Genomic DNA, 57,235 nt, shown 5'->3' with positions numbered 1-57,235 from the left:
TTTGCCCAGGCCGACAACCCCGTCGGCATGTGGCAGACGATCGACGACAACACTCATGCACCGAAGGCACTCGTGCAGATCGCCGACGACGGTGAGGGTTCGCTGTCGGGCAAGGTCGTCAAGGGACTCGGCGCCAACGACACGCCCGATCGTCGCTGCACCGCGTGCACGGACGAGCGCAAGGATCAGCTCATCAAAGGCATGACGATCATCAAGGCGATGAAGAAGGACGGCGACCACTGGGACGGCGGCAACATTCTCGACCCGGAAAACGGCAAGGTCTACAAGTGCAAGATGTCGCTGGAAGACGGCGGCCAGAAGCTCGTCGTGCGCGGCTACATCGGCGTGTCGCTGCTCGGCCGATCGCAGACCTGGGTTCGCGCACAGTAACGCGACGCGCGACGCAATGAAAAATCGGCCTGCGACGACGTCGTCAGGCCGATTTTGTTTGGGTGTGGGCGTGAATGAAATCGAACGACATCACGCTGCGTGCTTCAGCGTATTCGACGCATAGCTGCCCGGTGCACGGTACACCGGCGCTGCCGCACTCCGCACCTCCGCCGCCTTCGACTGCGCGTGCTTGCGCATCCGCGAGGACAGTTCGTTGCACAGATTCACGCCTGCGTCGCCATACAGTTCGCGCATCACCTGCATCAATGTGCCGGTCTCGTGCCAGACCTTGAAGCGGCGATGGCATGTCTGGTACGAAGGGTAACGACGCGGCATCGCGGACCAGGTCGCGCCGCTATAGATGACCCAGAGTACGCCGTTCAGGACGGCGCGCGTGTTGGCCAACGGTCGGCCGCGCAACTCGGTGCGCGGCTGCATTTCGGGCAGCAGCGGCACGACGCAGTGCCACTCGTGGTCGGTCAGATCGCGATACGGTGTCATGGACATCTCCAGCCTTAGGAACCATGACACAACGATATCGGCTGGCCTCAACGATGAATATAAGACAAGTCCGAAAATACCCGAAGATCGCGAGAATTTGACTGGATTTGACGTTTGAAGCCAGTCACTTGTCGCAAGCCTCGATCAGGTTAGCGAAGTATCGACGATGCGGCGCGGTGTTTCGAGGTACTCCTTCGACTGCATCTCGACGATCCGCGAAACCGTGCGCGCGAACTCGTTCGCCATCGGCCCTTCGACGTACAGTTGCTCCGCAGGCACCGCCGCGGACATCAGCAGCTTGACCTTGTGGTCGTACAGCACGTCGATGAGCCAGGTGAAGCGCCGCGCCTCGGACGCCATGCGCGGCGACATCTGCGGCACTTCCGACAGCACGATCGCGTGGAAACGGCTGGCCAGCTCGAGATAGTCGTTCTGCGAGCGCGGGCCGCCGCACAGCGTCGCGAAATCGAACCAGACAACCCCGTCGGCCTTGCGCAGCGCCTTCAGCTCGCGCTTCTCGATATGCAGGATCGGGCTTTCGTCCGGCACCGCAGCGAGCTTCGCGAACGCATGACGCAGTTCGCGATCCGCGTCCGCGCCGAGCGGCGTGTGATACATCTGCACCTGCGCGAGCGTGCGCTGGCGATAGTCAACGCCGGCGTCGACGTTCAGCACGTCGAGCTTCTGCTTGATCAGCGCGATCGCCGGCAGCATGCGGTCGCGATGCAGGCCATCGGGATACAGATCGTCGGGATCGTAGTTGGACGTCATCACGAACTGCACGCCGTTGTTGAACAGGCGATCGAGCAGCCGGTACAGGATCATCGCGTCCGCGATGTCCGACACGTGGAATTCGTCGAAGCAGATCAGCCGGTAGCGCTTCGCGATGCGTCGAGCGAGCTCGTCGAGCGGATCGGCCTGCCCTTTCAATTCCTCGAGTTCGCGGTGCACTTCACGCATGAATTCGTGGAAGTGCAGGCGCGTCTTGCGCTGCACGGGCACCACCGCGTAGAAGCTGTCCATCAGGAAGCTCTTGCCGCGGCCGACGCCACCCCACATGTAGACGCCGCGCGGCAGGTCCGGATGATTGATGAGCTTCTTGAACGCGTTCGAGCGGCGCGCCTTGTAGTCGACCCATTCGTCGAAGCAGTGCTGCAGGCGATCGACGGCCGCGCGCTGGGCGGGATCGGACTGATAGCCGCGCGTGGTCAATTCGCGCGTGTAGTATTCGGTGACGTTCATCAGGCAAACCGGAAAAAACGAAGGCGAGCGGGAAACCCCGCCCGCCTTCGTCATGAGACGGCTGCGCCGGCCGACGGCCGGCCGACGCTATACCGCGCTCAGCTGTTCAGCGAGCGCTTGTCGACGGCGAGCGCCGCTTCGCGCATCACTTCCGACATCGACGGGTGCGGATGGCAGATGCGGGCGATGTCTTCCGACGCCGCCTTGAACTCCATCGCCACCACGGCTTCCGCGATCAGGTCCGACGCGTTCGCGGCAATCACGTGCACGCCGAGCAGCTCGTCGGTCTTCGCGTCCGCGATCATCTTCACGAAGCCATCCGGCGCGTTCATGCCGAGCGCACGGCCGTTGATCGAGAACGGGAACTTGCCCGACTTGATCTCGCGGCCTTCCGCTTTCAGCTGCTGCTCCGTCTTGCCGACCCATGCGATTTCCGGGTACGTGTAGATCACCCACGGAACGCAGTTGTAGTCGATGTGCGGCTTCTGGCCGTCGATCACTTCCGCGACCAGCACGCCTTCGTCTTCCGCCTTGTGCGCGAGCATCGGGCCGCGCACCACGTCGCCGATCGCGTAGACGTTCGGCACGGCCGTGCGGCAGTGGTCGTCGACGTCGATGAAGCCGCGCTCGTTCGCCTTCAGGCCGATTGCCTCGAGGCCGAGGTTGTCGGTGTTCGGCACGCGGCCGACCGACACGATCAGGCGGTCGGCGTCGAGCGTCTGCGCGTTGCCGTCCTTGTCCGTGTAAGCGATCGACACGCCATTCGCGGTCGTCTTCACGTCGCCGATCTTCACGCCGAGATGGATGTCGAGGCCCTGCTTCTTGAACAGCTTGGCCGCTTCCTTCGCGAGCGCTTCGTCGGCTGCGCCGAGGAACGCCGGCAGCGCTTCGAGCACCGTCACTTCGGCACCCAGGCGACGCCACACCGAGCCGAGCTCGAGGCCGATCACGCCTGCGCCGATCACGGCGAGCTTCTTCGGCACCGAGTCGAACGTCAGCGCACCTTCGTTGTCCGACACGATCTTGTTGTCGACCGGGACGTTCGGCAGGTGACGCGCCTTCGAGCCCGTCGCGATGATCACGTTCTTCGCGGTGACGACTTCGGTGTCACCCTCGCCGCTCACTTCGATCTGCACGCCGGCGTCGGTCTTGCCGGCGAACTTGCCATGGCCCTTCAGCCAGGTGATCTTGTTCTTCTTGAACAGGAACTCGATCCCGCTCGTCATCTTCTCGACGATCGCATCCTTGCGGCCGAGCATCTTCGCGACGTCGATCTTCACGCCGTCGACCGTGATGCCGTGGTCGGCCAGGTGATGCGACGTGTTCTCGAACTCTTCCGACGAGGCGAGCAGCGCCTTCGACGGAATGCAACCGACGTTCAGGCAGGTGCCGCCGAGCTTCAGCGCGCCGGCCGGGTTCTTCCACTTCTCGATACAGGCAACGGTCTTGCCGAGCTGCGCGGCGCGAATCGCGGCGATGTAGCCACCGGGGCCGGCGCCGATCACGACGACGTCAAATTCCTTGGACATGACAATCCTTTCTACTTGTACGCCCGCACGCCCGCGCGCGTGCGCGAGCGTGCGGGGCGGGTCAATGCAGTGAGACTCGGCTTACAGGTCGAGCAGCAGGCGTGCCGGATCTTCCAGCGCATCCTTCATCGCGACGAGCGACAGCACGGCTTCGCGGCCGTCGATGATCCGGTGGTCGTACGACAGTGCCAGGTAGTTGATCGGACGGATCACGATCTGGCCGTTTTCGACAACCGGGCGCTCCTTCGTCGCGTGCACGCCGAGGATGGCCGATTGCGGCGGGTTGATGATTGGGGTCGACAGCATCGAGCCGAACACGCCGCCGTTCGAGATCGAGAACGTACCGCCCGTCATTTCCTCGATCGACAGCTTGCCGTCCTTCGCCTTCTGGCCGAATTCGGCGATCTTCTTCTCGATCTCGGCGAGGCTCAGCTGGTCCGCATTGCGCAGGATCGGCACGACCAGGCCACGCGGCGAACCGACCGCGATACCGATGTCGAAGTAGCCGTGATAGACGATGTCGTTACCGTCGATCGACGCGTTCACCAGCGGGAACTTCTTCAGCGCGTGCACGGCCGCCTTCACGAAGAACGACATGAAGCCGAGCTTCACGCCATGTTCCTTCTCGAACTTGTCCTTGTACTTCGCGCGCAGGTCCATGACCGGCTGCATGTTGACTTCGTTGAACGTCGTCAGGATCGCGTTGGTCTGCTGCGACTCGAGCAGACGCTCGGCGATACGCGCACGCAGACGCGACATCGGCACGCGCTGTTCCGGACGGTCGTTCAGCCAGGTCGTGGCCGACGCCGGCACCTTCACGTCCGGCAGCGACGGCTTCGCAGCGGCGGTCTTCGCCGGTGCGGCGGCCGGAGCAGCCTTCGGTGCGCTGCCCGCTGCCAGCGCGTCGCCCTTCGTGACACGGCCGTCGCGGCCCGAACCTGCGACGTCGCCTGCCGACAGGCCCTTCTCGGCCAGCAGCTTCGATGCGGCCGGCGATGCGGCAGCCGAGCTCGACGCAACTGCGGCAGCCGGCTGTGCTGCCGGTGCGGCTGCAGCAGGCGCTGCCGCCGGCTTCACTTCGGCGGCGCCTGCCGCTGCTTCGGCAGCACCTGCCTTCGCTTCGGTGTCGATCGTCGCGATGATCTGGTCGGCGACCACGGTGTCACCATCGTTCTGCAGCACTTGCGCGAGCACGCCCGCGGCCGGTGCCGGCACTTCGAGCACGACCTTGTCGGTCTCGAGTTCGATCAGGATTTCGTCCTGCGCGACTGCTTCGCCCGGCTTCTTCTTCCACTGCAGCATGGTGGCTTCCGAAACCGACTCCGAAAGCTGGGGGACTTTGACTTCTACGATAGCCATGTGATTTTCCTGGATGCTTAATCTGGGTAATGACGAGGTTCGTGCGATTCCTTCGGCCGGTGCGGCGCGCGACGCGCCCGGCAGGCCAAAAGAGACGGGAAAGCGCCGCGCGCCTTCCCGTTTCGCTTCCGTCGATTATTTCGCGATCGATGCGCTCTTCAGGCGGCCGAACGCACCTTCGATGAGGGCCTTCTGCTGCTCGTAGTGCTTCGCGTAGTAGCCGACCGCCGGCGAGGCCGAAGCCGGACGGCCGCTGTACGCCAGCTTCTGCCCTTCCTTCATGCCTTCCTTCAGGTGGTGCTCGACGTAGAACCAGGGGCCCTGGTTCTGCGGCTCGTCCTGCACCCAGACCACTTCAGTCGCGTTCTCGTACTTCTTCATTTCGGCTTCGAACTGCTTGTGCGCGAACGGATACAGCTGCTCGATACGGATGATCGCGACGTCGTTCGCCTTCGCTTCGCGGCGATGCGCGACGAGGTCGTAGTACACGCGGCCCGAGCACGCCAGCACGCGCTTGACCTTCTTCGCGTCGATGCCGCCGTCGGTTTCGCCCAGCACCGGCTGGAACGAACCCTTCGCGAGCTCCGACAGGTCCGACACCGCTTCCTTGTGGCGCAGCAGCGACTTCGGCGTGGCGACGATCAGCGGCTTGCGGAACAGACGGATCATCTGGCGACGCAGCAGGTGGAAGATCTGCGCCGGCGTCGTCGGCTGGACGACCTGCATGTTGTGATCGGCACACAGTTGCAGGAAACGCTCAATACGGGTCGACGAGTGTTCCGGACCCTGGCCTTCGTAGCCGTGCGGCAGCAGCATCGTGAGACCCGACACGCGGCCCCACTTCACTTCACCCGACGAGATGAACTGGTCGATCACGACCTGCGCGCCGTTGACGAAGTCGCCGAACTGGGCTTCCCACAGCACGAGCGTGTTCGGCTCGGCGGTCGAGTAACCGTATTCGAAGCCCAGCACCGCTTCTTCCGACAGCACCGAGTCGATCACCGTGAACTTCGCCTGGCCTTCGGCGATGTTCTGCAGCGGCACGTACGTGCCGTCGTTCCAGCGTTCGCGGTTCTGGTCATGCAGCACCGCGTGACGGTGCGTGAACGTGCCGCGGCCCGAGTCCTGGCCCGTCAGGCGCACCGAGTAGCCCGATGCGACGAGCGACGCGAACGCGAGGTGTTCGCCCATGCCCCAGTCGAGCGGCTGGTCGCCGCGCGCCATGTTGCGGCGGTCGTTGATCACGCGCTCGACGAGCGGGTGGACCTTGAAGTTTTCCGGGACCGTCGTGATGCGTTCGCCGAGGCGCTTCAGTTCGGCGAGCGGCACGGCCGTATCGGCTGCGTCCGTCCACTTGCGGTTCAGGAACGGCACCCAGTCGACCGCGTACTTGCTCTTGTAGTTCGACAGGACCGGGTCGACCGTGTGGTGACCGTCGTCCATTGCCTTGCGGTACGCCTTCACGAAGTTGTCGGCGTCTTCCGCGCTGATCACGCCCTGCTGCACGAGCCTCTCGGCGTACAGTGCACGGGTGCCCGGGTGCTGCGCGATCTTCTTGTACATCAGCGGCTGCGTGACCGCCGGCGTGTCCTGCTCGTTGTGACCCAGCTTGCGGAAGCAGACGATGTCGATCACGACATCCTTGTGGAACTGCATCCGGTAATCAATCGCGATCTGCGTCGCGAGGATCACGGCTTCCGGATCGTCGCCGTTCACGTGCAGCACCGGCGCCTCGATCATCTTGACGACATCGGTACAGTACAGCGTCGAGCGCGCGTCGCGCGGGTCGGACGTCGTGAAGCCGATCTGGTTGTTGATGACGATGTGCAGCGTGCCGTGCGTGCCGTAGCCGCGCGTCTGCGCGAGGTTCAGCGTTTCCATCACGACGCCCTGGCCTGCGAAGGCCGCGTCGCCGTGGATCTGCACCGGCAGCACCTGCAGGCCGTCTTCGTCGCCGCGACGGTCCATCCGCGCCTTCGCGGAACCTTCGACCACCGGGTTCACGATTTCGAGGTGCGACGGGTTGAACGCGAGCGACAGGTGCACCGGGCCGCCTTCCGTCGACACGTCCGACGAGAAGCCCTTGTGGTACTTCACGTCGCCGGCCGGCAGGTCGTCGACGTGCTTGCCTTCGAATTCGGCGAACAGGTCGGCCGGCATCTTGCCCAGCGTGTTGACCAGCACGTTCAGACGGCCGCGGTGGGCCATGCCGATGATGATTTCCTGCACGCCGCGCTTGCCCGAGTGCTGGACGACTTCGTCCATCGCCGCGATGAAGCTTTCGCCGCCTTCGAGCGAGAAGCGCTTCTGGCCGACGTACTTGGTGTGCAGATAGCGCTCGAGGCCTTCCGCTGCCGTCAGGCGATTCAGGATGTGCTTCTTCTTGTCGACCGAGAAGGCCGGCGTCGCGCGGATCGATTCCAGGCGCTCCTGCCACCAGCGCTTCTGCTCCGGATCGCTGATGTACATGTACTCGGCGCCGAGCGTGCCGCAGTACGTGTCACGCAGGCCCTTGACGATGTCGCGCAGCGAAGCCTGGTCGAAACCGAAATACAGGTTGCTTGCGCTGTACGTCTGGTCGAGGTCGCCTTCGGAGAAGTCGTAGAACGCGGGTTCGAGTTCGGGAATGGCGGGACGTTCGCGACGCTTCAGCGGATCCAGATTGGCCCATTGCGAGCCGAGGAAACGATAGGCGCTGATGAGGGACTGGACGTGGACCTGCTTGCGCGCGGTCGCCAGATTGCTGGTGCTTTCGCGCGGGATGAAGGCATTGGCCTTCGCACGCTCGGCAAACGATTCGACGATCGGAAAATGAGCGACGTCATTGGCATTCGAGCCGTCCGTTGCAGGCACGTTCTGCAGCGCGTCGAAATACTCTCGCCAGTTCTCCGGCACCGATGCCGGATTGTTGAGGTATGCATCGTACAGTTCTTCAACGTACGAAGCATTGCCGCCGAACAGATAGGAGTTCAGCTGAAACTGCTTCATTACATCTGACATTTTACGCTCACCTTTCTTCGAGCTTCTCGAGAAATAGCGGGTTACTCAACCTTCCGCGACACGGCCTGACCGTTTAGCGGATTGCGAATCAAGTCTTGCTTGGAAGGACCTAAAACTTGCGTGCGCGCAGCATATCACAGAACCGATACCGGAGTTCACGGCGAAATGTGCCTGAAAGCACCGCACGACGGGGTTTTGCCGGATTGCCACGACCCGCGGGAACAGTGTTTTGCAACGCATTCGGTTGCACATCGCGCGGATGCAAAAAAGGCCGCCCGAAGGCGACCTTTTGCGTCATGCACGGGAACAGCCGAGCTTAGTCGACCGCGCCTTCGCGGCTCGCGCGGCGGCGCTCGTGCTCCTTCAGGAAGCGCTTGCGCAGGCGGATCGACTGCGGCGTCACTTCGACGAGTTCGTCGTCATCGATGAATTCGACCGCATATTCGAGCGACATCTGGACCGGCGGCACGAGACGCACGGCTTCGTCGGTACCCGACGCACGCACGTTGGTCAGCTGCTTGCCCTTGATCGGGTTCACGACGAGGTCGTTGTCGCGGCTGTGGATGCCGATGATCATGCCCTCATACAGCGCGTCGCCCGGCTTCACGAACATGCGGCCGCGATCCTGCAGCTTCCACAGCGCGTACGCCACTGCCGCGCCGTCGTCCTGCGAGATCAGCACGCCGTTGCGGCGCTCGAACACCGAGCCGTCCTTGACCGGCGCGTACGAGTCGAAGATGTGGCTCATCAGGCCCGTGCCGCGCGTCAGCGTCAGGAATTCGCTCTGGAAGCCGATCAGGCCACGTGCCGAAATCTTGTACTCAAGACGCGTGCGGCCGCGGCCGTCCGACGCCATGTCGAGCATTTCGCCCTTGCGGCGGCCAAGCTCTTCCATCACGCCACCCTGGTGCTCGTCCTCGACGTCGACGGTCAGCAGCTCGTACGGCTCGTGGCGCACGCCGTCGATTTCCTGCATCACGACGCGCGGACGCGACACGGCCAGCTCATAGCCTTCGCGGCGCATGTTCTCGACGAGAATCGTCAGGTGCAGCTCACCGCGGCCCGACACTTCGAACACCGTTTCGTCGCCCGTGTCCTTCACGCGCAGCGCGACGTTGTGGTTCAGTTCCTTCATCAGGCGGTCGCGGATCTGGCGGCTCGTCACGAACTTGCCTTCGCGGCCTGCCAGCGGCGACGAGTTGACGAGGAAGTTCATCGTCAGCGTCGGCTCGTCGACGGTGATCATCGGCAGCGCTTCCGGCGTATCGACCGCGCAGATCGTCGCGCCGATGCCGACGTCTTCAATACCGTTGATCAGCACGATGTCGCCCGCTTCGGCCGATTCGACCTGCACGCGCTCGAGGCCCTTGAACGACAGCACCTGGTTGATCTTGCGGTTCAGCACGTCGCCTTCCGGACCGAAGCGCATCACGACCGGCTGGCCCGGCTTGATGCGGCCGCGCGTGATGCGGCCGACGCCGATCCGGCCGACGTACGTCGAATAGTCGAGCGACGTGATCTGGAGTTGCAGCGGCGCTTCCGGATCGGCCGGGCGGACCGGCACGTGCGCGAGGATCGCCTCGAACAGCGGGCGCATGTCGCCTTCGCGGGTCGCCGGATCGAGCGACGCATAGCCGTTCAGGCCCGATGCGTAGACGATCGGGAAGTCGAGCTGCTCCTCGGTCGCGCCGAGCTTGTCGAACAGGTCGAAGGTCTGGTTGATGACCCAGTCGATGCGCGCGCCCGGGCGGTCGATCTTGTTGATCACGACGATCGGCTTCAGGCCGAGCGCGAGCGCCTTCTTCGTGACGAAGCGCGTCTGCGGCATCGGACCCTCGACGGCGTCGACGAGCAGCAGCACCGAGTCGACCATCGACAGCACGCGCTCCACCTCGCCACCGAAGTCCGCGTGCCCCGGCGTGTCGACGATGTTGATGTGCGTGCCTTCGTATTCGACCGCGCAGTTCTTCGCGAGAATCGTGATCCCGCGCTCCTTTTCGATGTCGTTCGAGTCCATCACCCGTTCGGCAATCTGCTGGTTCTCGCGGAAGGTGCCGGACTGGCGGAGCAGTTGGTCGACGAGCGTGGTCTTGCCGTGGTCGACGTGGGCGATGATGGCGATATTGCGAAGGGCGCGGGTCATAGAAACCTGAAATCGTTGAACGCGCAAACGCGCACGCTCGTCTGTCACCGGGACACGTGCGCGCGCGTTGCAGCTTGGAAACCACAAATTATAGCACGTGAGAATGTCGGAAGCCGGACCGTCCGGTGCAATGCAACAAGCGACGCCATCCTGCCCTCGCCACCGACGCGGCCGACACCACTCCCGGCGCCCCGAAGACCCTGATCCGGACAAGGAGATTCCGGAGCACGGAGCGCGCCCTCGCCCGTTCGATTAACATTTGCCGAGGCAAGCAATTGTGCCTATACTGCTGCCTAGTCAACTATTGCAGCTTCAGGGTTTTATGTCGGATTCTCCTTCTCAACCGCCTGTTTCGCCGCTGTCCTCGTATCAGATGAACGACAGCGTCGGTTATCTGATGTCGCGCGTGAAGTCGGTGATGACCAATCTCGTCACGCAACGAACGCAGGAAGAGCTCGGCATCACCGGCACGCAGGCGAGCATGCTGTTCATGATCGCGGTCGGCAAGTGTTCGACGGCCGCCGAGCTCGCGCGGGAATACGGGATCGACGCGAGCGCGGTCACGCGCCTGCTCGATCGTGTCGAGAAGCGCGGGCTGCTGTCCCGCGTGCGCAGCATCGAGGATCGGCGTGTCGTGCGCCTCGAACTGACCGACGAAGGCCGTGCGCTTGCCGAGCGGCTGCCGCCGGTGTTCCGCAGCGTGCTCGACGAGTTGCTGGACGGGTTTACGCCGGAAGAAGTCGGGTTCCTGAAGAGCATGCTGCGCCGCATTCTCAGCAATTACTGCGAGACCGCCGGCGGCAGCGTCACGTAATAGTTGCCATAACAATTACTTTAGACAGATTAATGTAAGGAAATCCTTGCAGTGTCCATCATTCATTCCGAGTCAGGGAACCGCGCGATGAAATCCTCCCCGTTGTCCGTGCGCGCCGGGTCGTGCCGTGCCGCCGTCGCCGCAGCGGTTGCCGCGCTGGCGCTGGCGGGCTGCGCAAACTACATCGGCATCAAGAGCGACAGGCAGATCGCTCCCGCGTCGCAATTCGAAACCGCCCAGAGCCTGCCGGCCCAGGGCGGCCGGTGGCCGGCGCTCGACTGGGCAAACCAGTTCGGCGATCCGCAGTTACCGCAGCTGATCGACGAGGCGCTCCAGGGCAGCCCGTCGATCGCGCAAGCGCAGGCGCGCATCGCGAAGGCGTCGTCATACATCGAATCGTCGCGCTCGAACCTGATGCCGAAGGCCGAAGCCAGCTACTCGTGGACGCGCGAGCTGTATTCGTCGAACGCGCTGTTCCCGCCCCCGTACGGCGGCCAGTGGTACAGCGAGAACAACGCGCTCGCGAGCGCGTCGTGGGATCTCGACCTGTGGGGCAAGAACCGCGAGCGCCTGCACACGGCCGTGTCGCAGGAAAAGGCCGCCGAAGCCGACATGCAGCAGGCGCGCATCACGCTCGCGTCGTCGGTCGCCCGCACCTACAACTCGCTCGCACAGCTGTATGCGCTGCGCGACATCGCGCAGCGCGAGATCACCAACCGTCAGACGGTCGGCAAGATCACCGACGGCCGCGTATCGGCCGGCCTCGACACCAACGTGGAACGCCAGACCGCGCGCGGCAATATCGCGACGACCCAGGCCTCGCTGTCCGACCTCGACGGCCAGATCACGGCCGTGCGCTACCAGCTCGCCGCGCTGCTCGGCAAGGGGCCGGATCGTGGGCTGCAGATCGCCGCGCCGGTGATGAATCCGACCGGCGAAGTCGCGCTGCCCGGCAACCTGCCGGCCGACCTCGTGTCGCGCCGCCCCGACATCGTCGCCGCGCGCTGGCAGGTCGAGGCCGCGATGCACGACGTGAAGGAAGCGAAGGCCGAGTTCTTCCCGGACGTGAACCTCGCGGCCGGCTTCGGCTTCGATGCGTTCGGCTGGGGCAAATTCCTGAATTTCGCGAGCCGCCAGGCGCAGTTCGGCCCGGCCATCCACCTGCCGATCTTCGATGCCGGCGCGTTGCGCGCGCAGCTCAAGGGCCGTTATGCGGACTTCGACCTGTCGGTCGCGAACTACAACCAGACGCTGATCGGCGCGCTGAACGACGTCGCGACGCAGGTCGCGTCGATCCGCGCGGTCGATCGCCAGATGGACGACGCGCAGCGTGCGCTCGATGCGTCGACGCGCGCGTACGACCTCGCCGTGATCCGATACAAGGCCGGCCTGTCGCCGCAGCTCCAGGTGCTGACCGCGGACAGCAACCGCCTCGCGTCGGAACAGACCGTGACCAACCTGAAGATGCGCCGGCGCGACATGCAGCTCGCGCTGATCAAGGCGCTCGGCGGCGGGTTCGACGCGACCGGCACGCGGCTCGCCGCGCCCGACGCCGACAAGCAGACGAAACAGGCTGCCAACTGATCCGGCGCCACCCCTACGCAGACACTCGAAATAACGGACGGAGAACATCGCCATGAGCGACCCTCAACAAAACGCCGCCAGCGCACAGCCGCAGAACAACGGGAAGCGCAAACGGATGATGACGCTGCTGATCGCGGTCATCCTGATCGCGGCCATCGCGTACGGTCTGTACTACTTCCTCGTCGCGCGCTTCCACGAAGAGACCGACGACGCATACGTGAACGGCAACGTCGTGCAGATCACGCCGCAGGTCACCGGTACCGTGATCGCCGTGAAGGCCGACGATACGCAGACGGTCAAGGCCGGCGATCCGCTGGTCGTGCTCGATCCGGCCGACTCGCAGGTCGCGCTGCAGCAGGCCGAGGCCAACCTCGCGCAGACGGTGCGCCAGGTGCGCGGCCTGTTCGTCAACGACGACCAGTATCGTGCGCAAGTCGCGCTGCGCCAGTCCGACCTGTCGAAGGCGCAGGACGACCTGCGCCGCCGGGTGGCCGTTGCGCAGACGGGCGCCGTGTCGCAGGAAGAAATCTCCCACGCGCGCGACGCGGTGCGCGCCGCGCAGGCGTCGGTCGACGCGGCGCAACAGCAGCTCGCATCGAACCGCGCGCTGACCGCGAACACGACGATTGCGTCACACCCGAACGTGATGGCAACTGCAGCGAAGGTTCGCGATGCGTACCTCGCGAACGCGCGTAACGTGCTGCCCGCGCCGGTCACCGGTTATGTCGCGAAGCGTTCGGTGCAGGTCGGCCAGCGCGTGTCGCCGGGCAACCCGCTGATGTCGGTCGTGCCGCTGAACGCGGTGTGGGTCGACGCGAACTTCAAGGAAGTCCAGCTCAAGCACATGCGCATCGGCCAGCCGGTCGAACTGACGGCCGACATCTACGGCTCGTCGGCCGTCTACCATGGCAAGGTCGTCGGCTTCTCGGCCGGCACGGGCTCGGCGTTCTCGCTGCTGCCCGCGCAGAACGCGACGGGCAACTGGATCAAGGTCGTGCAGCGCCTGCCGGTGCGTATCGAGATCGATCCGAAGGACCTCGAGAAGCACCCGCTGCGCATCGGCCTGTCGATGCAGGTCGACGTCGATATCAAGGACGAGCGCGGCGACCAGCTCGCCAACGCGCGGAACACAGTCTACGAGACCAACGTGTTCGCGAAGTACGGCGACGAAGCCGACGCCGAGATCGCACGCATCATCGCCGAGAACGCCGGCGGCAACGCGCCGGCACCGGCCGCGGCGAAGTCGAACGGCGTCGCCAATATGATGTAACGGCTCCGACTCCGGGAAAACAACCGACATGGCACAGGCTCCTGTCTCCCACCCGCCCCTGCAGGGCGGGCAACTCGTGCTCGGGACGATCGCGGTATCACTCGCGGTGTTCATGAACGTGCTCGACACGTCCATCGCGAACGTCGCGATCCCGACTATCTCGGGCGACCTCGGCGTGTCGTCCGACCAGGGTACGTGGGTCATCACGTCGTTCGCGGTCGCGAACGCGATCTCCGTGCCGCTGACGGGCTGGCTGACCGACCGCTTCGGACAGGTTCGCCTGTTCCTCGCGTCGATCATCCTGTTCGTCATCTCGTCGTGGATGTGCGGGCTCGCGCCGAGCCTGCCGTTCCTGCTCGCGTCGCGCGTGCTCCAGGGCGCGGTCGCGGGACCGATGATTCCGCTGTCGCAATCGCTGCTGCTGTCGAGCTACCCGCGCGCGAAGGCGCCGATGGCGCTCGCGCTATGGTCGATGACGACGCTGATCGCACCGGTCGCGGGCCCGATCCTCGGCGGCTGGATCTCGGACAACTATTCGTGGCCGTGGATCTTCTACGTGAACATCCCGGTCGGTATCGCCGCCGCGCTGGCCACGTGGTCGATCTATCGCACGCGCGAATCGACGGTGCGCCGCGCGCCGATCGACGGCGTCGGCCTCGCGCTGCTCGTGCTGTGGGTCGGCTCCCTGCAGATCATGCTCGACAAGGGCAAGGATCTCGACTGGTTCTCGTCGACGACGATCATCGCGCTCGCGCTGATCGCGGTCATCTCGTTCGCGTTCTTCGTGATCTGGGAGCTGACGGCGGAACATCCGGTCGTCGACCTGTCGCTGTTCCGCATGCGCAACTTCACCGGCGGCACGATCGCGCTCGCGGTCGGCTACGGGCTCTACTTCGGCAACCTCGTGCTGCTGCCGCTGTGGCTGCAGACCCAGATCGGCTACACGGCAACCGATGCAGGCCTCGTGATGGCGCCCGTCGGGCTGTTCGCGATCCTGCTGTCGCCGCTGACCGGCAAGTTCCTGCCGCGCACGGATCCGCGCTACATCGCGACCGCCGCGTTCCTGACGTTCGCGCTGTGCTTCTGGATGCGCTCGCGCTACACGACCGGCGTCGACGAGTGGTCGCTGACGTTGCCGACGCTCGTGCAAGGCATCGCGATGGCCGGCTTCTTCATCCCGCTCGTGTCGATCACGCTGTCCGGCCTGCCCGGCCACCGCATTCCCGCGGCATCGGGCCTGTCGAACTTCGTGCGGATCATGTGCGGCGGCATCGGCACGTCGATCTTCCAGACCGCGTGGGACCACCGGAACAACTTCCACCACGCGCAGTTGGTCGAGCAGACCAACCCGTACAACCCGACGTTCAACCAGGCCGTCACGCAGATGGGCAACCTCGGGCTGACGCCGGACCAGGCGCACGGCCTCATCAACAACATGGCTACGCAGCAGGCCGCGCAACTCGGCGTGAACGATCTGTTCTACATCTCGGCGGCGATCTTCGTGCTGCTGATCGGACTGATCTGGATCACGAAGCCCGAACGCGCGGGCGGCGGCGATGCGGGTGCGGCGGCGTCGGCCGCGCACTGAGCGCCGCGCTCGAACGGGCATTGCCCAACAAAAAGCCCGGTCGTTCCGACCGGGCTTTCTTTCATGTCGACAGCGCCTGCGCGCCGTGAATCATGCAGCCGTCACGACGAGGCGCTCGGGAGCGAGCACGCCGTTGACCTTGCGCGCCACGCCGAGCAGCCGTACCGCGTCGTACACGCGCACACGCTCGCCCTCCGCCGCGTCGATCGAAGCGAGCGCAGACAGCGGCAACCGCTGGCCGTGCAGGAACCGCTTTGCGCTGGTTTCGTCGAGACGCACCAGCGGGAACGTCGACAGCAATGCGTCGACCGGCTGAAGCCACGCGTCGCGCGCCGCTTCGGCAGCGTCGGACAGCGCGTCGAGCGTCACCGCATGCTCGAGCGTCAGCGCACCGACACCCGTGCGACGCAGCATCGTCAGATGCGCGCCGCAACCGAGCGCTTCGCCGATATCCTCGGCCAGCGTGCGCACATACGTGCCCTTGCTGCAGGTCACGCGGAACGTCACGTCCGGCAGCTCGCAGGCCAACAGGTCGAGCGCATGGATCGTCACGTTGCGGCCTTCCCGTTCGACGGTCTGGCCCGCGCGCGCATATTCGTACAGCGGCTTGCCGTCGCGCTTGAGCGCCGAGTACATCGGCGGCACCTGCACGATCTCGCCGGTAAAGCGCGCGAGTGCCGCTTCCACCGCCGTCCGGTCGCATTCGACGGCGCGCGTGTCGAGCACGTCGCCTTCCGCGTCGCCGGTGGTCGTGCGCACGCCGAGACGCATCGTCGCTTCGTAGGTCTTGTCCGCTTCCAGCAAGTCCTGCGAGAACTTCGTCGCCTCGCCGAAGCACAGCGGCAACAGGCCCGAGGCCAGCGGATCGAGCGTGCCGGTATGGCCGGCTTTCTTCGCGAGAAGCAGGCGCTTCGCGCGAATCAGGGCGTCGTTGCTCGACAGGCCGACCGGCTTGTCGAGCAGGAGGACGCCGTCCAGCGCGCGCCGCGGCACGCGTGGACGCTGGGGGGCTGCAGTCGTCATAGGGCGCGCGCGCTCAATCGTCCTTCGCGGGCGCGTCGGCTTCGTCGTCGTCCTTCGCGCGCGTCGAGTTGGCTTCCTTGATCAGGCGCGACATTTCCACGGCCTTCTCGATCGTCTGGTCGTAATGGAAATGCAGCGTCGGCACCGTATGAATGTGCAAGCGCTTGAACAGCAGGTTGTGGAGGTGACCCGACGCGTGATTCAGCGCTTCCTGCGTCTTGTCCGGATCGCCGGTGAGCGCCGTGAAATACACCTTCGCGTGCGCGTAGTCCGGCGTGAGTTCCACGCTCTGGATGGTCACGATGCCGACGCGCGGGTCTTTGACCTCGCGCATGATGAGTTCGGACAGATCGCGCTGAATCTGGTCGGCGATCTGAACGTTGCGATTGGGGGAAGTACGTTTCCTGGACATGATCGATCCGTGATCGGTTTATCAGGATGAAGCGGCGGGCCATTGTTGGCACGCCACCATGAAAATGGGCGGAGCAAGCCCAAGCCTGCCCCGCCCATGAGCCGATGCGCGACGGTTACAGCGTACGCGCGACTTCGGTCACTTCGAAGACTTCGAACTGGTCGCCTTCCACGATGTCGTTGAAGTTCTTCACCGACATACCGCACTCGAAGCCTTGCTTCACTTCCTTCACGTCGTCCTTGAAGCGCTTCAGCGACTCGAGTTCGCCCGTGAAGATCACGACGTTGTTGCGCAGCACGCGAACCGACGACGAGCGCTTGACGATACCGTCCGTGACCATACAACCAGCGACCGCGCCGATCTTCGGCACCTTGAACACCTGGCGCACCTCGACCGTACCGGTGATGACTTCGCGCTTCTCCGGCGCCAGCATGCCCGACATCGCCGCCTTCACCTCATCCACTGCGTCGTAGATGATGTTGTAGTAGCGGATGTCGATACCGTTCGATTCGGCCAGCTTGCGCGCCTGTGCATCCGCACGCGTGTTGAAGCCGATGATGACCGCCTTCGATGCCGTCGCGAGGTTGACGTCGTTTTCGCTGATGCCGCCCACCGCGCTGTGCACGATCTGCACGCGCACTTCGTCGGTCGACAGCTTGAGCAGCGACTGCACGAGCGCTTCCTGCGAGCCCTGCACGTCGGCCTTGACGATAAGCGGCAGGTTCTGCACTTCGCCTTCGCCCATCTGCTCGAGCATGCTTTCCAGCTTCGCGGCCTGCTGCTTCGCGAGCTTCACGTCACGGAACTTGCCCTGACGGAACAGCGCGATTTCACGTGCCTTGCGCTCGTCCGGCAGCACGATCACTTCCTCGCCCGCACCCGGCACTTCCGACAGACCCTGGATTTCGACCGGGATCGACGGGCCGGCTTCCTTCGTCGGCTTGCCGTTCTCGTCGAGCATCGCACGCACACGGCCGTAGGCCGAGCCCGCGAGCACGATGTCGCCGCGGTTCAGCGTACCGGACTGCACGAGGATCGTCGCGACCGGGCCCTTGCCCTTGTCGAGCTTCGCTTCGATCACGAGGCCCTTGGCCGGCGCTTCGACCGGTGCCTTCAGTTCCAGCACTTCGGCCTGCAGCAGCACGTTCTCGAGCAGATCGTCGATGCCGGCGCCCGTCTTGGCCGACACCGGTACGAACGGCGAATCGCCACCGTATTCTTCCGGCACGACGCCTTCCGCGACCAGTTCCTGCTTGACGCGATCGGGGTTCGCTTCCGGCTTGTCGATCTTGTTGATTGCCACGACGATCGGCACGCCACCCGCCTTCGCGTGGGCGATCGCCTCCTTCGTCTGCGGCATCACGCCGTCGTCGGCAGCCACCACCAGCACCACGATGTCGGTCGCCTTCGCGCCGCGTGCACGCATTGCCGTGAACGCTTCGTGACCCGGCGTATCGAGGAACGTGATGACGCCGCGCGGCGTTTCGACGTGGTATGCGCCGATGTGCTGCGTAATGCCGCCCGCTTCGCCCGCCGCAACCTTCGCACGGCGGATGTGGTCGAGCAGCGAGGTCTTGCCGTGGTCGACGTGACCCATCACCGTGACGACCGGCGGACGCGGCAGTTGCTCCGCATCGGTGGTCGTTTCGCCTTCGACCAGCAGCGCTTCCGGATCGTCCAGCTTCGCGGCGACCGCGCGATGGCCCAGTTCCTCGACGACGATCATCGCCGTTTCCTGGTCCAGCACCTGGTTGATCGTGACCATCTGGCCCATCTTCATCATCACCTTGATGACTTCCGAGGCCTTGATCGACATCTTGTGCGCGAGATCAGCAACCGACACGGTTTCCGGCACGTGCACTTCACGCACGATCGGCTCGGTCGGCGCCTGGAACGACGATGCGCTGTCCTGGTGACGGCCACGGCCCTTCGGGCCGCCGCGCCAGCCGCGATCGACGCCGCCGCTCGAATCGCCGCGCGTCTTGATGCCGCGGCGCTTCGCCGCGTCGTCCTGCCAGCCGCCCTTGCCTGCGCCCGGCTTCTTGTTGCGGTCGCCCGCGCCTGCCGGTGCCTGCGTGGTCGCCGGCGCTGCGCCGGCCGGCTTCTTTGCTGCAGCCGGACGCGCCGGCGTACCCGCACCTGCCGGCTTCGCCGGCTTGTGCAGCGTGCCCTTCGCTTCGGCCGGCTTCGGCGGCTCGACCGGCTTCGGCGGCTCGACTGCCTTGACCACGGCCTTGCGCGGCGTGTTCATCATTTCGCGAATCGCACGCGCTTCCGCCTCGGCGGCCGCGCGACGCTTGCTGATCTCTTCCTGCTCGGCGCGCGCCTTGTCCGCCGCCTCGCGGGCAGCGTCCTCGGCCTTCTTCGCCGCTTCGCGCTGGGCCGCACGTTCAGCGGCCGCGCGTGCTTCGTCCTGCGCGGACTGCGCACCGGCTGCTTCCTGCTGAGCCTCGGCGGCCTGCTGGGCAGCAGCCTGCTGTGCCGCTGCGGCTTCGGCCGCGGCACGCTTCGACGCCGCTTCTTCCTCCGCACGGCGGCGCTCGGCTTCGGCCGCTTCCTCGCGGGCGCGACGCTCGGCTTCCTCGCGCTCGAGGCGTTCCTGGCGCTCGCGCAGCTCCTGCGCCTGCTTCTCGAGCAGCTCGGCCTCGCGGCGCGCTTCTTCCTCGCGACGCTTCAGTTCCGCATCGTCGTCCGCATCGGCGACCTGCGCCTGACCCTGTTCCGCACCCTCGGCCACGTCGTCGCGCTTGACGAACGTACGCTTCTTGCGGACCTCGACCTGAATGGTGCGAGCCTTGCCCGTCGCGTCAGACTGCTTGATCTCCGACGTATGCTTGCGGGTCAGCGTGATCTTGCGCTTGTCGCCGTCGGTTGCGCCGTGCGACTTGCGCAAATGATCGAGCAGACGCGCCTTGTCCGCCTCGGACAGCGCATCGTCTTCACTCGCTTTCTGGACGCCCGCTGCCTGCAGCTGTTCGAGCAGCACACCAGCAGGCATTTTCAGTTCCGCGGCAAATTGGGCTACGTTGTTACTCGCCATTCATTCCTCTTAGTGCAAGGACCGATTCCTTGCGGTTAGCATCGGGTCAGGCCATACGGCCGCCATCAAATCAGTGCGCCATGGTCATTTCTCACTGGAACCAGTGTTCACGTGCTTTCATGATCAACGCCTTAGCGGCATCCTCTTCCATCCCGGTCATGTCGACCAGTTCATCCACGGCCAGCTCGGCGAGATCGTCGCGCGTCTGCATGCCGTGTTCGGCCAGCTTCGTGAGCAACTCCGGCGTAACGCCGTCGAGGCCCTTCAAGTCCAGCGCTGCGTTTTCAACCTTTTCTTCGTTCGCGATCGCCATCGTCAACAGTGCGTCGCGTGCGCGGTTGCGCAGCTCATGCACGGTGTCCTCGTCGAACGCCTCGATTTCGAGCATTTCGTTGAGCGGCACGTAAGCGATCTCTTCGAGGCTCGTGAAGCCTTCGTCGATCAGGATGTCGGCAACTTCTTCGTCGACGTCCAGACGCGCCATGAACAGCGCACGCAGTCGATCGCGCTCTTCACCCTGCTTCAGAGCGGATTCGTCCGGCGTCATGATGTTGATCTGCCAGCCGGTCAGTTCGCTGGCAAGGCGAACGTTCTGACCGCTGCGGCCGATCGCGACAGCCAGCTCGTTCTCGTCGACGACGACGTCCATCGAGTGCTTTTCTTCATCGACGACGATCGACTGGACGGCTGCCGGCGCGAGCGCGCCGATCACGAACTGGGCGGGATCCTCGGACCATAGCACGATGTCGATGTTTTCGCCACCGAGCTCATTGCGCACGGCCTGCACGCGGGAGCCGCGGATGCCGACGCAAGTACCGATCGGATCGATCCGCTTGTCGTAGGCGATCACGCCGATCTTTGCGCGCACGCCCGGATCGCGAGCGGCTGCCTTGATCTCGAGCAGGCCCTGCTCGATTTCCGGCACTTCCATCTCGAACAGCTTCATCAGAAACTCGGGCGCCGTGCGCGAGAGTTCGATCTGCGGACCGCGCGCGGTGCGGTCGACCTTCGCGATGTACGCACGCACGCGGTCGCCCACGCGCAGGTTTTCCTTCGGGATCAGCTGGTCGCGACGCAGCAGCGCTTCGACACGGCCCGATTCGACGATGAAGTTGCCCTTGTCGAGGCGCTTCACCGTACCCGTCATGATCTTTTCGCCGCGCTCGAGGTAGTCGTTCAGGATCTGCTCGCGCTCGGCATCGCGCACCTTCTGCAGGATCACCTGCTTGGCGGCCTGCGCGCCGATGCGGCCGAACTCGATCGACGGCACCGGTTCCTCGATGAATTCGCCGACCTCGACGTCGGGCTTCTGCTCACGTGCTTCGAACAGCAGGATCTCGCGATCCGGTTCCTGCAAGCCTGCCTCGTCGGGCACGACGAGCCAGCGACGGAAGGTCTCGTGCTCGCCGCTTTCGCGATCGATATGGACGCGGATTTCGGCGCCTTCGTCGAACAGCTTCTTGGAAGCGGACGCGAGCGCAGCCTCGAGGGCGCCCAGCACCACATCCTTGTCGACGTTTTTCTCGCGCGCCAGCGCATCCACCAGCATCAACACTTCGCGACTCATTATTTGCGGCTCCTAAAGTCAACTTGCGGAATCAGGCGGGCTTTGTCGATATCGGCCAGCGTGAAATCCAGCATGGCCGCCTCGCCCTTCTTCCTCTCAAATTCCAAACCGATCGTTTCGCCATTCGGCGCGTGCAGAATGCCCCGGTACGTCTTGCGCCCGTCCAGCGGCTTTTTCAAGGTCACGGAAACTTCGCTGCCGGCGAAGCGCTCGAAGTCGGCCAGCTTCTTCAACGGGCGGTCGAGCCCCGGGGACGAGACTTCGAGCCGTTCGTAATCGATGTTTTCGACCGTCAAGACGTGCTGGAGCTGACGCGTGACCTTTTCGCAATCTTCGAGCGAGATGCCGGCAGGCTGATCGATATAGATGCAAAGCATGCCGCGCCCGGTGCGCTCAAGATCCACCAGCTCGTAGCCGAGCCCGGTGACCGTGGTTTCTATCAGTTCCGTCAGTTGCACAGTGTCCTCTCAGGTGTTCGCGCCCGCCGCTCGCGATTCACCCGCGGGCGCGCGCCTTAGCCGGCGCAGGAAGCGCTACCCGAGATGCCTAACCGTTTCAGCAAAAAAAAATGGGCGGAACGCCCATCTTCTTACTGGTGGTCGCACCTGAGCCGCACATTGAATCCGTACGCCCAGCGACTCCGCGATTATAGCGATTTTTGGCGCAAACGCCAAGCCAGCCGGTAAAAGCAGCGCCCAGCCCGCCTTTACCGACCAAACATGCAAAACCGGACTATCCGAGCAGGCGGCACAATCCGGCAGCGCGATATATATGCAGTCAAAAGCAAATCACGCAGCGCGAGGTGCCGACCCAACCGGACTCACGCCGATTTCGCCGGCCCACCGGCGGCTTCACGCCGCCGTACGCCAGAAATGCTCAGCGACCGCGCGAGCGATTGCGCTGCGGACGCTGACCACCGCGCGCACCGCCGCCGCCGTTGCCGGCGCCTTCGGCACGATTGCCGTTGGGATTGCGGTTGCCGCCCTTGCTGCCACCGCGCTTGCCGCCCGCGCCTTCATGCTTCGGACCGGCGCCATACGACGCGCGATTGCCGTCGACATCGCGACCGCCCGAGCGGTTGCCATGGCCCGACGGCGAAACCGGCAGGCTGCCGTACCCGCTCAGGCCCGGCAGACCCGGGGCGCCGCGGCGGCCGCCGCCGCGACGCGGCTGGTCGAGCTGACCATGGGTCGTCAGCACCGGCTCACGGCCGATGAAGCCCATCGACGTCTGCATCGGATCCGGCTGGCGGCGCTCGGCCTGCCCGCCGCCACCGCGCTTGCCCTTTTCCTCGGACGGCGCCTTCAGGCCGACGGTCGCCATCAGCTTGCGCACCTGCGCCTCGTCGAGCTCCTCCCAACGACCGCGCTTCAAGCCGCGCGGCAGCGGGATCGGACCGTGGCGCGTACGGATCAGGCGGCTCACCATCAAGCCGGCCGCTTCGAACATCCGGCGCACTTCACGGTTGCGGCCTTCAGCCAGCGCAACGTGATACCAGTGGTTCGTGCCTTCGCCGCCGCCGTCGCGAATGCGCAGGAAGTTCGCCGGGCCGTCATCGAGCTCGACACCATGCAGCAGCTTCTGACGCATCCCTTCGGACAGCTCGCCGACGACGCGCACCGCATACTCGCGCTCGACGCTGTAGCGCGGATGCATGAAGCGGTTCGCGAGGTCACCCGACGTGGTCAGCATCAGCAGACCTTCGGTGTTGAAGTCGAGGCGGCCCACCGCAAGCCATTTCGCCGTCTTCATCGGCGGCAGGCGGTCGAACACCGACGGGCGACCTTCCGGATCCGCGTGGCTGACGATTTCGCCCGTCGGCTTGTGATACAGCAGGACGCGCGGCGGCTTGTTCGGCAGCTTGCGCTTGACCGGCTTGCCGTTGATGCGAACCTGGTCGGTCGGCATGATGCGCTGGCCGATGTGCGCGGGCTCACCGTTCACCGACACGCGACCGGCGACGATCAGCTCTTCCATTTCGCGGCGCGAGCCCATGCCGGCTTCCGCGAGCACCTTGTGGAGCTTCGGCGCGTCATCGTCCGGTGACAGCACGCGCTTGTTCGTCGGCTGGTTGCGACCGCGACGCAGCATCGGCGCTCGTACGCCGCTGCCGCCCGCCGCGTTGTCAGCATCGAAGGCCGGCGACGTCACATAGGCGAACAGATCGTCCTGCGGCGCTGCATCGCCTTCGGCCTTCGCCGCGCCGCTCTCGCCCTTCGCCGCGCTGCCGCGCCGGCCCTGGCCGCCTTGCCCGCCCTGGGCACCCTTGGCTGCGCCTTCACGCTTGCCGGCCGGCTTGCGGCCGCCCTTGGCCGCGGCTTCCTTGCGCGGCGCGCGTGCGGGCTGCGCTTCCGCGGCCTCGGCCGGCTGCGCGTCGGCGCCTTCGCCGCCCTGCGGCTCGCCATCGGCGCCCTTCGACTTGGCCGCCGCGCGGCGACGGGCGATCAGGCTGCGCGGGCCGCGCCGCAGGCCGCGGCGGGGACGCTCGTCACCACCCGCGGCAGGAGCGTCCTGCTCCGGCGTATCGTCGGCACGCGCGGCCTGCACGGCAGGCGCGGACGATTCAATATCGTGGATATCTGTCAAAACAACCTCAAAATGTCAGGTCTCGCGCCCGGCGCGGGCGCGGCAAGAAGTCGGCCGCGATCAGGCGCGGCGCTGTTCGGGTTCTGCTTCGTCGTCCGGCAGCACGTCGGCGCCGATGGGCGCGCTGGCGCTGCGTACGGCATCGGCGAGGCTGTCGGACGTATCGTCCAGCATCTCGCCGTCCGCGGGACGGGAGCGCGAGACATCGGCCTGGCCAGCCTCGCCCGGCATGTCGCCGGCCGCTTCCGCTCCGTCTCCGGCAACCGCGTCGGCGGCCGGCTTGCGATCTTCCTCGTTCCATTCCGCACGCAGCGGCTCGGACTGCCCGCCGGCCGGCGCTGCTTCGGCGCCGCCCTGTTCGGTGTGAACGCGATCAGCTTCCAGCGTATCGCGGTTCGGTATTTCCTGCGTCGACGCGACGTCCGTCCCAGCGCCGCCCGGCAATTCGCCCGGCTCGCCGACCGCCGCTTCGCCGGCTTCCGGCACCGCTTCCGCCGCCGGCGCATCGCCGTCGAAATCCATCGCCTGCTGCGCGAGCAGCGCGGCCTCGATGTTCGCGGCGGGCTCCTCGAGCGCGGGCAGGTCGTCGAGCGCCTTCAGGCCGAGATCGTCAAGGAACTGCTTGGTCGTCGCGTACAGCGCCGGACGTCCCGGCACGTCGCGATGTCCGATCACCTCGATCCAGCCGCGATCCTCGAGCTGCTTGACCACCTGCGTATTGACCGTGACGCCGCGAATCTCTTCGATGTCGCCGCGCGTAACGGGTTGCCGATACGCAATGATCGCGAGCGTTTCGAGCACCGCGCGCGAGTATTTCGGCGGCTTCTCGGGATGCAGTCGATCCAGATAGTGACGCATCGCCGGCTTGCTCTGAAAGCGCCATCCGGTTGCCAGCGCCACCAGTTCGACACCGCGGCCGGACCAATCCTGTTTCAGATCTTCGAGCAACGTGCGGACCGTGTCAGCCGACACGCCGTCGGCAAAGAGCTTGCGCAAATCGCCGAGCTTCAGCGGTTCCTGCGCGCAGATCAAAGCAGTCTCGAGGACGATCTTCGCCTCTTGGGTATTCATGCAGCTAGGCCAGACCCTGTGGTCAAACGAACCGGATCAACAAACAGACGAAAGGAACGGAAGACGCGCTCGCCCGATTCTGATCGGTCATATTGATGGGAGCACGAACCGGGGGCGGCGAACCAACTTCAGGCCAGGCCCAAACCGGACGGAACAGCACGGCTCAACGACGGAACCGCGTGACTGAGCGCCATCTTACGCAAAATCGTCCGGTGCGTAAAGATGAGCCGAACGACCTGCCGTCCGCACGCCGCGGGCGCTCTGTCCCCGCTTCAGCGCCGGCCCGCGCCGCGCGCGAGGTAGTGGCGCAAGCGCTCGACGCCCGCATCGAGCCGCGCCGGATCGCACGCATAGCACCAGCGCACGAACCCTTCGCCCTCCGGGCCGAACGCGCGCCCCGGCGCCAGTCCAAGCCCTGCCTCGCGCACCAGCGACTTGCAGAACGCGAGGCTGTCGTCCGCGCCCGGCAAGCGCAGGAACAGGTACATCGCGCCCGGCGGAGGCGGCACGTCGACGCCCGGCAACGTGCACAGCGCGGCGACCAGATGGTCACGCGCGCCGCGCAGCGCCGTGACGAACGACTGCACGAACGGCTCGCCGTCGCGCAGCGCGACTTCGCCCGCGGACTGGATGAAACCCGGCGCGCACGACGTGTTGTATTCGACCAGCTTCGACAGATCGCCCATGACCGACGCCGGCGCGACCAGCCATCCGAGCCGCCAGCCCGTCATCGCCCAGGCCTTCGAGAACGAATTCACGACGATCACCCGCTCGTCGCGCGACGCGATATCGAGAAACGACGACGCGCCGCCCGCGCCGAACGCGAGTCGCTCGTACACTTCGTCGGCGACCACCCAGATACCGTGACGTCGACAATGCGCGAGCACGGCCTGCTGGTCGTCGCGGGACATCGTCCAGCCGGTCGGATTGTTCGGCGAGTTGACGAACAGCATCCGCGTATCGGGCGTCAGCGCCGCGAGCAGCCGGTCGACGTCGAGCCGCCAGCCCGCGTCGCCATGGCCGAGCGGCACGCATTCGACCTGCGCACCGAGGATCTTCGGGATTTCGACGAGGTTCGGCCAGAGCGGCGTGACCGCGACGACGCGATCGCCCGGCCCGACCAGCAGTTGTGCGGCCAGCATCAGCGCGCTCACGCCCGAACTCGTCACGGCGATCGTATCGGCCGCCGTCGCGCCATGACGCGCGCTCACGTAGGCCGCGATCGCGTTGCGCAGCGGGACGGTGCCGAGGTTGTGCGTATAGAAGGTTGCGCCGTCTCGCAGCGCCGCCGCGGCCGCGTCGCGAACGAATGCCGGCGTCACGCGATCGGATTCACCGAACCAGAACGGCAACACGTCGGGCATGCCGAAGCCGGCGTTCGCCACCTCCCTGATCAGCGACGGCCGCAGCGCATGGACCGCGCTGCGTGCCGCCGGCTCGCCCGTCGCCGGGCCGACATCTGCGAAATGCGTCATCGAGCACCGCCACCGAGGAACACGATCCGCGTAGTGTACCGGCGGGCGCGCCGGATCCGCACCCTCAGTCGAGATCTTCCGCCCGCGCCGGCATCTGGCGCGCGAGCTCCCAGATCGCCTGCGCGGCGGGTGACAGCGACCGGTCGCGGCGCCGGACCAGCTCGACGGTGCGCTCGGTGCGCGGCGTCAGCGGCCGTGCGACCAGCGTCGATCCGGCCGGCAGCGGCAGCGACAGCCACGGCTGCACGCTCACGCCGACGCCGGCCTCGACGAGCCCGAATACCGTCGCCGAATGCCCGAGTTCCTGCATGACCGTCGCATTCACCCGATGGGCGGCCAGCGCAGCGTCGATCAGCGGCCGGCTTCCGGACGCATGATCGAGCAGCACGAGGCGCTCGCCGTCGAGTGCCGTCCACGGCACCTCGGCCTGCGCCGCAAGTGGATGATCGGCGCGCGCGACCAGGCAGAACGAATCGGTCATCAACGGTTCGCACACCAGATCGGCAACGGTGAGCGGCCCGATGACGACGCCGAAATCGACCTCGCTCGACTTGACCTTGCGCAGCACGTCGCTCTGCACGTCGTCGCGCAGGCCGAGCGTGACGAACGGGAACCGGCGCTCGCACGACGCGACGACGCGCGGCATCAGCCGGCACGCGATGGTCGGGCTCGCGGCGACGATCACGCGCCCCCGCCGCTGCTCGCCGATCTCGCGAATCTCGCGCAGCGTGTCGTCGAGATCGTCGATCAGGCGGGAGACGCTCGCGATCAGGTTCGTCCCGACGTCGGTCAGTTGCACGTCTCGCGTCGTGCGGTCGATCAGCTTCAGCCCGAGTTCCGCCTCGAGCTCGCGCACGCAACGGCTGACCGCGGACTGCGTGAGCCCGATCTCGCCGCCCGCGCGACTGAAGCTCCTGAGCCGCGCAACCTCGATGAATACGCGAAGCTGGCGCAGCGTAACGTTCATCCCCTCACCTCATCATTCGTCGACATCGATGCGCGATTTTAATGCGCGAAACACGCTCCGATGTGCGAATCCGGCATCGATCGCACATGTTTCGCTGCGGTGCAATATTCGCGCAAACGCACGTGGCGCGGGCGAATTGCACAAGATTGGTGATTGTCCCGATTTGCTGGCGGGTTATTTTGGCGTCTTATACGCCCCTAGCTGACTTAGCCGTTAGCCCGCTGCCAAGCGGCTCTCGAGGGAATCGCCTCCGACGTGGCACACATCGTGCATTACCTGGCGCACAGGGCGCAGGTTCTCGTCGGACGGAAGGCAGAAACGCCGCTGCCGGCCAACCGGACGCCCCCACCCGGCACTCGACGTTCGAGTGCTTGAAGAGTGCGCGGCGCAGGGCAGCGCACCGGAGTTAGCTTCGCTGAGGTGAGGACATGATGCTGTTCGACGATTTGAGAGATAACGAGTGGGCGCTGGTCGAAGGTCTGTTTTGCTCGGAACCCGCACGGAGCGAACGGCGCGGCCGTCCGCGCGTGGAGGCACGTTCGGTGGTCAACGCCGTGCTGTGGGTACTGTCGACGGGTGAAGGCTGGTCGAAGCTGCCGGGCCGCTATCCGTCGCCGCCGACCTGCCGCCGTCGCTTCGACGAATGGCAGGCAGACGGTACGCTCGCCGAAATCGTCAAGCGACTCGGCACGAGCGGCCGCCAGATCTCGTTGCGCGGGCGCATCGGAGCAAGCGCGACGAAGCCGCCCGCACCGCCGAGCCGCGACCGGCTGCGCGGCGCCTTCTGGACCAACCCGGAATCCTGGCGCGCCCCCGTGAAGATGGCGTAACGCATGCTCGATCGGGCGGCTTCGGCCGCCCGGTTTCTTTCAGCGCCACGCGCGTTGCGCGGCGATCGCGTCGTCGTCGATTACCGTTGTCGCGCCGCGATACATCTATTTACGATTATTTACAGCAAGCCTGCACTCCCGCGCTTACCTTAGCGACATATCAACAAGCCGCGCCGATGGCTTGAAGGGAGCCCCGCCATGAAACCAATGTCACTGCTCGTCGCATGCGGCATTGTCATTTCGCTGGCGCTGACCGCCCCCGTTCGCGCCGACGATCGCGCGAAGCCGCCTCACCGCCAGCAAGATCACCGGAACACCCTTCGCCAGCAACCGCCCGTCACGCCGCCCAACCGCCAGACCGTGCCGCGCGGCGACTTGCGCGGCGACATCGCCAGCAACGCGCGTGCGCGCATCGGCTCGCAGCCGTCCGACCTGCCGCGTCATCCGTAGCCCGGCAACCTGCGGGATTTCGCCAAAGAAAATTCCCGGATTCGGGAACTGCTCGATACGCGACGAGTCACATTCGTTGCCATGAGCACAGCGTGGCAACAGCAAAAGTATCCGGTACGCCCGTATCCTCGCGATACGGGCTTTTTTTTTGAGGTGTCGTATGAGGACAGGCGTACGCCTCTAGAGGCGGCTTTCGAGAATCGCCACGGCACTCGCTTCGCTCAATGCGTAGTCGTCCATACGGCGATCGGTCCAGGAAAGCAATTTCTCGTCGCGCTCGAGGCGCGCACATTCGGCTCGACCGTTATCGGTCAGCACCGCGATGTCGACCGGGGCATGGAAACCCGGTGCTGGAGCAACGGTCTTCTGCCTGACCGTGTCCATCAGCCCTAGCGACCGGAGATACTCGAACACGCCCGGGCGGCGCGCCCACGGTACCTGGCGGTACTGCACTCGTCTCAATGCGTCGAGCACCGCTTCGTTGGAATACGTGGCCATCTCGATTCTTTCTTAAAGTGCAGCGACAATGCGAAGCGGCGCGCCGGGCGGGAGCTCCGCCCGCCGATACCGCCACCGATTCTGGAGGCCGACGTTCGGCGTCGCGTCAGGGCCGGATCATCAGCCGTCCATAAAAAGACACCATACCCCAATCAAATTGATTCTGTTCGATTCATTTGCACTTCTCTTCGTCTGTTTCCTGCTCTGCCGCAAGCGGCGGCGACTCATCGCGATCGTCGGCGTCGCGCTGTTCTGGCTGCTCGCGACAGGCTGGCTCGCGGCGCCGCTCATCGCGTGGACCGAGGCGGGCGTGACACCGGTCGAGCACCCCGACATGCACGGCCGGACCACGCTGATCGCCCTCGGCGTCGGCACGCGGCGCGGCGAAACCGGCCTGCGGCCGCCTCCCGACGGAGAAGCGCGCATCCGCATGACCGCGGCGCTCTATCGCACGTGCCTGCAGCAGGCCACCCGCTGCACCGTGGTGATGTCGGGCGGCGACCCGCAACATCACGGCGAAACCGAGGCGGCCGTCTACGGGCGCCGGCTGGTCGCGGAAGGCGTCGCTCCCGGCGACCTCGTGCTCGAGCCGAACAGCCGTACGACCTACGAAAATGCGAAATTCACTGCGTCTATACTACGCTCACAACATGACGACACGCGCATTCTCGTCGCATCGTCTTACCAGATGCGCCGCGCATTGCTCGATTTCCGCCGTTTCGGCATCGATCCGCAGCCCGTTTATTCGAATCGCCGGCGTGCGCAAACGGGCTGGCTGCCCCGCTGGCGCAACCTGGAAGACGCGAACCAGGCCTTGCACGAGCTGGTCGGCATCGCGCAGTTCCACGTCTATCGATGGCTCGGGTGGTTTTGACGACGCTACGCGCACCGGCAGCGAAAGCGACGGCACCGCCCGGAATGGCATGCGCGTGACGGCATGCATGAAGTGTTGCGCGACTTCAACGGGGCCTTGCGCTGCGCCTCGATCCAGTGCACATTGATCCGTCACTTTTGTTACACTCGACACGCACTCGTTTGCAGTCGCCAGACAAAACGGCAACATTCGGGTTCATCACCACTTAGCGGAGGTAAAGCAATGAAGAAGACGTCCCTGGCTATTCTGGTCGCGATGTCGGCGCTGACTGGCGCAGCGTATGCGCAAGAGAGCACGCAAATCCAGACCATCACCGACCCGGCCAAGATCGCCGAGATCGAGCAGCGCGCACAGGCACTGCAACAGCAGCAAGCGGCCGAGGCTGCACAGCCGGCGGCGCAGGAAGAGCACCACGCCAAGAAGGCCGCTCACCACAAGGCAGCGAAGAAGGCCGGCAAGAAGGCCGCCAAGGCCGCTCCGGCAGACGCTGCCAGCCAGTAAGTTCGGCGGCACCGCACAAGCGAAAAAGCCGAATCCGGGCAACCGGGTTCGGCTTTTTGGGTTGCGGCGCCTGCGCGCTGTGCTAAAGTCGCGCACCGAATTTTTCCACCCGTGCGCACCCCGGTGCGGAGGACAGCATGAGCAACATTCATCTCGACATCGAGTGGACCGAAGAAGCCACTCGCAAGATCAAGCAACTGATGCCGCGCGGCTCGGACGACGCCTTCCTCGCGCTGCCGCCGATCGAGTGCCTGCCGATGGAGGGCGACGTGCTTTTCCTCGGTCCGCAAGGCAAGCAGCAACCGTTCATTGTCGCCGAACGCCAGTATCACCACGACGGCGATGCCGACTGGACGATCATCCTGATCCTCGACGTACCCAGCGCGTCGCACTGACGCGTCGCAGCGGCCGGCAACGCGTCCGGCCGCGCCACTTCGCCCACGCGCCTCGACAGCTCGCAAATCCCGGAACGATCGATCCAGTCCGCGACCGCTCCGCGGCAAGCGAGAATGAACGTCGAACACGCCTGCGCGGTCAACGCAGCCTCGCCCGCCCAATGCTCGCGAATACGAATCGCGTCAACCGGATCGGCGTGCCCTCGTGTTGCGGCCCCACAAAAAAAATTGCCCGCGCTTCAGAAGAAGCGCGGGCGAAACCGTCGCCCTACGAGGAAAGGCGACGGGGCCATCGAGATCCGCGCACGGCGCGGATCGTCATCGGTTGCGCCGGCGCTCGCAGCGCCGGCATCTGAAGACGTCGAGACCGTTGGTCGAGCGCTCGCGACACCCGCCCGTTCTCTGACGCCATCCTCCCTGTCCTAACGATTCGAACTTATAGAGCAGTTTGCGTGCCAGGTATATTTTCGAAAGCACACCATTGATCTATAAGGATATTTTCTCGGTCATGACGACGTAACACGTGTTCCGCCGCCGTAACGCGCGGATGTTACGTAACGTCACACGGAGGAATCGAACGCCCCGCAGATGCCCGCACCGACGCGCGTGACAATGAAAAAACCCGCCGAAAGGCGGGTTTTTTCGAAGACCGGAAGCGTACCGCGATCAGCGCAGCTGATTCACGAGCAGCCCCATGATCTGCCGGGCCGGTGACGACGCATCGATCGCACCCGAATCGTCGACGACTGCCACGCGCGTCTGGTCGGGCGTCAGCGCCTTCACGTTGACGCGATACTGCTTCGCCAGCTTTTCCTTCTTGCCGTGGAACAGCTGGCTCCAGAAGCCCTGCTCGGCCGCGCTCAGATCCTTCGGATCGACGTAGCGCACGAAATACAGACCCTTCGCGCGATCGCGATCGTCGACCGTGAAGTTCGCGCGATCGAGCGCGAGGCCGACGTGCAGCCACGACCGGTCGTACGGCTCGCCGAGCGTGACTTCGGACGGCACCGAGCCCGAATCGACGTCGTTGGCTTGCGACGACGTGCGCGCGACGTTCTGTGCGGCGATCGCGGCGGCGGCAGCCTTCGATGCGTCGGTATCCGCCTTCTTGTCCTTCGGCACCGTGTTGTCGTTGATGTTCGCGACCGGCGGCTCGCCGTTCTTCGCACGCTGCTCGTTCTGCGCGAGCACCGCCATCAGCCGCTTCAGGTATTCCGTCTCGAGCGCCGGATCGTTCGGCTTCGCTTCCCACTTGCTCGAATCGTTGTTCGCACCGGTGATCGCCTCGCGCATGCCCTTCTGGCTGATGAACACGTAGGAGCCGCCGTTCGGCGCCGAATCGAGGCGCGTACGGTACTTGTTGCGCTCGGCCGTCACGTACGAGTTGCCCATCGCCTTCGAGATCACGCTACGGATCAAGCCGTCGTTGATCTGCGGATGGGTTTCGTTCCAGTCGGTTTCCATCACGCCCTTGTCGCGCTGGTCAACGACGAGCAGGAAGCCCTGCTCCTGCCAGAAACGGCGCACTTGCGGCCAGATGTCCGCCGGCTTCTTGCCGTCGATCACGAGCCAGCTCTCGGTGCCGTCGCGCTGGATATGCATGCCGGCCACGGCGGGCGCGACGGTGTCCGTCGCGGGCGCCGCATGCTGGACCTGCTGAAGCGCAGACAGGGAAGTCGCGCCGCCCTGTGGCGGCAGCGAACGCTGATCGGCCGTCTCGTCGAGCATGTTGGGCGGCACTGCGAGCGACGCTTCCTTCGATTTCGAATCGCTCTTGTAGTCCACTTTCGTGGGCGACGACGTACCGCAACCGGCGACGAGCGCGCCGGTTGCGAGCACTGCAGCGAACCGCATGGTAAGACGAAGATCAGTCATGTTCGGGGAATCCTCTTCCGCTAAATCACGGCGCTTTCCGTGGATCAACCTTGCATTTTACCGGGGCCGCGCCGGGATGTGCAAAAAAGCGACGGGCAAGAAAAAACCCGCGCCAGCCTGAACTGACGCGGGTTCTTTGTCTGGTCGGGGCGAGAGGATTTGAACCTCCGACCACCTGCACCCCATGCAGGTACGCTACCAGGCTGCGCTACGCCCCGAAAGAAAAAAATTATAACAGACAGTTGCCCGGTTTAGAACGGGTCGCATGCATTTTGTGAATATTCCTGTGAAATTTTTTGCGAAACGCCGTGACGAGACGAGCCGGCCTCGATGCGGGCGGCAACGCGCATCCCGCCGCGCCCATGTACCGGCCAAGCAACCCGCTGATGCTCATGACTTGCGCGCGACACAGATGACCGTGAGGCCCGCCACCCGGTTGAACCGGAACATCGGCAACTCGACCCGGCAGATCAGCTTGAGCAAACCGTTGACGACCGGATGGTGCCGGCGCAATTGCGACGCCGGCTCGCGCGGTTGCCGGCGCGCCCGCTCGCTCAGTCGCAATGCCGCCGCGAGCGGAAACGTGAGGCCGAAGTAGTATGCGCCGTGCTCGACCTCCAGCCCTGCGCGACGCGCGACGTCTTCGAGACCGTCGAGCGTGTACCGGCGCTTGTGCTCGAGAAAATCGTCATGCGCGCTCCAGAGAAACTGAAACGCGGGAACCGTGATCAGGAACCGGCTGCCCTTCGGCGCGCCCGCCACATATCGCGCAAGCAACCCGACATCGTCGTCGACGTGCTCGAGAACATCCATCAGCAACACGAGATCGGCATCGAATCGATCGACGGCCCGGCGAAAATGAACGGGCTTGCCGGCCGCCTCCCCGTCGGTATCGTCGGTGTAGCTCGTATCGACACACCACGCTTCCGTCGCCCGCGTGCACTCGAGCAAATGCTTCGAAAAGAATCCCGAGCCCGCGCCGACATCGAGTATCCGGTGCGCGTCCGACGTGCCCAGGAACCGACGGATCGCGCTCGCCTTCGACGCGTAGTACCAGTGATCGCCGACATCCGCTCCCAATACGTCGAGTTCCTTCAGATCCATGACGCCTCCCCCGTGTCGGCCACCATGCTTTGATCTATCCAGCCACTGATGCCGATCTTACCGCGCCGCGGCCGTCGCACGTACGGCAAGTTGCGCGAATCGCACCGGTCACCCCTGTTGCGCCCTAATCGAAAAGGACGATGGCCGTTTCGCCGCGGATCGCTACCGTGCGCTTACCCGGCGCGAGATCGACGCGCACGGCGCATCGTCCGACTGCATGCCGGATCGATACGGTACGTCCGCGCTTTGCCGCGCGGCGCGGCGTGCCGGCAGCGGCTTCGGTCGCAGCCGCAGTCGCGACTTCCTGTCACCGTCTTCGACAAAGGCCAGTGAATGAATCAGAAAAACGAAATTTCCCGTCGACACTTTCTCCGGCTGGGTGCCGGAACGCTGGGCATCGCACTGGGAAGCGCGTCGCTTCTGTCCGCATGCGGCGGTGACTCGATCGCGGTCGCCCCCGTCACGACACCCAGGCTCGGTTCGGCAGCAAACTTTCGTGACACCGCGGGACCGAACGGAACGGGCTATGCCACCGCGAGCGGCGCACTGACGAAAAAAGGCGTGATCTACCGTTCGTCCGCACTCGCGTTGTCCGCGGCCGACCTCGCAACGGTCGATACGCTCGGCATTACGCAGGTGTGCGACCTGCGCACGACGTCCGAGATCCATGCGCAGCCGGATGTGCCATTGGCCGGCGCCATCTGGGAGAACCTCAACGTGCTCGGCGTCGCCAATCTCGGCCCGCTTCCGACCAGCGGCACGACTGCCGCAGCCTTCATGCAAAGCATGTACCGGGCGTTCGTGACATCGGATACGGCGCGGACGAGTTACCACACGCTATTCGCCGGCTTTGCCGCGTCCGGCGGCAACCTGGTGTTCCACTGCACGGCCGGCAAGGATCGCACCGGCTGGGCGACGGCCGTTCTGCACACGGTCCTCGGGGTCCCCCGGCAGACGATTCTCGCCGACTATCTGCTGACCAACGTCTACAGCGCGTCGGAAATCGCGGCGTATGTCGCGCAGGCACAGAAGAGCGGCGGGCAGGACGCGGCCGACATGATGGCCGCGCTGCAGAGCGCGCAGGCCGCCTATCTGCAGGCGGCATTCGATCAGGTCGTTATGTCGTACGGCTCGATGGCGTCCTACCTCGTTGACGGCCTGCAGCTGGACCAGACGACGCAGAATGCGATCCGGCAGCGCCTGCTGGTCTGATCGATCGTGCAGGCGGCAATAGCGATACCGCGTCCGTCGCCGCCCTGCCGCCTGCTCCCGCCTCGGACCGCAACCTTCATCGGGCACGAAAACCCGCGTCTGCCCACGCCGACGCCGGTTTGCCGATCGACGCGGCGCGCGCCGCCCGCCTCGACCGCAAAACCAAACGACCGTTTGATCCTGGCGACCCGCCATCGGGAATCCATTGTCCTGTCGTGCGCCGGCCAGCCTTGCATGGACGCCCGCTGTTTGGTAACGCCGCTCTAGCGCGCTATGCCACACTGCACGGCATCGACGTCCGCGCCGCGCATCGGCCGCGCGCCCTCGTCGATCACGACAAAGACATGGAGACAGACGATGCGGAATGCGGTCCGGCGCGGCCATCGCACGCCTTTGGCAAGGTTCGACTGGATGGCCGGCCCGCGGCGCGCGGCCGCCTCGGTTTCACAGGGCACCTCCCGTGCGCTCGGCTGCAGCGCGCTTGCGCTCGCGCTGCTCTGTGCCGGCTGCGCGGAACCGGCTGCGCAGCGTGACGGCAGCGGGTCGGCCGCATCGACGAAGATCGAGCGCGTCAAAGCCGAACGCCTCGCCCATGAACAGCAGATCGCCCGCACCGTGCCGTCGCTCGCGTCGATCAGCCTCACGCAGCCACGCCCGTTCACGCTGCGCGACTCGGGCCAGAACGGTGCGATGACGTTTCTGCGCGATGTCGATTTCCGCATCGTCAACAACCTCGGCTTCTTCATCCACCAGTTGTCCGCGACACTCGTGCCGACGCAGGCCGGCGCACCGATCGTGTTCGATGATCCGACGAGCTTCGAGATCGACGTGCACGAAGGCACGGTCACGCTCGACAACGCGAAGCTGACCGCGCTCTTCAACACCTACATTTTCGGTTACCGCAACGCGCCGCTGCGCAAGCTCGCGGTATCGGCCGGCGACGGCGTGATCCATCTGCAAGGCGAGATGCAGCGCGACGGCTGGGTGCCGTTCTCGCTGACCGGCACGCTCGCGATCCGCGATGGCAGCCAGCTCGTGTTCCACCCGACCGGGGTGCGCGTATCGGGCATCAATGCGCAGCCGGTGATGCGCGCGGCCAACGTGAAGATGGCCGATCTGCTGAAGGTCGAGACGCCGATCGCGCGGCTCGCCGGCGACGACCTCGTGATGTCGGTCGACAAGCTGATGCCGCCGCCGCGGCTGAAGATCAGGATCGCCGCGCTGCGCGTGACGCCGTCAGGCCTCGACCTGACGCTCGACGACGGCTCGCACGCCGGCTTCGCGCTGCCCGCGAATGCGCCGCAACAGGCGATGTTCATCCGCGGCGGCGACGTGAAATTCATGCGCTCGATGCCGATGAACGCCGACATCCTGATCGGCCCCGTCGATCCGACGAAGCGCGACCAGAATTTCGTGTTCGACCTGTACCACTATCGCGACCAGGTGTCGGCCGGCTATTTCAATTTCGACGAAAGCGGCGCGATGGCGATCCGGATGCCGTCGTATGCGGGCCCCGCGAGCGGCGCCGCGCTCGGCAATGCCGCCGCCCGCCTGAACGACAGCTTCCTCGCCGCGCAGCAGGACGCGTTGCGCGACTCGCGCCAGCACTGGGAAGCGTTTGCGCTCATGGCCGGCACGGAGCGATTCGGCATGCAGAAAGTCGCGATGCGGCGCTCGTCGACCACGCCGTTCAACGAACGGCACGTGTCGAACCGCCACCCGACGATCCACCTGCACAACGTCGACTTCAACCTGTCCGGCGACATCGGCTTCCATGTCGAGGACCTCGACGTGCAGCTCATCGCGAAACGGCCCGGCGAACCGGTCGACCTCGACGATCCGAACCAGTACGACATTCGCATTCTCGGCGGGACGGTCGTCGAATCATGGAAGGCGATGTCGGCGCTCTTCAACAACTACCTGCTCGACTACGCGCCGCGCTCGCTGAACGACCTGCAATTGAGCGCGGATGGCCAGGACCTGCGCGTCCAGGGCGGCATCAAGCTCTGGAATCACGTGCCCGGCGTGTGGCTGCCGACCGACATGAAGGGCGCGCTGTCGGTGCTCGACGACCGGCACCTCGCGTTCAAGCCGTCGCAGGTGTCGGTGCTCGGCATCCCGCAGGCGAAACTGCTGCGCTCGCTCGGCATCGAGCTCGCGTCGCTGACGCCGCTGCAGCGCCGCGGCGCGCAACTGCGCGGCGACACGCTCGTGCTCGACCAGTACACCGTCTTTCCGCCGCCGGTGCTGAACGGCAAGCTCGGCGAGGCGACGGTCGAACGCGACGGACTGCGGCTCACGTTCCGGCGCGCCGCCGACACACCCGTGCCGAAGCGGCCGCAGATCGACGCGCCGAGCTACATGTGGATGGAAGGCGGCGACATGAAGATGTTCAACGTGCTCGAACTGAACGTGCGCGCGCTGATCCGGAATTCGGCCGAGGCCGGCCCGATGCGTTTCGACCTGTACGGCTACCGCCGCCAGGTCGCGCAGGGCTCGGTGCGGATGTTGCCGGACGGCACGCTGGTCGTCGACATGGGCAAGCCGGATCCGCTCGCATCGCGCTGACATCGAGGACACGCACGCATGAAAAAACCCGGTGGCGCTGAACTTCGCCAACCGGGCTTTTTCCTGATTCGGGCGTCGCACTCAGTCGTGCTTCAGTCCCTCGATCACGTCGAGGAGCGCCTGCCGCAACGCAATCACGTCGACCGTTGCCCCCGGCCTGTCCGGCACACGCGCATCGGCGGCCGGGGCGTCGGGCTCGACGGGCGCCGCAGCGCGTTCGCCGCCCGGCGAATCGAGCCGGTTGCGCGCCCCGTTGATCGTGAACCCCTGTTCGTACAGCAACTCGCGAATCCGCCGGATCAGCAGCACTTCGTGGTGCTGGTAGTACCGGCGATTGCCACGCCGCTTCACCGGCCGCAACTGCGTGAATTCCTGTTCCCAGTAACGCAGCACGTGCGGCTTGACCCCGCACAGCTCACTGACTTCACCGATCGTGAAGTAGCGCTTCGCGGGAATCGGAGGCAAGACGACTTTCTCAACCGTAGTGGTCATCGTCGGTTAACCGTCGGTAAAGGGTGCGCGGCGGCCGCGCAGAGACGACAGCGCGCGGGCGTTACTCCGTGCCGTTTTCGACCAGCGCCTTCAGCTTCTGGCTCGCGTGGAAGGTTACCACCCTGCGGGCCGCGATCGGAATCGCTTCGCCCGTCTTCGGATTGCGGCCCGGACGCTGCGGCTTGTCGCGCAGCTGGAAATTGCCGAACCCCGACAGCTTGACGCTTTCACCGTTTTCGAGCGCGTCGCGGATCACTTCGAAAAACGCCTCGACCATGTCCTTCGCTTCACGCTTGTTCAGCCCGACGCTGTCGAACAGCAGCTCCGCCAGTTCCGCTTTCGTCAGCGTCGGCGTCTCGGTGGACGCCGGCGCCGAAGCGTCGCGGTTCATGGCGCTGCGTTGCGCCGTCAGGAGGGCTTCGAATTCACTCGAGGTCATGTCGTTCATATCTGCCATACAGCGCGTTAAACCAAAACTCACGATGGGGAAAAGCCGCCCGCGAACGGGCAGCCCCTCTCCTTAGCCGCGCAGGCGAGCACCGGCACGCGCCATCCGCTCGACCAGCGTCTGGATCGCCTGATCGACGACTTCGTCCTGCAGCGTGCCAGCCGCGTCCTGTAGCGTCACGCGGAACGCAAGGCTCTTCTCGTGCGCGGCAAGACCACCGGAAGTATTTGATTTTGCACGAAATTCGTCGAAGAGTACAACCCTCTGAACGAATCGGCAGGCGTCTTCGGCCAGCGCCTTCTTCATTTCGTCGAAAAGTGCCTGAACCTCGACCGCCTGATCGACCACGACGGCGATGTCGCGCCGTACCGGCGGGAATTTCGACACGTCGGTCGGTGCCGGCAGCGCACGCGCGATCAGCGCGTCCGCGTCGATTTCGAACATCACCGGCGCGTGCGGCAGCTCGTACTTCTGCATCAGGCGCGGATGCAGCTCGCCGATCCAGCCGGCCGCGCGGCCATCGACTTCGATGCGCGCGCTGCGGCCCGGATGGAGGGCCGGATGCCCGGCCTTCACGAAGCGCGCGGCGGCCGGCGCGAGCAGCGCCTCGAGATCGCCCTTCACGTCGAAGAAATCGACCGCGCGGGTCGCCACGCCCCACTGTTCGTCGACCGCCGGGCCGTACGCGAGCGCGCCGACACGCTTCGGCTGCGTGTAGCCTTCGACGGTCAGCTCGCCGGCCTTCACCGACGGATCGGCGAGGAACACGCGGCCCGCCTCGAACACGCGCACGCGATCCGCGCGACGGTTCAGGTTGTGGCGCAGCACCGAGATCAGGCTGCCGAACAGCGTCGTGCGCATCACCGACAGCTGGCTCGCGATCGGGTTCAGCAGGCGGATCGGGTTGTCGTTGCCGGCGAAATCGTGCTCCCACTCCGCATCGACGAAGCTGAAGTTGACCGTTTCCGCATAGTCGCGCGCCGCCAGCGCATGACGGATGTCGTGGATCGATCGCTGCGTCTCGTTGGTCGCGCGCATCTCGCTCGTCGCGACCGGCGGACGCGCCGGAATTTTCTCGAAGCCGTAGATGCGTGCGACTTCCTCGATCAGGTCTTCCTCGATCTCGATGTCGAAGCGGTGCGACGGCGGCGTGACCAGGAATGCGTCGTCGTCACGCTCGAACGGCAGGCCGAGGCGCGTGAAGATGTTCGCGATCTCGTCGGCGTCGATCTTCACGCCGATGATGCGGTTCGCGCGCGACACGCGCATCTTCACCGGCGCGCGCTGCGGCAGGTTGACCGCCTGATCGTCGACCGGGCCGGCCTTGCCGCCGCAGATCTCGAGAATCAGCTGGGTAATGCGCTCGACGTGCTCGACCGTCGTCGCATAGTCGACGCCACGCTCGAAGCGATGGGCCGCATCGGTCGAGAAGTTGTACTTGCGCGCGCGGCCACGGATGCTGTCCGGCCACCAGAACGCGGCCTCCAGATAGATGTTGGTCGTGTCGAGCGTGACGGCCGTGCTGTCGCCGCCCATGATGCCCGCGAGGCTTTCGACGTGACGGTCGTCCGCGATCACGCCGACCGCTTCGTCGAGTTCGATCGTGTTGCCGTTCAGCAGCTTCAGCGACTCGCCGCGCAGGCCCCAGCGCACCTCGATGCCGCCGTGGATCTTGTCCAGGTCGAACACGTGCGACGGACGGCCGAGCTCGAACATCACGTAGTTCGAGATGTCGACGAGCGCCGACACGCTGCGCTGGCCCGAACGCTCGAGGCGCTCGACCATCCATTGCGGCGTCTTCGCGTGCGCGTTCACGCCGCGGATCACGCGGCCCGAGAAGCGGCCGCACAGATCGGGCGCGGCAATGCGCACGGGCAGCGTCTCGTCGAGCTCGACGCGCACCGGGCGGATATCGACAGGCGTCAGCGGCGCGCCGGTGATCGCGGCCGTCTCGCGCGCGATGCCGAACACGGACAGGCAGTCGGCCTTGTTCGGCGTCAGCTTGATTTCGAAGATCGTGTCGTCGAGATTGAGCGTGTCGCGGATGTCCTGTCCGACCGGCGTGTCTCCCGGCAGGATCAGCAGGCCGCTGTGGTCCTCGGACAGCTTCAGCTCGCGTGCGGAGCACAGCATCCCCTGGCTTTCCACGCCGCGCAGCTTCGACAGCTTGATCGCGAACGGCTTGCCGCCCTCTTCTGCCGGCGGCAGTTCCGCGCCGACCAGCGCGACCGGCACCTTGATGCCGGGCGCCACGTTCGGTGCGCCGCACACGATATTCAGCGTCGCGCCGGTGCCGGCGTCGACCTGGCAGACATTGAGCTTGTCCGCATCCGGATGCTTGACGACTTCGAGCACGCGCCCGACGACGATCTTCGACGTCGGCGGCGCAGCCTTGCTCAGCGATTCGACTTCGAGCCCCGCCATCGTCAGCGCGTGCGACAGTTCATCGGTCGTCAGCTGCGGGTCGACAAAGGTTCTCAACCAGGATTCAGGGAATTGCATGGATGTCTACGTTCGAAACAGGTTAGATCGACGCCCGGGCCCCGTCGGAAACGTCCGGCGGGGCGTGCGCGGGCACATGTCGGCGCGGCGCGTGCGTTATGCGAACTGGCGCAGGAAACGCAGATCGTTCTCGAAGAACAGCCGGAGATCCTGCACGCCGTAGCGCAGCATCGTCAGGCGCTCGAGGCCGCTGCCGAACGCAAAGCCGATGTAGCGCTCGGGATCGAGGCCCATGTTGCGGATCACGGTCGGATGCACCTGCCCCGAGCCGGAGATCTCGAGCCATTTGCCGGCGTTCTTGCCGTGCTCGAACATCATGTCGATCTCGGCCGACGGTTCCGTGAACGGGAAATACGACGGGCGGAAGCGCACGAGGATGTCGTCGCGCTCGAAGAATTTCTTCAGGAAGTCGGTATAGACGCCCTTGAGGTCGGCGAAACTGATGTTTTCGTCGATCCACAGCCCCTCGACCTGATTGAACATCGGCGAGTGGGTCGCATCGCTGTCGACGCGATACGTGCGGCCCGGCGCGATCACCTTGATCGGCGGACGGTTCATGCGCGCGTAACGCACCTGCATCGGGCTCGTGTGCGTGCGCAGCAGCAGCTGGCGGCCGTCGGCATCCTTGCCTTCGACGTAGAAGGTGTCCTGCATCGAACGCGCCGGATGGTTCTCCGGGCTGTTCAGCGACGTGAAGTTGTACCAGTCGGTCTCGATTTCGGGACCGTCGGCCACGTCGAAGCCGATCGAGCGGAAAATCTGTTCGACACGCTCCCAGGTGCGCATCACGGGGTGCAGGCTGCCTGCGCCGGCGCCGCGGCCCGGCAGCGTGACGTCGATCGCCTCGGCGGCGAGGCGCTGGTTCAAGAGCGCATCGGCGAGCGCCTGGCGGCGTGCGGTCAGCGCGGCTTCAACCTGCTGCTTCGCGACGTTGATGCGTGCGCCTTCGGTCTTGCGTGCTTCGGGATCGAGCTTGCCGAGGCCCTTGAGCAACTCGGTCAGCGCACCCGACTTGCCGAGAAATCGTGCTTTCTCGTTTTCGAGCGTGGTGATGTCGGCAGCCTGTTCGAAGGACTGCTGCGCGTCGGCGACAATCTGGTCCAGATCCATAGATCCCATCATTTCCAACGTCATTCGGTCTTGGCGGGCAAAACTGCTCACCAAACAAAAAAGGGGCTCGGAAGAGCCCCGTTTTCGCTGCAGCGGCCGAGACTACCGGAACCTCGCTGCAACTAACCACGCAGTGCTAATTTCGCAATTAGGCTGCAACGGCGGCTTTCACCTGCTTGACGATCGCAGCAAAAGCAGCCTTGTCGAACACCGCCATGTCGGCCAGGACCTTACGGTCGAGTTCGATCGACGCCTTCTTCAGGCCGTTGATGAACACGCTGTAGGTCATGTCGTGCTGGCGAACCGCCGCGTTGATACGCGTGATCCACAGTGCGCGGAACACACGCTTCTTGTTGCGGCGATCGCGGTACGCGTACTGGCCAGCACGCATCACCGCCTGCTTGGCGATGCGGTAGACGTTATTGCGACGGCCGCGATAACCCTTGGCCAGGTTGATGATCTTCTTGTGGCGGGCCCGTGCGGTTACCCCACGTTTGACTCGAGGCATGTTTCTCTCCTTGGAGTATCAGTTGAGGGGTTACGCGAACGGCAGCATCGCGCGGACGGAGTTCAGATCGGAATCATGAACTGCCGTTGCGCCGCGCAGGTGACGCTTGTTCTTCGTGGTTTTCTTGGTCAGGATGTGACGCTTGAAGGCTTGACCGCGCTTGACGGTGCCGCCCGGACGCACCACGAAGCGCTTTGCAGCGCTCTTCTTGGTCTTCATCTTAGGCATGACGAACAACTCCAGTTTATTAGATGGCGATGGGTGTGCGGTTGGCTTGCGCCCTTGACCCGCCCTTCGAAACCCAGTCCACTTGTGTACGGCGAACCGCTTGCGCAGCCGCCGTCATCGTTGGCGCGCCGCCCTGACCGGGCAACGCACCGAACCACTTTCGAACCTGCGCGCGTTGCGCGCGGGCCCGTTACTTCTTTTTCTTCGGCGAGAGCACCATGATCATCTGGCGCCCTTCCATCTTCGGCATCTGCTCGACCTGGCCGACTTCCTCGAGATCCGTGCGCAGACGCTCAAGCATCCGCATGCCGATCTCCTGGTGAGCCATTTCGCGGCCGCGGAAACGCAACGTGATCTTCGTCTTGTCGCCCTCTTCGAGGAAGCGCACGAGGTTGCGAAGCTTGACGTTGTAGTCACCGTCATCGGTACCCGGGCGGAATTTGACTTCCTTCACCTGGATAACCTTCTGCTTCAGCTTCGCTTCGTGTTGCTTCTTGGACTCCTGATACTTGAACTTGCCGTAGTCCATCAAACGGCAGACCGGCGGAACGGCTTGCGGCGCGATTTCCACCAGGTCAACGTCAAGCTCTTCCGATTTACGGAAAGCATCAGCGAGTTTTACGATTCCGAGCGGTTCGTTCTCGATCCCGACCAGACGCACTTCCGGCGCAGAGATTTCACCGTTGATGCGATGCGACGACTTATCAGTAGCGATGTTACGTTTCCTCTAAAAATTAAAAAAACGAGCCGCGCTGCCAGGGCGGTTACTTGAACGAGCGCAGGTCTTCCTGCAGACGCTCAACGAAGGCTTCGATCGGCATAACGCCAAGATCGACGCCGCCACGGGCACGCACGGCTACCGTTTGCGCATCACGCTCCTTATCGCCCACGACGAGGAGATAAGGCACCTTTTCCAGCGTGTGCTCGCGTATTTTATAGCTAATCTTCTCGTTGCGCAAATCGGCCGTCACTCTAACCCCTTGTTTTTGCAACGTTTGGGCCAGAGATTGTGCATATTCGGCCTGACTTTCGGCGATATTGAGCACAATTGCCTGGAACGGCGCGAGCCAGGCCGGCATCGCACCAGCGTGGTGCTCGATCAGAATGCCGAGGAAACGCTCCATCGAACCGACGATTGCCCGATGCAGCATCACCGGCCGGCGGCGGCTGCTGTCGTCCGCGACATACTCGGCACCGAGGCGCTCCGGCAGCACCATGTCGAGCTGCAGCGTGCCGCACTGCCACGAACGGCCGAGCGCATCCTTGATGTGGTATTCGATCTTCGGACCATAGAACGCACCCTCGCCCGGCAGCTCTTCCCACTTGAGGCCGCAGGCCGTCAGCGCGTCGCGCAGGCCCTGCTCGGCGCGATCCCACGTCTCGTCCGTGCCCGCACGCTGGTCCGGGCGCAACGACAGCTTGATGTCGATGTGATCGAAACCGAAGTCCTTGTACACACTCATGGCCAGCGTGTTGAACGCAATCGACTCCGAGATGAACTGGTCTTCCGTACAGAAGATGTGCGCATCGTCCTGCACGAAGCCGCGCACGCGCATCAGGCCATGCAGCGCACCCGATGCCTCGTTGCGATGGCACGAACCGAATTCCGCGTAGCGCAGCGGCAAATCGCGGTACGAGCGCAGGCCGTGCTTGAACACCTGGACGTGACCCGGACAGTTCATCGGCTTGATCGCGTAGTCGCGCTTTTCCGACTCCGTCGTGAACATGTTCTCGCGGTAGTTCTGCCAGTGGCCCGACGCCTCCCACAGCGAGCGGTCCATGATCATCGGCGTCTTGATCTCGAGGTAGCCGGCGTCGTTCACGCGGCGACGCATGTACTGCTCGACCTGCTGCCACAGCGCCCAGCCCTTCGGATGCCAGAACACCATGCCCGGCGACTCTTCCTGCATGTGGAACAGGTCCAGCTGCTTGCCGAGCTTGCGGTGGTCGCGCTTTTCCGCTTCCTCGAGCATGTGCAGGTACTGATCCTGGTCTTCCTTCTTCGTCCAGGCCGTACCGTAGATGCGCTGCAGCTGCTCGTTCTTCGAGTCGCCGCGCCAGTACGCGCCCGCGACCTTCATCAGCTTGAAGACCTTCAGCTTGCCGGTCGACGGCACGTGCGGGCCGCGGCACAGGTCCGTGAAGCCGCCGTGCGAGTACAGCTTGATTTCGTCGCTTCGCGGAATCGATTCGATGATCTCGGCCTTGTACTTCTCGCCGAGGCTGCGGAAATAGCCGGCCGCCTCGTCGCGCGACACGACGCGGCGCGTCACCGGCTCGTCCTTCTTCACGAGCTCCTGCATGCGCTTTTCGATCTTTTCCAGATCTTCGGGCGTAAACGGGCGGTTGTACGAGAAGTCGTAGTAGAAGCCGTTGTCGATCACGGGACCGATCGTCACCTGCGCATCCGGATACAGATCCTTCACCGCGTAGGCGAGCAAGTGCGCGGTCGAATGACGGATGATGTCGAGACCGTCGGCATCCTTGTCCGTCACGATCGCGAGCGATGCGTCGCGATCGATGACCGTGGACGTATCAACGAGCTCGCCATCGAGCTTGCCACCAAGCGCAGCCTTCGCAAGGCCGGGACCGATCGAGGCGGCAACCTCGGCAACTGTCACCGGATGCTCGTATTGTCGAACTGAGCCGTCAGGCAAGCGTATCGAAACCATGGCAATCTCCGTGATGCCGACAGTGGGCGGCAGACCAAGCACGCGATGTAAAAGTCACGCGCGAAAATTTCGCGACAAAAAAAATGCGGCCCCGCTTTCGAGGGGCCGCATTCGATACTTCACTCAAACTGAAAGGGCGAAAGGGTTCCTCGACTAGCGTCGCTCCGAAAAGGTTTCGGTCAACGTTCGCGGTGTCATAACCGTATTCGCCTTGTTCGCGTTGAGTTATTTACTGCATCGAACACCCGGAAACCGGGCATTCTCAATTCGTTGGTAGGCTCGATTGGACTCGAACCAACGACCCCCACCATGTCAAGGTGGTGCTCTAACCAGCTGAGCTACGAGCCTAGAGAAGCTAAGATTATATGGGGCTACCGATGACTTGGCAAGCGTTTTTATGCAGTCGCAGCAAAATGCTCGCGTTCCAGCCCTATTACGGGGACGTCACCCCTTGCGCCCCGCCCGCACGACGCCCGGCACCTCGCCGAGCAGCGTGCATGCACGCTGCACCTGCGCGGAATTCGACACCTCGACCGTGAACTGCATGAAGGCCGCATTGCGGCGGCTTTGCGTCTTCACGCCCACCACGTTCATCTTCTCGCGCGCGAACACTTCGGAGATGTCGCGCAGCAAGCCTTGCCGGTCGCTCGCCTCGATCATCAGGTCGACCGGATAGACCGACACGCCGCGCCCGCCCAGCACGTCGGCCGACCAGGTCGTCTGCAGCACGCGCTCCGGCGCCCGCTCGACCATCCGCCGGAACGTCGGGCAGTCGCTGCGGTGAATCGACATCCCCTTGCCGCGCGTCACGAATCCGCTGATCGGGTCGGGCGGCGCCGGACGGCAGCAGCGCGCGAGCTGAGTCAGCAGTGCATCGACGCCGACCACCAGCACGCCGGTCGACGCGCCGTGCGCGACACTCGCCCCGCTGCTGCGCTTCTCGAAATCGGCGGGCGCCTCCGGCGCGTGCTCGGGCGGCGGCGCATCGGACAGCGCGTGCTCGACGTTGCGCAGGCTGAATTCTTCCTTGCCGACCACCGAGAACAGTTCCTCGGGCGACTTGAAGCCGAGCTTCGCGGCGAGATTGTCGAGGTTGACCGACGTCTTGCCCTCGCGCTGCAGCGTCTTTTCGACGAGCGCACGACCATGCGCGATGTTTTCTTCCTGCTCGATCGAGTTGAACCACGCCCGCACCTTCTGCCGCGCGCGCGAGCTCTTCAGATAGCCGAGTTGCAGGTTCAGCCAGTCGCGCGACGGCCCGCCCTCCTTCACCGCGACGATCTCGACCGTCTGGCCGTTCGCGAGCGACGTGTTCAGCGGCACCATCACGCCGTCGACGCGCGCGCCGCGGCAGCGATGGCCGAGCTCGCTGTGCAGGTGGTACGCGAAGTCGACCGGCGTCGCGCCCTGCGGCAGCGCGATCACGCGCGCCTGCGGCGTCAGCACGTAGATGTGGTCATCGTCGAGCGACGTCTCGCGCAGCTGGGCCCAAGCCTTGTCTCCCGACACTTCGGTGCCGTCCTCGACGTCGTCCTTCCATGCGAGCAGCTGGCGCAGCCACGCGATCTTCTCGTCGTACTTGTCGCTTGCCGAGAACTGGCCGCCATAGCCGCGCGCGCCCGCTTCCTTGTAGCGCCAGTGCGCGGCGACGCCGTACTCGGCGAAGCGGTGCATTTCCTGCGTGCGGATCTGCACTTCGAACGCGCGGCCGTCGTCGCCGATCACGACCGTATGCAGCGACTTGTAGCCGTTCGGCTTCGGGCGCGAGATGTAGTCGTCGAATTCCTTCGGCACCGGCTGCCACAGGTGATGCACGATGCCGAGCACCGCGTAGCAATCCTTGATGTCCGGCACGATCACGCGGAACGCACGCACGTCGTACAGCTCGGAGAAGTCGAGCTCCTTGCCGCGCATCTTGCGCCAGATGCTGTAGATATGTTTCGGCCGCCCGCTCACGTCGGCCGGAATGTGCGCTTCCGCCAGCTCGTGCTGGAGCCGCTCGATGGCCTGCGCGACGTACGCCTCGCGTTCGACGCGCTTCTCGTCGAGCAGCCTGGCGATGCGCTTGTAGGTGACCGGATCCTCGAAGCGGAACGCGAGGTCCTCGAGCTCCCACTTCAGTTGCCAGATGCCGAGACGGTTCGCGAGCGGCGCATAGATCTCGAGCGTCTCGCGCGCGACGTCAGGCGGCGGATCGATCTTCGACGCCGCGTAGTAGCGCAGCGACTGCAACCGCGACGCCAGGCGGATCAACACCACGCGGATGTCCTGCGCGAACGCGAGCAGCATCTTGCGCAGCGCCTCGATCTGCGTGCGCCGCTCCTCCGCGGCGTCACGCCCGGCGTCGGGCATCGCGTTCTGCGTGACGCGCAGGCTGACGGTGCCGAGCCGCAGCAGCTTGCGCACATCGGACACGAGCCGCGCGACCTCTTCGCCGAAACGCTCGGTCAGCTCCCGCCCGGGATCGTTCAGGTGCGGCGTCAGCACGAACAGCGCGGCCGCCTGCATCGCGTGCGGGTCGACGTTCAGCGTGCGCATGATCGATGCCGTGCCCGCCGAGTGATCGGCGAGCAATTCCCCCGACGACAGGCGGGCGTCGCCGGCCCGCTCGCGCACGAACGCGAGCACGTCGTCGAACGACGGCGCCACGACGGAAGAAGGGGAAACGGACTCGGTCATCGCACGGCCTGGCGTATTGCTGTCATCGTGACGCTTCGCTCAACTCCGCTGCGCGGCGACGACGACGATCTCGACGAGCAGCGCCGGATCCGCGAGCTTCGCCTCGACGGTGGCGCGCGGCGGCGTGTTGCCCTGCGCGACCCACGCGTCCCACTCCGCGTTCATGCCCTCGAAGTTCGCGAGATCCGAAATATAGATCTGCACCGACAGCAGATGCGCCTTGTCGCTGTTCGCTTCGGCGAGCAGGCGGTCGATATGGCCGAGCACTTCGCGCGTCTGGCCCTTGATGTCCTGGGTGGTGTCTTCGGCGATCTGACCGGCCAGATACACGGTACCGTTGTGGATCGCGGTTTCGGAGAGACGGGCCCCGACGTGGTGACGAATGACTGCCATGGAATGTTCCGGTCGTTGAGTGGGTGAAGAATCGGCGACACGCGGCCCGCGTGCCGCCGAACCGCATATTATGACGCGTTTATGCGTCGCCTTCGACGAAAAACCGGCGGGCGAGCGCAATCTGGTCGGCGCTCAGGAACGCCGGCGCGTGCCCCGTGCCGGAGATTTCCGCCTGCATCACACGCCGGCCGCGGCGCACCATCTCGGCGACGGTCTCGCGCGACAACAGGTCCGACTCGGCGCCGCGCACGATCAGCAGCGACGCATCGGTCGTCTCGATCGCGCGCCACAGCGCGGCCTCGCCGAGCGCGGCGAGTTCGGGCGTCGTCGCCTTGAACGGCTCGGCGATGCGCGGGTCGTAGCGCATCGTCCAGCCGCCGTCGGGCAGCTCGCGCAGCAACGGCCCGTTGATCTCGCGCCATTCGTCGCCGGTCAACGCGCCGAACGGCAGCGACAGCGACGTCAGATAGTCGATACCCTCCTGCTCGGTCGCAAAGCGCGGCTGCACGCCGAGGTATTCGCCGATGCGCGTCAGCGAATCGGGCTCGATGCGCGGGCCGACGTCGTTGACGATCACCCGGCGCAGCGGCGAACCGGGCAGCCCCGCGAGCGCCATGCCGATCAGCCCGCCCATCGACGTGCCGAACCAGTCGACCGACTCGACGTCGAGCCGCGCGATCAGCGTGACCATGTCGGCCACATATTGCGGAATCGCGTAATGCCGCGGATCGGCAAGCCAGTCGGAGCGACCGCGCCCGACGACGTCGGGGCACACGACGCGATACGTATCGGACAGCGCGGCGGCAAGCCGGTCGAAATCGCGCCCCGAACGGGTCAGGCCATGCACGCAGACGAGCACCCGCGAATTGGCGGGGTCGCCCCATTCGGTGTAGGCGACGTGGTGCAGGCCCGCGACGCTCGCACACTGTACGCGTCGCTGACGGGGAACGGGAGGATTCGCTGAGGGGGTTGGCATCGTTGGCATCCTGTCGAACGTGGGCGGCGCGGCGGGCAGCGCTTGCGCCGCCCGATGCAAACGATTGTAAACCGCTTCGTGACGGCGGGGCGTCACGCGCCGGCGGTCATCCGGCGCGTCGTTCGCGACGGCTCACGCGTTGAGACGCCACGCGTCGCGCAACTGCTCGCGCAGGAAATCGACGAATGCGCGCACGCGCAACGGCACGTGACGGCCGCCGGGATATACGGCATGAAGCGGTGCCGCGGGCGCAGCGAACGCCGGCAGCACGCGGACGAGCCGGCCCGCATCGAGATCGGCGCCGACGTCCCAGATCGACTTCAGCGCGATGCCCGCGCCCTCCAGCGCCAACGTCCGGGCCGCGCCGCCGTCGTTCGTGAGCAGCGCGGCCGTCACCTCGACCGTCACTGCCCCCTGCACGCCGTCGAACCGCCACTCCGTACGCGGCTGGTCGCCCATCACGATGCATCGGTGTGCACGAAGCTCGGCCGGATCGGCCGGCAGCCCGTGCACGGCAAGATAGCTCGACGACGCGCAAAGCACGCGATGATTCGGCGCCAGCTCGCGCGCGATCATCATCGTGGAATCGGCGAGCCTGCCGATCCGCACGGCCACGTCGATGTCGTGCGCGAGCAGATCGACGATCGTGTCGGTCAGCATCAGCTGCACGGCCAACGCCGGATGTTGCCGCTGAAACGCCGCGACGAGCGGCGCGATCCGCAGGCGTCCGAGTTCGCCGGGCGCCGTCAGGCGCAGCACGCCGCCGACCGTGCCGCGGCGATCGCTCATCAGCGTTTCGGCGCGATCGACCTCGGCCAGGATGCGCAGCACCTGCGCATGGAATTGCGCACCGTCGTCGGTGAGCGTTTGCTGCCGCGTCGTCCGGTGCAGCAGACGCACGCCGAGCCGCGACTCCAGATGCGCGAGCCGCTTGCTGACGACGGACAGCGACAAGTCCAGCTCGCGCGCCGCCGCGGACAGGCTGCCGGCCGACACGATCTTCGCGAAGGTATCGAGTGCCGGGAGATCGTCGATCAACATCGCGGCACCGAATTCACCCAATCCTTTCCATTTTTCGAATAATCCATTCGCTTTTATCCCGTATTTGCGCTCGTGGCAGAAACCTACCATACCTGTTCCCCGTCGTCGCTCGACGCCATTCACAGGACACCCGAAACCATGTCGATCCATCTTCCTTCGATCGCCCGCGTCATCGCTGCGGCAGCCTGCGCCGTTGCGCTGTCGCCTGCCGCATCCCGCGCGGCCGACCTCGTCGAGCCGCACGCTCTGACCGTCGCGGCCGACGTGCCGGCCGCGCAGGCACGCGCGCAAATCCTCGCCGCGCGTCGGTATGGCACGTTCTGGGATACGGGCGACGCCGCCCTCGCCCGCACGGCGCTCGCCGCCGGGTTCATCGATCGAACGCTCCCGGCCGGCCGCGCACAGGGCGTACCGGGGCCGCTCGCTGCATCCCGAACGATGCGCGCAGCCATCCCGGACCTGCGTTGCGACATCGAACAGATGATCGTCGCGGGCGATCGTGTCGTCGTGCACCTGCATTTTCGCGGGCATTTCACCGGCACATTCAATGGAACGACCGGAAACGGGCAGACGGTCGACTTCATCGCGACCGACATCTACCGGATCGACGACGGCCGGATCGCGGAAAACTGGCATATCGAGGACAACCTGACACTGTTGCGCCAGCTCGGGCTCGTCGGCTGACGGAGGAGACGATGAATCACAGCGACTACGATTCGGCGACGCATCCGGCGCGCCGCACGTTTCTTACCCAGGCCGGCGCCGGGCTGGCGGCCGGCATCGCGATGGCCGCGGGCGCGCCCCAGCCGGCAACGGCTGCGCCGATAGCGGGTCCCGCGGGGACGGACACCGGCGGGTTCTGGCCGGACGATAAGCGGCTCGTCATCTCGATCTCGATGCAGTTCGAAGCCGGCGGACAACCGCCCAAGGGCGCGGACAGTCCGTTCCCGTCCGTCGAATTTCCACCGTCGGTGCCGGTCGACCTGGCGTCGGCCACGTGGTTCGCGTATGGCTATCGTGAAGGAATTCCCCGCCTTCTCGACCTGTGGGACCGGCACGGCGTGAAAGTCACGTCGCACATGATCGGAGAAGCCGTACGCCGGCACCCCGAACTGGCACGGGAGATCGTGTCGCGCGGCCACGAAGCGGCCGCGCACGGACCGACATGGCGGTCACAATTCGCGATGAACCGCGACGACGAGCGCCGCTTCCTCACGGAAGCCCGCGACATGGTCGAAGCGGCGACGGGACGGCGCCCGATCGGCTACAACTGCAACTGGCTGCGGCGCGGCCCGCATACGCTGTCGCTGCTGCAGGAACTCGGTTACGTGTACCACATCGACGACGTCAGTCGCGACGAGCCCTTCATCGAGACCGTCGGCGGTCGCGATTTCGCGGTCGTCCCGTACACGCTGCGCAACAACGACATCCTGCTGATCGAAGGCCGCAACTACTCGCCGACGATGTTTCTCGAGCAGATCAAGCTGGATTTCGACCAGTTGTACGCGGAAGCCGGGCAGCGGCGCAGATTGATGTCGATCAGCGCGCACGACCGGATCAGCGGCAACCCGCAAATGGTCCGCGCGTGGGACGCATTCCTGCACTACGCGCGCTCGCATCCGGGCGTTGCCTTCATGCGCAAGGACGACATCGCCCGCTTCGCGTTGCGCAGCCGGTCGACGCTGCGCGAGGCCGAAACGATCTGACCGGCTTGCACCCTCTCCTCACTTCGGAAAGACCATCATGAATGATCCGCTCCACGGAAAGAAAGTCCTCGTCGTCGGCGGCAGCTCCGGCATCGGCGCCGCTGCCGCGCAAGCATTCGCGCAACATGGCGCCGTCGTGACGATCGCGTCGCGCGACCCGGCCAGGGCCGGCGCGGGTATCACGGCAGGCGGCCACCTGCGCACCGAAGCGCTCGACATCACCGATACGGCGGCTGTCGATGCGTTCTGCGCGCGTGCCGGCCAGTTCGACCACGTCGTGATTTCGGCCGCGAAGACGGCCACGGGCCCGATTCGCGCACTGCCGCTTGCCGACGCGCAGGCCGCGATGGACAGCAAGTTCTGGGGCGCATACCGCGTCGCCCGCTCGATCGACATCGCACCCGGCGGTTCGCTGACGTTCGTGTCGGGTTACCTCAGCGTACGACCGAGCGCATCGTCGGTGCTGCAGGGTGCGATCAACGCGGCGCTCGAGGCGCTCGCCCGCGGTCTTGCGCTCGAGCTGGCGCCCGTGCGGGTGAATACCGTATCGCCGGGCCTGGTCGCGACGCCGCTGTGGGACAAGCTCGCGCCCGACGCACGCGACGCGATGTACGCGGGCGCCGCCCAGCGCCTTCCCGCAGGCCGCGTAGGCCAGCCGGAGGACATAGCGAATGCGATCGTGTATCTGGCGACGACGCCTTATGCGACCGGCTCGACGGTGCTGATCGACGGCGGCGGCGCGATTGCATGACGCAGCCATGACAAAACGCCCCGCGTTCCTGACGGAACGCGGGGCGTCGAGGGCTGCGGAACGACGGCGCTTACGCGACCGCGCTCACATCAAGCGGTGCACCCGTCTTCGCCTGGATCTCTTCCGCGCTCACGCCGTCGGCGAGCTCGAGCACCTTCAGGCCGTCCGGCGTCACCTCGATCACGCCGAGATCGGTAATGATCAGGTCGACCACGCCGACACCCGTCAGCGGCAGGTTGCATTCGTCGAGGATCTTGTGCTGGTCGCCCTTCGCGACGTGCTCCATCAGCACGACGACGCGCTTCACGCCCGCGACGAGATCCATCGCGCCGCCCATGCCCTTGATCATCTTGCCCGGGATCATCCAGTTCGCGAGGTCGCCCTTCTTGCTGACCTGCATCGCGCCGAGGATCGCGAGGTTGATATGGCCGCCGCGGATCATCGCGAACGAATCGGCCGACGAGAAGATCGACGAGCCCGGCAGCGTCGTGACGGTCTGCTTGCCGGCGTTGATCAGGTCGGCATCGACTTCTTCCTCCGTCGGCGACGGACCGATGCCGAGCAGGCCGTTCTCCGACTGCAGCCACACCTCGACGCCTGCCGGCACGTGGTTCGCGACGAGCGTCGGCAGGCCGATGCCGAGGTTCACGTAGAAGCCGTCCTGCAGTTCCTTCGCCGCGCGCGCGGCCATCTGGTCACGATTCCAGGCCATGTCAGTCTCCTTTCGCGCGTACGACGCGTTGTTCGATGCGTTTCTCGGGCGTCGCGTTCAGCACGATGCGCTGCACGAAGATGCCCGGCGTGTGGACCTGGTCCGGATCGAGCGTGCCGTTCTCGACGATCTCCTCGACTTCCGCCACGGTGATCTTGCCCGCCATCGCGCACATCGGGTTGAAGTTGCGCGCGGTGCGGCGATAGATCAGGTTGCCGGATTGGTCAGCCTTCCACGCCTTCACGAGCGCGACGTCGGCGGTGAGCGACGGCTCGAGCACGTAATGGCGATCACCGAACTGGCGCGTTTCCTTGCCTTCCGCGATCACGGTGCCGTAGCCCGTGTTCGTGAAGAACGCGGGGATGCCGGCGCCGCCCGCGCGCAGCTTCTCGGCGAGCGTGCCCTGCGGCGTGAATTCGAGCTCGAGTTCGCCGGCCAGGTACTGGCGCTCGAACTCCTTGTTCTCGCCGACGTACGACGAGATCATCTTCCTGATCTGGCGCGTTTCCAGCAGCAGGCCGAGACCGAAGCCGTCGACGCCCGCGTTGTTGCTGATGCAGGTGATGCCCTTGACGGCGGAATCGCGCAGTGCCGCGATCAGCGCCTCGGGAATCCCGCACAGGCCGAAGCCGCCCACCGCGAAGGTCTGTCCGTCGCGGACGATCCCCTCCAGCGCGGCAGCCGCGCTTGGATAGACTTTGTTCATCTGTATGTCCCTTCCTCTATGGAAACCAGCAAAACCGGTTCACGCGCCCACTGGGCCGCAAGCCCGCCGCATCATTCTATGCATGCACGGCGATGCCTGCGTCGAGGCGCGCTGTTTTTATATCGCGACAAACCACCGCGAGATGCCTGGAAGGGTACGATGCGGCGCGGATGCGGCACAATACGCAAAAATACATAAGCGTTTGCCTCCGCTTGCCTGCTCCATGCCCGCTCTCGATTACCAGACTGCCTTCCACCTCGCGCCGCTCGGCCTCGTGATGTCGCGCGACCGCGTGATCGAGGACTGCAACGACGCGCTCGCGTCGATCTTCCGCTGCGCGCGAGCCGACCTGATCGGGAAGTCGTACGAAGTGCTCTATCCATCGCCGGACGAATTCCAGCGCATCGGCGAGCGCATCTCGCGCGTGATGATCGCGAACGGCATCTATGCCGATGACAGAATCATGAAACGGGCCGACGGCGAGCTGTTCTGGTGCCACGTGACGGGCCGCGCGCTCGACCGCACCGCGCCGCTCGCGGCGGGCGTGTGGACTTTCGAGGACCTCAGCGCGACGCGCCGGGTCGCCGTCGAGCTGACGCCGCGCGAACGCGAGATCGCCGCGCAGCTCGCGACCGGCAAGACCAGCAAGCAGATCGGGCGCGTGCTCGACATCAGTTCGCGCACGGTCGACATCTACCGCGCGCGGCTGATGCGCAAGTACGGCACGAACAATACGCCGGAACTGCTGCAGCGCCTGCTCGGCCAGTGACACGCGCCCCGGAATGGCAATCGGCCGCGTGACGCGGCCGATGCGGGGGATCATCAGGAAATGGCGGCACACCGGCGCCCGGACGCCAGGTTCGATGCTGCCGCGCTCAGTCGACCTTCGCCGCGAGCGCGCGCTCGATCGTATCGCGCAGCAGTTGCGGCAGCGGCACCGACTTGCCGAGCGCATAGTCGACCCACACGCAGCGCGCGTTGCCGCGCGCATAGACGTGCTGCGGATCGTCCGCGCGCGTCAGCTCGAAACCCGTGTCGAAGCTGCTGCGGCCCGGCTTCGCGGCCGACATCCTCGCGATCACGTCGCCCGGATAGTGCAGTTGCTTCAGGAACTCCATCGACGCCGTGACGATCACGGGGCCCTGCCCCTCGCCGTTGCCGCCCGCGATGCCGAGTTCCTCGAACCACGAGATCCGGGCCTGTTCCATGTAGCGGAAATAGACCGTGTTGTTCACGTGGCCGAACGCGTCCATGTCGCCCCAGCGGATCGGCATCGACATTTCAAATACGGGGGAATATTCGCTCATTGCAGTCTTCTTTGTTGCTGAATGTCATCCACTCAGGCGAGGCCGAAGCCGTCGTCGGCGGAGATAATCGAGCCATTGATGAACTGCGACTCGTCGGCCGCGAGCAGCAACAACAGCCCGTCGAGATCCTGCGGCTTGCCGACGCGCCGGCGCGGCAGCATCGACTGCAGCTTCTGGCCCTGCTCGGTTTCCCACAGGTAATGATTGATTTCCGTATCGATATAGCCCGGACAGATCGCGTTGACGTTGATCCCGTGGCGCCCCCATTCGAGCGCCATCGCACGCGTCATCTGCACGACCGCCGCCTTGCTCATCGCATACAGCCCGATCTGCGGAAACACGCGCAGACCGGCCACCGACGCGATGTTGATGATCCGGCACGGCGGCTTGCCGTTGCCGTTCGCGCGCATGATCATCCGCTTCGCCACCTCCTGCGCGACGAAGAATGCGCCGCGCGTGTTGGTATCGAACACGAATTCGAAATCGGCCGGCGTCACGTCGACGAGCTTCTGCATCGTCGAGACGCCCGAATTGTTCACGAGGATGTCGATCGTGCCGGCCTCCGTCTCCGCGTGCGCGATGGCCGCCTTGATGCTCTGCACGTCGGTGACGTCAAGCGACACGACGTGCGCGGCACCGCCCGCCGCCTCGATCTCCGCGCGCAGCTCCTTCAGGCGCTCGACGCGGCGGCTCGCGAGCACGACCTTCGCGCCGGCCTGCGACAGCACCTGGGCAAAGCGCTGCCCGAGGCCGCTCGATGCGCCCGTGACCAGCGCGACCTTGCCTTCCAGATTGATCGATCGACCCATTGCACATCCCCTTTCGATGTCGTTTCGCCGCGGCGGACGCCCTGTCCCACGCAGCATAACCCTAGCACAAAAAATAGAACGATCGTGCTAATCTATTCGCATGCTGTTGCGGCAAGCGTTTTGTTTCGCGGACAATACGCTCCCGAATAAAAGCATTCTAACGGTTAGAGGAACGCCAATGACCCCCGCAAGCCTCATCGAGCAATACGGCCCGCGCGAATCGATGGAATACGACGTCGTGATCGTCGGCGGCGGCCCCGCCGGGCTGTCGGCGGCGATCCGGCTCAAGCAGCTGGCCGCCGAGAAAGGCACCGAGATCGGCGTGTG

50 protein-coding genes, 2 tRNA genes and 1 pseudogene (1 of these 53 cut by a window edge) are annotated in these 57,235 nt (G+C 65.2%); 17 read left to right on the top strand and 36 right to left on the bottom strand.

What is annotated here, in order from left to right; genetic code table 11:
• Positions 1–390 carry the 3' portion of a DUF2147 domain-containing protein gene (locus tag DIE21_RS26675; RefSeq protein WP_124500492.1) on the top strand. Its footprint begins 72 nt before the window's first position, so only the last 390 of its 462 coding nucleotides appear in the window; its start codon lies off the left edge, out of view; the stop codon is at positions 388–390.
• A gap of 90 nt (positions 391–480) precedes the next feature.
• Here DIE21_RS26675 and DIE21_RS26670 read toward each other — a convergent pair whose 3' ends face one another.
• The 6 genes from DIE21_RS26670 to typA all read right to left on the bottom strand — a co-directional run bounded on the left by DIE21_RS26670 (position 481) and on the right by typA (position 10,164).
• Positions 481–891: a transposase gene (locus DIE21_RS26670; RefSeq protein WP_185642843.1), complete on the bottom strand. Its 411-nt coding sequence runs from the start codon at positions 889–891 to the stop codon at positions 481–483.
• A gap of 144 nt (positions 892–1,035) precedes the next feature.
• Positions 1,036–2,133 carry a cell division protein ZapE gene (gene zapE, locus DIE21_RS26665; protein ID WP_124500490.1) on the bottom strand — a complete coding sequence of 366 codons (1,098 nt, stop codon included), beginning with the start codon at positions 2,131–2,133 and terminating at the stop codon, positions 1,036–1,038.
• 98 nt (positions 2,134–2,231) lie between these two features.
• The gene (gene lpdA / locus DIE21_RS26660; protein ID WP_124500489.1) at positions 2,232–3,662 is read right to left on the bottom strand and encodes a dihydrolipoyl dehydrogenase; all 1,431 of its coding nucleotides are present in this window, start codon (positions 3,660–3,662) and stop codon (positions 2,232–2,234) included.
• A gap of 81 nt (positions 3,663–3,743) precedes the next feature.
• Positions 3,744–5,021 carry a 2-oxoglutarate dehydrogenase complex dihydrolipoyllysine-residue succinyltransferase gene (odhB, locus tag DIE21_RS26655; RefSeq protein ID WP_124500488.1) on the bottom strand — a complete coding sequence of 426 codons (1,278 nt, stop codon included), beginning with the start codon at positions 5,019–5,021 and terminating at the stop codon, positions 3,744–3,746.
• Between the two features lie 135 nt (positions 5,022–5,156).
• Positions 5,157–8,021 carry a 2-oxoglutarate dehydrogenase E1 component gene (locus DIE21_RS26650; RefSeq protein WP_124500487.1) on the bottom strand — a complete coding sequence of 955 codons (2,865 nt, stop codon included), beginning with the start codon at positions 8,019–8,021 and terminating at the stop codon, positions 5,157–5,159.
• A gap of 316 nt (positions 8,022–8,337) precedes the next feature.
• On the bottom strand, positions 8,338–10,164 hold the full coding sequence (gene typA, locus DIE21_RS26640) for a translational GTPase TypA (RefSeq protein ID WP_059467636.1): 1,827 nt from the start codon (positions 10,162–10,164) through the stop codon (positions 8,338–8,340).
• Between the two features lie 322 nt (positions 10,165–10,486).
• Here typA and DIE21_RS26635 point away from each other — a divergent pair, with 322 nt between their 5' ends.
• The 4 genes from DIE21_RS26635 (at position 10,487) to DIE21_RS26620 (ending at position 15,420) form a co-directional block, all read left to right on the top strand.
• Positions 10,487–10,978: a MarR family winged helix-turn-helix transcriptional regulator gene (locus tag DIE21_RS26635; protein ID WP_059467637.1), complete on the top strand. Its 492-nt coding sequence runs from the start codon at positions 10,487–10,489 to the stop codon at positions 10,976–10,978.
• An 87-nt stretch (positions 10,979–11,065) separates the two neighbouring features.
• Positions 11,066–12,562, top strand: a complete 1,497-nt coding sequence (locus tag DIE21_RS26630; RefSeq protein ID WP_124500485.1) for an efflux transporter outer membrane subunit — start codon at positions 11,066–11,068, stop codon at positions 12,560–12,562.
• A 52-nt stretch (positions 12,563–12,614) separates the two neighbouring features.
• Positions 12,615–13,832, top strand: a complete 1,218-nt coding sequence (locus DIE21_RS26625) for an HlyD family secretion protein (RefSeq protein ID WP_124500484.1) — start codon at positions 12,615–12,617, stop codon at positions 13,830–13,832.
• 28 nt (positions 13,833–13,860) lie between these two features.
• Positions 13,861–15,420: a DHA2 family efflux MFS transporter permease subunit gene (locus DIE21_RS26620; protein ID WP_124500483.1), complete on the top strand. Its 1,560-nt coding sequence runs from the start codon at positions 13,861–13,863 to the stop codon at positions 15,418–15,420.
• A gap of 90 nt (positions 15,421–15,510) precedes the next feature.
• Here DIE21_RS26620 and truB read toward each other — a convergent pair whose 3' ends face one another.
• The 9 genes from truB to DIE21_RS26575 all read right to left on the bottom strand — a co-directional run bounded on the left by truB (position 15,511) and on the right by DIE21_RS26575 (position 27,561).
• Complete coding sequence (truB, locus tag DIE21_RS26615; protein WP_124500482.1) at positions 15,511–16,443, bottom strand: tRNA pseudouridine(55) synthase TruB; 933 nt, start codon at positions 16,441–16,443, stop codon at positions 15,511–15,513.
• A gap of 13 nt (positions 16,444–16,456) precedes the next feature.
• A complete protein-coding gene (rbfA, locus tag DIE21_RS26610) occupies positions 16,457–16,855 on the bottom strand; it encodes a 30S ribosome-binding factor RbfA (RefSeq protein WP_050012484.1) in 399 nt (132 codons plus the stop codon).
• A 115-nt stretch (positions 16,856–16,970) separates the two neighbouring features.
• Positions 16,971–19,895, bottom strand: a complete 2,925-nt coding sequence (gene infB / locus DIE21_RS26605; RefSeq protein WP_124500481.1) for a translation initiation factor IF-2 — start codon at positions 19,893–19,895, stop codon at positions 16,971–16,973.
• Positions 19,896–19,986: 91 nt separating this feature from the next.
• Entirely contained in the window at positions 19,987–21,462 is a 1,476-nt protein-coding gene (gene nusA / locus DIE21_RS26600) for a transcription termination factor NusA (RefSeq protein ID WP_124500480.1), read from the bottom strand.
• Complete coding sequence (gene rimP / locus DIE21_RS26595; RefSeq protein WP_014897219.1) at positions 21,462–21,920, bottom strand: ribosome maturation factor RimP; 459 nt, start codon at positions 21,918–21,920, stop codon at positions 21,462–21,464. Before rimP ends, nusA begins: the two co-directional genes overlap by 1 nt.
• A 418-nt stretch (positions 21,921–22,338) precedes the next feature.
• Entirely contained in the window at positions 22,339–24,048 is a 1,710-nt protein-coding gene (gene rluB / locus DIE21_RS26590; protein ID WP_124500479.1) for a 23S rRNA pseudouridine(2605) synthase RluB, read from the bottom strand.
• 60 nt (positions 24,049–24,108) lie between these two features.
• Complete coding sequence (gene scpB / locus DIE21_RS26585; protein ID WP_124500478.1) at positions 24,109–25,119, bottom strand: SMC-Scp complex subunit ScpB; 1,011 nt, start codon at positions 25,117–25,119, stop codon at positions 24,109–24,111.
• Between the two features lie 272 nt (positions 25,120–25,391).
• A complete protein-coding gene (locus DIE21_RS26580; protein ID WP_124500477.1) occupies positions 25,392–26,594 on the bottom strand; it encodes a pyridoxal phosphate-dependent aminotransferase in 1,203 nt (400 codons plus the stop codon).
• Between the two features lie 64 nt (positions 26,595–26,658).
• Positions 26,659–27,561 (bottom strand): LysR family transcriptional regulator, encoded by a 903-nt coding sequence (locus DIE21_RS26575; protein ID WP_124500476.1) that lies wholly within the window; start codon positions 27,559–27,561, stop codon positions 26,659–26,661.
• 431 nt (positions 27,562–27,992) lie between these two features.
• Between DIE21_RS26575 and DIE21_RS26570 the strand changes: the two are divergent.
• Together DIE21_RS26570 and DIE21_RS26565 are read left to right on the top strand one after the other, a co-directional pair.
• A pseudogene (locus tag DIE21_RS26570) lies at positions 27,993–28,388 on the top strand (transposase); the annotation flags it as partial.
• 201 nt (positions 28,389–28,589) lie between these two features.
• Complete coding sequence (locus DIE21_RS26565) at positions 28,590–28,841, top strand: hypothetical protein (RefSeq protein WP_124500475.1); 252 nt, start codon at positions 28,590–28,592, stop codon at positions 28,839–28,841.
• A gap of 180 nt (positions 28,842–29,021) precedes the next feature.
• On the opposite strand, the gene DIE21_RS26560 is transcribed toward DIE21_RS26565, so the two are convergent.
• Complete coding sequence (locus DIE21_RS26560) at positions 29,022–29,339, bottom strand: hypothetical protein (RefSeq protein WP_006754206.1); 318 nt, start codon at positions 29,337–29,339, stop codon at positions 29,022–29,024.
• 157 nt (positions 29,340–29,496) lie between these two features.
• On the opposite strand from DIE21_RS26560, the gene DIE21_RS26555 reads away from it, so the two are divergent.
• From DIE21_RS26555 to DIE21_RS26545, 3 genes are all read left to right on the top strand, one after another.
• Positions 29,497–30,213, top strand: coding sequence for a YdcF family protein (locus DIE21_RS26555; protein WP_124500474.1), 717 nt, complete (start codon positions 29,497–29,499; stop codon positions 30,211–30,213).
• Between the two features lie 222 nt (positions 30,214–30,435).
• A complete protein-coding gene (locus DIE21_RS26550) occupies positions 30,436–30,714 on the top strand; it encodes a hypothetical protein (RefSeq protein ID WP_059684490.1) in 279 nt (92 codons plus the stop codon).
• Between the two features lie 137 nt (positions 30,715–30,851).
• A complete protein-coding gene (locus DIE21_RS26545) occupies positions 30,852–31,109 on the top strand; it encodes a DNA-binding protein (protein ID WP_124500473.1) in 258 nt (85 codons plus the stop codon).
• A 666-nt stretch (positions 31,110–31,775) separates the two neighbouring features.
• On the opposite strand, the gene bamC is transcribed toward DIE21_RS26545, so the two are convergent.
• The 3 genes from bamC to DIE21_RS26530 all read right to left on the bottom strand — a co-directional run bounded on the left by bamC (position 31,776) and on the right by DIE21_RS26530 (position 34,088).
• Positions 31,776–32,984 (bottom strand): outer membrane protein assembly factor BamC, encoded by a 1,209-nt coding sequence (bamC, locus tag DIE21_RS26540; RefSeq protein ID WP_124500472.1) that lies wholly within the window; start codon positions 32,982–32,984, stop codon positions 31,776–31,778.
• Between the two features lie 141 nt (positions 32,985–33,125).
• Positions 33,126–33,202, bottom strand: a tRNA-Pro gene (locus DIE21_RS26535).
• A gap of 172 nt (positions 33,203–33,374) precedes the next feature.
• A complete protein-coding gene (locus DIE21_RS26530) occupies positions 33,375–34,088 on the bottom strand; it encodes a bifunctional 2-polyprenyl-6-hydroxyphenol methylase/3-demethylubiquinol 3-O-methyltransferase UbiG (protein WP_124500471.1) in 714 nt (237 codons plus the stop codon).
• A gap of 333 nt (positions 34,089–34,421) precedes the next feature.
• On the opposite strand from DIE21_RS26530, the gene DIE21_RS26525 reads away from it, so the two are divergent.
• Together DIE21_RS26525 and DIE21_RS26520 are read left to right on the top strand one after the other, a co-directional pair.
• Entirely contained in the window at positions 34,422–35,300 is an 879-nt protein-coding gene (locus tag DIE21_RS26525; protein WP_124500470.1) for a tyrosine-protein phosphatase, read from the top strand.
• Between the two features lie 357 nt (positions 35,301–35,657).
• Positions 35,658–37,868, top strand: coding sequence for a hypothetical protein (locus DIE21_RS26520; protein WP_124500469.1), 2,211 nt, complete (start codon positions 35,658–35,660; stop codon positions 37,866–37,868).
• Positions 37,869–37,949: 81 nt separating this feature from the next.
• Here DIE21_RS26520 and DIE21_RS26515 read toward each other — a convergent pair whose 3' ends face one another.
• From DIE21_RS26515 to DIE21_RS26450, 13 genes are all read right to left on the bottom strand, one after another.
• Complete coding sequence (locus DIE21_RS26515; protein ID WP_124500468.1) at positions 37,950–38,360, bottom strand: MerR family transcriptional regulator; 411 nt, start codon at positions 38,358–38,360, stop codon at positions 37,950–37,952.
• A gap of 61 nt (positions 38,361–38,421) precedes the next feature.
• Complete coding sequence (locus DIE21_RS26510) at positions 38,422–38,808, bottom strand: integration host factor subunit alpha (protein ID WP_046545481.1); 387 nt, start codon at positions 38,806–38,808, stop codon at positions 38,422–38,424.
• A 72-nt stretch (positions 38,809–38,880) separates the two neighbouring features.
• Entirely contained in the window at positions 38,881–41,310 is a 2,430-nt protein-coding gene (pheT, locus tag DIE21_RS26505; RefSeq protein WP_124500467.1) for a phenylalanine--tRNA ligase subunit beta, read from the bottom strand.
• 96 nt (positions 41,311–41,406) lie between these two features.
• Complete coding sequence (pheS, locus tag DIE21_RS26500; RefSeq protein ID WP_006753318.1) at positions 41,407–42,420, bottom strand: phenylalanine--tRNA ligase subunit alpha; 1,014 nt, start codon at positions 42,418–42,420, stop codon at positions 41,407–41,409.
• 148 nt (positions 42,421–42,568) lie between these two features.
• Complete coding sequence (gene rplT / locus DIE21_RS26495) at positions 42,569–42,928, bottom strand: 50S ribosomal protein L20 (RefSeq protein WP_004192938.1); 360 nt, start codon at positions 42,926–42,928, stop codon at positions 42,569–42,571.
• Between the two features lie 30 nt (positions 42,929–42,958).
• Entirely contained in the window at positions 42,959–43,156 is a 198-nt protein-coding gene (gene rpmI, locus DIE21_RS26490) for a 50S ribosomal protein L35 (RefSeq protein WP_004191477.1), read from the bottom strand.
• 190 nt (positions 43,157–43,346) lie between these two features.
• Positions 43,347–43,871, bottom strand: coding sequence for a translation initiation factor IF-3 (infC, locus tag DIE21_RS26485; protein ID WP_124500466.1), 525 nt, complete (start codon positions 43,869–43,871; stop codon positions 43,347–43,349).
• A 49-nt stretch (positions 43,872–43,920) separates the two neighbouring features.
• Positions 43,921–45,828: a threonine--tRNA ligase gene (gene thrS / locus DIE21_RS26480; protein WP_124500465.1), complete on the bottom strand. Its 1,908-nt coding sequence runs from the start codon at positions 45,826–45,828 to the stop codon at positions 43,921–43,923.
• Between the two features lie 271 nt (positions 45,829–46,099).
• Positions 46,100–46,176: transfer RNA gene (locus tag DIE21_RS26470), tRNA-Val, on the bottom strand.
• Positions 46,177–46,272: 96 nt separating this feature from the next.
• Positions 46,273–48,507, bottom strand: a complete 2,235-nt coding sequence (locus DIE21_RS26465) for a bifunctional (p)ppGpp synthetase/guanosine-3',5'-bis(diphosphate) 3'-pyrophosphohydrolase (RefSeq protein WP_124500464.1) — start codon at positions 48,505–48,507, stop codon at positions 46,273–46,275.
• 39 nt (positions 48,508–48,546) lie between these two features.
• A complete protein-coding gene (locus tag DIE21_RS26460; RefSeq protein ID WP_014897238.1) occupies positions 48,547–48,900 on the bottom strand; it encodes a RidA family protein in 354 nt (117 codons plus the stop codon).
• 79 nt (positions 48,901–48,979) lie between these two features.
• Entirely contained in the window at positions 48,980–49,876 is an 897-nt protein-coding gene (locus DIE21_RS26455; protein WP_124500463.1) for an alpha/beta fold hydrolase, read from the bottom strand.
• Positions 49,877–50,008: 132 nt separating this feature from the next.
• Positions 50,009–50,917, bottom strand: a complete 909-nt coding sequence (locus tag DIE21_RS26450) for a LysR family transcriptional regulator (protein WP_124500521.1) — start codon at positions 50,915–50,917, stop codon at positions 50,009–50,011.
• Positions 50,918–51,055: 138 nt separating this feature from the next.
• Here DIE21_RS26450 and DIE21_RS26445 point away from each other — a divergent pair, with 138 nt between their 5' ends.
• The 3 genes from DIE21_RS26445 to DIE21_RS26435 are packed head-to-tail and all read left to right on the top strand — an operon-like array spanning position 51,056 to position 53,374.
• On the top strand, positions 51,056–51,601 hold the full coding sequence (locus tag DIE21_RS26445; RefSeq protein ID WP_124500462.1) for an ester cyclase: 546 nt from the start codon (positions 51,056–51,058) through the stop codon (positions 51,599–51,601).
• Between the two features lie 11 nt (positions 51,602–51,612).
• Positions 51,613–52,623 (top strand): polysaccharide deacetylase family protein, encoded by a 1,011-nt coding sequence (locus tag DIE21_RS26440; protein WP_124500461.1) that lies wholly within the window; start codon positions 51,613–51,615, stop codon positions 52,621–52,623.
• A 37-nt stretch (positions 52,624–52,660) separates the two neighbouring features.
• Positions 52,661–53,374: an SDR family oxidoreductase gene (locus tag DIE21_RS26435; protein WP_124500460.1), complete on the top strand. Its 714-nt coding sequence runs from the start codon at positions 52,661–52,663 to the stop codon at positions 53,372–53,374.
• A 70-nt stretch (positions 53,375–53,444) separates the two neighbouring features.
• On the opposite strand, the gene DIE21_RS26430 is transcribed toward DIE21_RS26435, so the two are convergent.
• Entirely contained in the window at positions 53,445–54,086 is a 642-nt protein-coding gene (locus DIE21_RS26430; protein ID WP_124500459.1) for a CoA transferase subunit B, read from the bottom strand.
• A 1-nt stretch (position 54,087) separates the two neighbouring features.
• The gene (locus tag DIE21_RS26425; protein WP_124500458.1) at positions 54,088–54,792 is read right to left on the bottom strand and encodes a CoA transferase subunit A; all 705 of its coding nucleotides are present in this window, start codon (positions 54,790–54,792) and stop codon (positions 54,088–54,090) included.
• A 223-nt stretch (positions 54,793–55,015) separates the two neighbouring features.
• On the opposite strand from DIE21_RS26425, the gene DIE21_RS26415 reads away from it, so the two are divergent.
• Positions 55,016–55,561: a LuxR C-terminal-related transcriptional regulator gene (locus tag DIE21_RS26415; RefSeq protein WP_124500456.1), complete on the top strand. Its 546-nt coding sequence runs from the start codon at positions 55,016–55,018 to the stop codon at positions 55,559–55,561.
• A 106-nt stretch (positions 55,562–55,667) separates the two neighbouring features.
• Here DIE21_RS26415 and DIE21_RS26410 read toward each other — a convergent pair whose 3' ends face one another.
• Together DIE21_RS26410 and DIE21_RS26405 are read right to left on the bottom strand one after the other, a co-directional pair.
• Positions 55,668–56,099 (bottom strand): thioesterase family protein, encoded by a 432-nt coding sequence (locus DIE21_RS26410; RefSeq protein ID WP_124500455.1) that lies wholly within the window; start codon positions 56,097–56,099, stop codon positions 55,668–55,670.
• A gap of 32 nt (positions 56,100–56,131) precedes the next feature.
• The gene (locus tag DIE21_RS26405) at positions 56,132–56,908 is read right to left on the bottom strand and encodes an SDR family oxidoreductase (protein ID WP_124500454.1); all 777 of its coding nucleotides are present in this window, start codon (positions 56,906–56,908) and stop codon (positions 56,132–56,134) included.
• 106 nt (positions 56,909–57,014) lie between these two features.
• Here DIE21_RS26405 and DIE21_RS26400 point away from each other — a divergent pair.
• Positions 57,015–57,235, top strand: a 221-nt coding sequence (locus tag DIE21_RS26400; RefSeq protein ID WP_258167503.1) for an FAD-binding protein, incomplete at its 3' end; no start/stop codon positions are given.

The organism is Burkholderia sp. Bp9140, assembly GCF_003853425.1.
Lineage (GTDB): Bacteria > Pseudomonadota > Gammaproteobacteria > Burkholderiales > Burkholderiaceae > Burkholderia.
The sequence above is the reverse complement of the archived record's forward strand: the minus strand, read 5'-3'. Positions and strand labels throughout refer to the sequence as shown.

Excerpts from the sequence above, each read along its gene's own strand:
- DIE21_RS26455 (WP_124500463.1), bottom strand. The coding sequence starts at position 49,876 with ATGCCAACCCCCTCAGCGAATCCTCCCGTTCCCCGTCAGCGACGCGTA.
- scpB (WP_124500478.1), bottom strand. The coding sequence starts at position 25,119 with ATGAATACCCAAGAGGCGAAGATCGTCCTCGAGACTGCTTTGATCTGC.
- DIE21_RS26580 (WP_124500477.1), bottom strand. The coding sequence starts at position 26,594 with ATGACGCATTTCGCAGATGTCGGCCCGGCGACGGGCGAGCCGGCGGCA.
- DIE21_RS26465 (WP_124500464.1), bottom strand. The coding sequence starts at position 48,507 with ATGACCGAGTCCGTTTCCCCTTCTTCCGTCGTGGCGCCGTCGTTCGAC.
- truB (WP_124500482.1), bottom strand. The coding sequence starts at position 16,443 with ATGACGACTGCAGCCCCCCAGCGTCCACGCGTGCCGCGGCGCGCGCTG.
- rbfA (WP_050012484.1), bottom strand. The coding sequence starts at position 16,855 with ATGTCCAGGAAACGTACTTCCCCCAATCGCAACGTTCAGATCGCCGAC.
- DIE21_RS26560 (WP_006754206.1), bottom strand. The coding sequence starts at position 29,339 with ATGGCCACGTATTCCAACGAAGCGGTGCTCGACGCATTGAGACGAGTG.
- DIE21_RS26425 (WP_124500458.1), bottom strand. The coding sequence starts at position 54,792 with ATGAACAAAGTCTATCCAAGCGCGGCTGCCGCGCTGGAGGGGATCGTC.
- DIE21_RS26670 (WP_185642843.1), bottom strand. The coding sequence starts at position 891 with ATGACACCGTATCGCGATCTGACCGACCACGAGTGGCACTGCGTCGTG.
- odhB (WP_124500488.1), bottom strand. The coding sequence starts at position 5,021 with ATGGCTATCGTAGAAGTCAAAGTCCCCCAGCTTTCGGAGTCGGTTTCG.
- DIE21_RS26565 (WP_124500475.1), top strand. The coding sequence starts at position 28,590 with ATGAAACCAATGTCACTGCTCGTCGCATGCGGCATTGTCATTTCGCTG.
- DIE21_RS26440 (WP_124500461.1), top strand. The coding sequence starts at position 51,613 with ATGAATCACAGCGACTACGATTCGGCGACGCATCCGGCGCGCCGCACG.
- DIE21_RS26650 (WP_124500487.1), bottom strand. The coding sequence starts at position 8,021 with ATGTCAGATGTAATGAAGCAGTTTCAGCTGAACTCCTATCTGTTCGGC.
- thrS (WP_124500465.1), bottom strand. The coding sequence starts at position 45,828 with ATGGTTTCGATACGCTTGCCTGACGGCTCAGTTCGACAATACGAGCAT.
- DIE21_RS26550 (WP_059684490.1), top strand. The coding sequence starts at position 30,436 with ATGAAGAAGACGTCCCTGGCTATTCTGGTCGCGATGTCGGCGCTGACT.
- pheT (WP_124500467.1), bottom strand. The coding sequence starts at position 41,310 with ATGCAATTCCCTGAATCCTGGTTGAGAACCTTTGTCGACCCGCAGCTG.
- bamC (WP_124500472.1), bottom strand. The coding sequence starts at position 32,984 with ATGACTGATCTTCGTCTTACCATGCGGTTCGCTGCAGTGCTCGCAACC.
- DIE21_RS26430 (WP_124500459.1), bottom strand. The coding sequence starts at position 54,086 with ATGGCCTGGAATCGTGACCAGATGGCCGCGCGCGCGGCGAAGGAACTG.
- DIE21_RS26620 (WP_124500483.1), top strand. The coding sequence starts at position 13,861 with ATGGCACAGGCTCCTGTCTCCCACCCGCCCCTGCAGGGCGGGCAACTC.
- infB (WP_124500481.1), bottom strand. The coding sequence starts at position 19,895 with ATGGCGAGTAACAACGTAGCCCAATTTGCCGCGGAACTGAAAATGCCT.
- DIE21_RS26435 (WP_124500460.1), top strand. The coding sequence starts at position 52,661 with ATGAATGATCCGCTCCACGGAAAGAAAGTCCTCGTCGTCGGCGGCAGC.
- lpdA (WP_124500489.1), bottom strand. The coding sequence starts at position 3,662 with ATGTCCAAGGAATTTGACGTCGTCGTGATCGGCGCCGGCCCCGGTGGC.
- DIE21_RS26445 (WP_124500462.1), top strand. The coding sequence starts at position 51,056 with ATGTCGATCCATCTTCCTTCGATCGCCCGCGTCATCGCTGCGGCAGCC.
- DIE21_RS26520 (WP_124500469.1), top strand. The coding sequence starts at position 35,658 with ATGCGGAATGCGGTCCGGCGCGGCCATCGCACGCCTTTGGCAAGGTTC.
- DIE21_RS26515 (WP_124500468.1), bottom strand. The coding sequence starts at position 38,360 with ATGACCACTACGGTTGAGAAAGTCGTCTTGCCTCCGATTCCCGCGAAG.
- rpmI (WP_004191477.1), bottom strand. The coding sequence starts at position 43,156 with ATGCCTAAGATGAAGACCAAGAAGAGCGCTGCAAAGCGCTTCGTGGTG.
- DIE21_RS26460 (WP_014897238.1), bottom strand. The coding sequence starts at position 48,900 with ATGGCAGTCATTCGTCACCACGTCGGGGCCCGTCTCTCCGAAACCGCG.
- DIE21_RS26450 (WP_124500521.1), bottom strand. The coding sequence starts at position 50,917 with ATGTTGATCGACGATCTCCCGGCACTCGATACCTTCGCGAAGATCGTG.
- DIE21_RS26415 (WP_124500456.1), top strand. The coding sequence starts at position 55,016 with ATGCCCGCTCTCGATTACCAGACTGCCTTCCACCTCGCGCCGCTCGGC.
- typA (WP_059467636.1), bottom strand. The coding sequence starts at position 10,164 with ATGACCCGCGCCCTTCGCAATATCGCCATCATCGCCCACGTCGACCAC.
- DIE21_RS26405 (WP_124500454.1), bottom strand. The coding sequence starts at position 56,908 with ATGGGTCGATCGATCAATCTGGAAGGCAAGGTCGCGCTGGTCACGGGC.
- DIE21_RS26525 (WP_124500470.1), top strand. The coding sequence starts at position 34,422 with ATGAATCAGAAAAACGAAATTTCCCGTCGACACTTTCTCCGGCTGGGT.
- DIE21_RS26410 (WP_124500455.1), bottom strand. The coding sequence starts at position 56,099 with ATGAGCGAATATTCCCCCGTATTTGAAATGTCGATGCCGATCCGCTGG.
- pheS (WP_006753318.1), bottom strand. The coding sequence starts at position 42,420 with ATGGATCTGGACCAGATTGTCGCCGACGCGCAGCAGTCCTTCGAACAG.
- DIE21_RS26545 (WP_124500473.1), top strand. The coding sequence starts at position 30,852 with ATGAGCAACATTCATCTCGACATCGAGTGGACCGAAGAAGCCACTCGC.
- DIE21_RS26575 (WP_124500476.1), bottom strand. The coding sequence starts at position 27,561 with ATGAACGTTACGCTGCGCCAGCTTCGCGTATTCATCGAGGTTGCGCGG.
- DIE21_RS26635 (WP_059467637.1), top strand. The coding sequence starts at position 10,487 with ATGTCGGATTCTCCTTCTCAACCGCCTGTTTCGCCGCTGTCCTCGTAT.
- DIE21_RS26630 (WP_124500485.1), top strand. The coding sequence starts at position 11,066 with ATGAAATCCTCCCCGTTGTCCGTGCGCGCCGGGTCGTGCCGTGCCGCC.
- rplT (WP_004192938.1), bottom strand. The coding sequence starts at position 42,928 with ATGCCTCGAGTCAAACGTGGGGTAACCGCACGGGCCCGCCACAAGAAG.
- DIE21_RS26530 (WP_124500471.1), bottom strand. The coding sequence starts at position 34,088 with ATGGATCTGAAGGAACTCGACGTATTGGGAGCGGATGTCGGCGATCAC.
- nusA (WP_124500480.1), bottom strand. The coding sequence starts at position 21,462 with ATGAGTCGCGAAGTGTTGATGCTGGTGGATGCGCTGGCGCGCGAGAAA.
- DIE21_RS26510 (WP_046545481.1), bottom strand. The coding sequence starts at position 38,808 with ATGAACGACATGACCTCGAGTGAATTCGAAGCCCTCCTGACGGCGCAA.
- zapE (WP_124500490.1), bottom strand. The coding sequence starts at position 2,133 with ATGAACGTCACCGAATACTACACGCGCGAATTGACCACGCGCGGCTAT.
- DIE21_RS26625 (WP_124500484.1), top strand. The coding sequence starts at position 12,615 with ATGAGCGACCCTCAACAAAACGCCGCCAGCGCACAGCCGCAGAACAAC.